We start from the raw sequence: 44,240 nt of genomic DNA on the forward strand, positions 1-44,240 counted from the left end.
TCCTACATTAAAGATGAAGGTACTACTTTAGTGGCGTTGAAGCGTGATGTTTACTCTATCGGAGCAACGGTACCAGTTGGTGCCGCCGGTAACTTCTTGGTTAACTACATTACTACCAAGAACAAAAACCACGAAATCGCAGATGCTGATGCTAGTCAAGCGGCTATCGGTTACACGCACTCATTGTCTAAGCGTACGAATATCTACACTTCTTATTCCTATGACCGTAATGGTATGGGTGCAAATTTTGGTAGCGCAGATTCCACTCCTACTTTCCATCCAGTAGCTGGTGGCGCAACTATCAAAATGTTCAACGTTGGTATCCGTCACATGTTCTAATTCTGGGCGGGCTTAGGCCTGCTTAGTATTGAAATAAAAAAAGCACCCGTAGGGTGCTTTTTTTATTGGTCGGCGCTGTTTCAGATTGCCGTTCGGTTTATCTGAGAATCTGACTAATCCAGTTGGTTTTTCAGAAGAAGGAAACTGATATGCCGGCGAGGTCGATGCCGGAAAACGCGCTGGACCAGGTTTGTCCGGCTTGTACAGTCATGGGGGAGGTCCAACTGCCAGTGCTGATGATTTCACCTGCTTGCAATGGAGGAAATTGCGTTTGTAGTTTGAGTTGTTGATGGAGATATCTAAGGGCATGCGCAGGGCTGTCGAGCACCTTGCTGCCATATCCTGCTGCGATTAGGCTGCCGTCGCAAGAGAGTGAGACGCTGGCGTTTGCCAGTACTTGCCCCAACTGCGCGCGTGCGGCCTGGCTGAATGGCAGGGTTTGCCCAATTAATAGGGTGCCGTGAAGGCCTAGCGCGGCAATTGCATCAGCATCAGAAAAAGCCCCGTCCGGGTAAGGCGTGACTAGGATTTCTATCCCATGTGCCAGCCATTCTATGCTGTCGACGAGTTGCTCCAGACTGGCCTCTGGGTCTGGTGTGTTCGCTAGTTTAAATATCACCACAGCACTGATCTTGGGACGCATAGCGCCGTTCAGGCTTTGCAGGCAGAAATTCGAGGGGAGGTAGCGCACTGTGGCATCAAACAGTGTATTCCAGTGCGGCGATGTTTGTGCGTCACAATCATGCAGGGCACGCCAGCTCAGGCCGATACGACGTCCAATAGCGTGTTCCCCTAACTCCTTACGGATTTCGTCTATGTTTTTGGCAATCTCATAGGCCTGTTCTATATTGAGTTCCGTACGGCTGGAAATAGCAGACAAGCTTCGCCCAGAGGCGCGTGCCTGAAGAATTTCAAGAGCGTAATCACGAGCGTTCATGGGCTTGTGCAAATTTCAGCACCGTTGAGTGAGTAGACTAATTTTGATTCAGTCTAGCTAAATCTGCAAGTAAAGCTTCAGAATAGCCGGGCTAAGTGGAGCGCGTTTACACTAGCTGCCGCCATGTTTCGCCAAAAACCGATCAAGCTGATTGGCGAAGGCTTGCCTATCCGTGTTGGAGAATGCCGCTGGTCCGCCGGTCTCGACGCCGCCGCTACGCAATTCTTCCATGAACTGACGCATGCTCAGATATTCGCGGATATTCTCGGCGGTATAAAAAGAGCCGCGCGGATTGAGTGCATAACCGCCCTTAGTTAAAACATCGGAGGCTAGCGGAATATCACCGGTAATAACCAGGTCACCGGCCTGCATCAGTCTGACGATTTCATTGTCGGCGACATCAAAACCAGCAGGCACTTGCAGCGCTTTAATCACGCGTGATGGTGGCGTAGTCAGAAATTGATTGGCGACTAAGGTGGTGCTAATTTGCAGGCGCTCGGCAGCCTGAAACAAAATTTGTTTGATGACATTGGGGCAGGCATCGGCATCGACCCAGATTTGCATAATAGGCTTTCTGATCGTGATTGAGGAATACTCCCCTAAAAATATAAATAAACTGTCGCCTTGCGCATATACATAGAGCGATCTTAAAATATACTCGGGTGGAGTATGCTTTAGGGGCGTTTAATGATTAATCCAGCGTATTCCACAATTCACCATTCGGCCCGGTTCTTGGTGCCGTAATGCCGAAGTGGGCGTAGGCGCTAGGGGTTGCGATGCGGCCGCGTGGTGTGCGTTGCAAATAGCCTTGTTGTATCAGATACGGTTCGAGCACATCTTCTATGGTGTCGCGTTCTTCGCCGATGGCAGCGGCGACATTGTCTAAACCGACTGGGCCACCGCCAAATTTAAACAAGATCGCTTCCAGCAGTTTTCTATCCATCAGATCAAAACCTACCGCATCGACGTCCAGCATGATCAGCGCGGCATCGGCGGCATCTTTGCTGATTTCGCCATTGCCCTTAACCTCGGCATAATCACGCACCCGGCGCAACAGGCGATTCGCGATACGCGGCGTGCCGCGCGCGCGTTTGGCGATCTCACATGCACCGTCTGGCTGTATCGGCACGCCAAGCAAGGCGGCCGAGCGTGTGACGATCTTGGTTAGCTCGTCGGCCGTATAAAACTCTAGCCTGGCCACGATGCCGAAACGGTCGCGCAAAGGATTGGTCAACATACCGGCGCGGGTGGTGGCACCCACCAGTGTGAAGGGTTGCAGATCGAGTTTGACCGAGCGCGCTGCTGGACCTTCACCTATCATGATGTCGATCTGATAGTCTTCCAGTGCAGGATATAAAATCTCTTCGACTACCGGCGAGAGCCTATGAATCTCATCGATGAATAAGACGTCATTCGCCTCCAGATTGGTCAGTAGTGCCGCCAGATCGCCGGCGCGCTCTAGTACCGGGCCCGAGGTTTGGCGCAAATTAACACCCATTTCACGCGCGATGATGTGCGCCAGCGTAGTTTTACCCAAGCCCGGCGGGCCGAATAGCAAGGTGTGATCGAGTGCTTCGCTACGCTTCTTGGCAGCACTGATAAAGATCTCTAGCTGGCCTCGAATTTTTTCCTGGCCTACGTATTCATCGAGCTGCTTGGGGCGCAAGGCGCGTTCTATTGCTTCTTCTTGCGGCGAAGAAGGCGTGGCCGAGATAATGCGGGTTTCGCTGACTGCGGAAGAAAAATTATCGGTCTGTATGCTCATGGCTTTGTTTTATGCTTTAGACAGCGATTTAAGTGCCAGCTTGATGCCATCCGAGACGCCAGAACCTGCCGGCACTGACTTCATCGCCAGCAAGGCTTCTTTGTCGGAATAACCGAGTGCCAGCAAGGCATTGAGGATATCTGAACTGTGGTCACCTGCGGCAATCGCTGCGCTAGTGGCACCCAGGTCTGCACCCAATTTACCTTTTAACTCCAGTAGCAAGCGCTCGGCAGTTTTTTTACCTATGCCCGGCACTCGGGTCAGGCGGCCGGCTTCCTGCAGGGTAATCGCTTGCGCCAGATCGGCCACCGACATGCCGGATAAAATTGCCAGCGCGGTACGCGAACCGACTCCGCTAATTTTGATTAACTGGCGAAAGGTGGCGCGCTCTTCTGAGCTGCCGAAGCCAAACAAGACATGCGCATCTTCGCGTATCGCCAGATGGGTGAGCAGTATGACTTTCTCACCTAATGCTGGAAGATTGTAAAACGTACTCATGGGGACATCGATTTCATAACCCACACCCTGACAATCGACTAATAATTGCGGGGGATTTTTTTCAATGAGGATGCCTGCGATGCGACCTATCATGAGTCTGCTCTCATACTGTATGAATAAGCAGTGATAGTAACCGATTCTGACGGTATTGACGAGTGCCGCGCACTGGTGATACACGCGTTTCTTGGGGATTATCAGTTATGAGAACAGCCCAGCAGCCTAACTTAGTGAAATCCCTGACTCGCATGCGATAATGCGCGCTGACAACCTCTCTTTGCTTACAATTACTTGCATGCGTTTTTCTACAGGATCAACCTCGGCTGTCACTAAGGATATTGCGAATAAACGCCTGATCATAGGCGTGGTGCTGTCGCTACTTTGTCATGCGCTGGTCTTGTCTTTGCAGTTTGGCATTCCAGGCTTAGGCTTACCAGGACTGGCAACTCCCTGGAGCAAGCGCCGTTTAGACTTGCCGCCGCCAGATCTACAAATACAGCTGGCTTTGCCATCACCTCAGCCTGAGGAGGCGGTTGCTACGGCGTCCCCCACATTGGCAGCGACTAAATCTGCGCAAATTTCTGGATTGCAGTTGATGGCATTGGCGGTTCCTGTTGCGCCTGTTCCATCGGCGAGCAAGGCTGTGCAAAAACCAAAAAAGCTGAAAAAAAATAAGCCGGTAGAGCAGATTAGTGCGCTTGCTTTGCCTGTTCTGCCCGCACCATTGGCGGCGCGTGAATCTGTCGAAACACCTGTACGTGTCATCGCTCAAGATCAAAAAACTGAGGATAGTTTTGTTGTGCCTGCGGCTAGCCCAGAAGAGCCTGAACATAAAGCAAGTGACAGTAAAATCGCCAAACAAAAAGAAGAGGCGATATTGGCACTGGTAGAAGAAAAAAATTCCGCATTAGAGGCGCAAGCAGCCCAGGCGAAACTGGCCGAAATAGCGCTCAATAGAGAAAAAGAAGCAAGCCTAAAACAAGCCTTGATCGATGCAGAAGCGCAAGCTATGCGTGATGCGCAGGCTCAGCAGTTGGCGCTGAAGAGCGCGCAATTGCTACAGCAGAAGGCGGAGCAAAAAGGCGAAGCATTAAGGCAGCAGCAAGAGGCAGTAGCCGCGGAGCAGTCTTTGCAAAAGAAAAAAATAGCGAAAAAGCAGGAAGAAGATGCGCGCCAATTGGCACAGGAAAACGCCGAAAAAGTCGCCCAGAAAGCCGCTGCGCTCGCAGCTCAGCAACAGGAGCAACAGGAACAATTAATGCAGCGCAAACACCTGGAGGCGCAGGCAAAAGAGCATCAATTGACGCTAGCTCTAGATGCTAAAAAAGCGTTGGACGAGCAATTAAAGCAGCAACAAAAACAGCAAGCGCAATTACGTCAGCAGCAAGATCAGTTGCTCGCCAAACAAAAAGAAGAGTTCATCGCACGACAGAAACTCGAAGATCTGAATGTTCAAAAACAAGCGGAGCAAAAGCAAGCTGAACAAAAGCGCGTGGAGTTAAAACAGGCAGAGCAAAAGTTGGTTGAGCAAAAGCTAGCAGAACAAAAGCTAGCGGAACAAAAGCTAGCGGAACAAAAGCTAGCGGAACAAAAGCTAGCAGAACAAAAGCTAGCAGAACAAAAGCTAGCAGAACAAAAGCTAGCAGAACAAAAAGTCTCTGAGCAAAGGGAGCGTGAGCGCGCACTAAATGATGCTGCAAAGGCCGCAGCCAGCAAGGCAGCAAGTCAAGGCAAGACCAACGATGATGTGTTCGGTGGGTCAGGAAAGTCTGATGGTGTCGCACGCGCTAAGGATATCTTTAGTAATGATCTGGCCAGTCGCGCCAGGGAGCAACTGCGCGGTATGGATGTATTGCGTGGTGCTCCACCTGTGCCGCGCAATCAACAGGATGATCGCCGACGCAGTATTTTTGGAAGTATAGAAAGAGAAATACCCTTGCGTATGTATGTCGATGGATGGCGTCAAAAAGTTGAGCGCAATGGCAATTTAAACTACTCCCAGACAGCCAAAGATAAAGCCCGTGGCGACCCTGTGGTGGTGGTGGCGTTACGTAGTGATGGCAGTGTCGAAGACGTCACGATTATCCGCTCTAGCGGGCGTGCGGATTTGGATGAGGCGGTCAAACGTATCGTGCGGGTGAATGCTCCGTACGCCGCTTTCCCGCCGAATATCGCGGCAAAATACGACGTGATAGAAATCCGGCGAGTCTGGAATTTTGACGAAACCTTAAAAATTCTGGAAGAATTGCGCTAAGAAGATGAGCTTGACTTCGCATCTATCAATGAGTCGCAGAGCGATTTGCACGCGCTGCTTGCGTCCTGCGAGTGCCTGCATATGTCAATGGATTGTGGCGATCCGCCCAGAGGTCGAGCTGATCATCTTGCAGCATCCGCTGGAGCAGCACCATGCCAAAGGCAGTGCGCGCTTACTGCACCTCAGCCTGGCTGACAGTCAAATGCATATTGCTGAAAAATTTGAAATTGAGTGTTTGCGGAGTATCTTATTTGCGACTGAGAAGACGACACTGTTACTCTATCCCGAGCGCTCTGAAGGTCAGAATGGTGTGGCCGAGTCGCCACCCTTTGATGCGCGATGTTTGGCGTCGCCCGATCAATTGCGTTTGATTGTATTGGACGGAACCTGGCGTAAAAGCCGCAAGATGCTCTATCAAAATCCGCTTTTGCAAAGCCTTCCTAGGTTGGCTCTGAACGATATGCCGAGCTCACAATATCGCATTCGAAAAGCGCATAGGCCTGACCAACTTTCTACGCTGGAGGCATCTTGCCAAGCGTTGATGCTGCTGGAAAATAACACGGAAAAATACCAGCCGCTACTAGCAGCATTTGATGGCTTTATCAGGCAGCAGCAGAGTCTGTATGAGATTCCAGGCTAGGGTTTTTGAAAAGCAAGCCTTGATTTTCTGAGATTTCACCGCGTCGTGCACAATGCTTTCCATCTTGTTTGCCACAATACATGGCGGCATCGGCACGCTTGAGTAGTTCAGATGTCAGTTGACCATCAAAAGGCGCAAGCGCGTAGCCAATAGTGAGACCGACCCTACAGGTTTGATTGGACAAAATAAAGGCATAGTTAAACGCACTAAGCAGTTTTTCGGCAAGATCTTGCGCTTCTTGCGGACTACTTAATTCCTTCGCCATGACCACGAATTCATCACCGCCCAGGCGCGCAACGATATCGTTAGGCCTTAAGTTTGCCTGCAGCCGTCTGGCGACCGAGATCAGTAATTCATCTCCGACGTCGTGCCCGTATTGATCATTGACCAGTTTGAAGCCATCGAGATCGAGCATGTAGACGGCAACGATTTTTTCTGGCGTACTTAGCGCTAAGGCGTTGGCAATTGCAGTATGAATTTCGCGTCGGTTTGGTAGACCAGTCAGAGGATCGCTATGCGCCAATGAATGCAATTTATCTCGCTCGCCAGCAGTGTGTAGCATTTCTGTATGCATCGCTTTGGTACGTAAGCCTAGTACTTTCATAAATATCAGCATATCAAAAGTGGCACCAAACTGAAACGAGTGCATGGTCCAGAAGTTCGCGGGCAAACGTCCTTTGATCAGCTCTATCATGATTGCTGTAGCGATGAAATACGCGGTCCAGGCAATTAAAAAGTAAATTCCGACCGGATCTCCACGACGGGCTCGGACAAACGCGCCGGGCGATCCCAGTACGGTCGGTAGTAGGCCAACCGTGCTTACTACCAAAGTGACCGTATGTATGTCTATCCAGTCAAAACTAAAACTAACAGCAACCAGAGTGCAGAATCCAGCGCCTATCTGCATCAGGCGCCCTAACCATTTGTTAAGATCTGGCCCGGCCAATACCTGTTCTATGAATAAAAAGGTGCCGATGATCGCAATCAGTGCAGAAATGCCGCCAAGATGAGTCTCAATCCAGATATTGTCTGCCCATAAATACTGTGCGCCTATGCCAAACTGCAGTAAAGAAAATAAGATGCTACCGGAGATTAAGATGGCATATTTGACGAACAAATGTTCGCCCAGACTCACCCATTGTGCCAGGCTATACACCAGAAGGCAGAGCGCTAAACCGGTAAGTAAACCTTGCAACATATGTTCATTAAGTGAGCGGATGTGAAACATAGACGGTTTGTTTAAGCTAATTGGCAAGATCATTGCGCCTATGTTTTCGACTCGCAAATACAGATCATAATTACTGCCCGGCTTTAGTCTTAAACCGAAAGCATGGGCCCGACCATCGATAGCTCTTTCGGCACGTGGTTGCAGATTGCCTAAAGTCGTTTGCTGTATTAACTGCTGCTCGCTGGTGATATACAGGTCGATGCGATTAATGACCGGGTAATCAATATCAAGCACCCACACTCCGTTACTGGCCGCAGTGACTGTCACCGGGATATGGAGCCACACTGCATCCTTACGCATGCCTAAAGTCGCAAAGGCTTTTTGCGGAGGCTTGAAGTTATTTTTTGCTTGCATGACTTCAGCAATACTGAATTTTTTTTCAGGATCGGACAACTCACTGATGCTTGACCATACCTGGATAAACGTTTGCGTGTCTCGTAATTCTATTGTCGATAACGCGGCCAAGGCGGGTATTGGAACGAGTGCGGACATGGCTAGACCGCAGATCATGGTCAGAAGCGCCAAGATCCGTAGTCGTAGGTGTGAACCGGGTAGCTTGAGAAAATAGAACAGTGTCATTTTGTTTGATGTGGCTAAATTTAGCCTAATAGCCAGCATTTTTTTGCTGCAAGCAACAGTATCGTGGGCATTAAGATTTTCTGTCAAGGCAGTTTTTTGTATATCGAAAATGCCCGCAAAATGATGTGAAAATGAAATTTCTTTTTACTATTTTTCAAGGGTTTATCATGAAAAAATCTATTCAAGTTGATTCCAATTCCCTGACTTCGTCATTTTTGTTTCCAAGGTATTCATCCAGCGCGGTGTTTTAGGATCCGTACTCCAAGTGCCTATGGTGAGTTGGACTTGATTGAGTAATTGTTCGGGCAGTTTCAATGGCCGCGTTTGATCGAGTAAGATTTTGCTCATGAAATGGTAGCCAAGTACGCGTGTGACGAAGCGAGAAATTGAAAATCCAGGCGAGAAGTATCTGACGGCAGTATCTACGCTACGTACTAGCAACATAAATAGTATAAACAGGCTATGTGACAGCCATGAGACACGTTGATTCACGCCTATTTTTTGAGCATTATTTTTTCCGCATAGATAGCGTGTCATCAGCACTGGAAAGGCCTTAAATATTGCGAAAGGGATGACTTGTTCCATGCTCAGTATTAAGGATTGCCCGAGTCGTGGTCGGGGATCTGGACTAATGTGTTCGCTGCTGGGGAGTGCCTGCATTTGCCGAAACAAAACTTCCGCTTGCTGCATATTGTCTGCCATCAGTTCGCGTTGGATTCCCAATATGTGACCGACTACGTTCCATAAATGTAGAAACGCAACTTCGTCTTCACTTGCTAATGCCAGACCGAGTTTGCGCATGCTGCGCAAAAATACGTAGCCGAAGGTCAGCAAGGTATACGCCAGTTCGGTTTGGTTGCATGGTAAGCCGGCGCGCTCAAGATTCCAGCCGTGCGTAAACAAGGTGTGAAACAAATTTCCAGTATCGTTTAGTTGTAAAGTCCGAATCTGTTGACTGAAGTGCGCCATTGCGCGCTCCGGACTGCCTCGTAAAATCAGGTTGCGTATGCTTGCATGTATCAATCTTACTTTAAGAATTTGAGCGACTCCACTGCCATCTGGCTGACATAAGCCACCCTTCATCATCACAGGGAAAATCATTGCTGCAGTAGCGCGTATTCGGTGGTCTGTATGCCGTTCCAATTGTCCGGCCGCATGTAGCACAGCTGATAGATCTGGCAGCACATAACACTCAGGCAGACTGGAGCAAAACAAGAGCGAGCATGAGAGCGCACCATATTCCATAAATAGGGTTTCGGCTCTTTCTATTTTTGCCGGCTCCGCCCAATCCGGCAGGGCTAGTGAGGCTTGAAGGTAAGCTTGCAATGGAGCAGCGATTGCAGGATCCAGAGTATTTTTTTCTGGCGGCCAGTTGGCGATATCGGCATTGCTTGCCCATTGCTCAAACTGACGATTGACGCAGGCGATGGCATGCCATTGCGTGCCGTGCATGGCAGCGTTATACGGCTGGTCTACCATCGGCTGCAGCCAGTCACCTAAGATGTTTTGCATGGTGTTGTCAGCCAATGGATCGGCAACCATGCGTGCATGCTTAAGCTGTTGCTCCGATAGCAGGTATTTATTCGCTGCGTTTTTCCGGTTTCCTTTAACCTGCTTCGCCACGGAGCTGAGCTTGTAGAGAGGAATACTTAGCAGCAAAACTGAGGCGAGTAGCATCGGCATCAAATCCTGGCTGCGCCAGAAAATCACCAGAAGCGTGATTGAACATGCTAGCAGGCTAAATTTTGAAGCCGCATTTAACAGAGATTTCATGTAATACCTGTTGGAAAAAGAAAAAAATACGGAGAAATAAATAAGCTGCACATCTTATTTCATCCCCAAGTAAATGGGAAAGAAAAAAGGCCGTGCAATTTTCACTGCATGGCCTTGTTTAGGGAGGGCTTAAGTTACATCAGTACATTAATAATCGCGTTACCAATGCCAACCAAGGCTGCGCCAGAGACTAGTCCTGCACAAATAGGCTCGCATCCTTCTACCCAGAAGTCATGGCCAGCGCTACCTATTTCGGTATTCTTGCGGCCCATCCACCAAAATACCATCGCTCCCAGCCACATCGCCAGGCATGCCTCTGGGGGTAATACGACGCCCAAGCCTATCGATACGGCAGACAAAGGAAAGCGACCCTTGGTGATGATGCGTGTTACTTCGATAGCGGCCGCACATACCGCTGCGACGATCATGGCGATCACGGCTGAGGTATGTAGACTGCTGACACCTTTTGCGATCAATTCGGCCACGCCTTTCCATTGCACGGCGGCGGGGAAGGCGAATTGTTCAGTGAGGATGGTGGCGGTCGAGCGCAGACCGTTGGCGTCGGCCGGCAAGAATAATAAGTAGTACAGCGGGATACACGCCAGCGATCCTGAAATGATTCCTATCACGTGGCCTATTGCTTGCTGACGCGGTTTTGCTCCCAACATATAGCCGGGTTTGATATCGGATAGCAGGCTCGATGCATTCATTGCGATTTCCGCCGTCATACCGGCAGGAATAATATTGCTCGCTGGATTGGTATGGTCAACCGCGCCGACCGAGAATTGGGTGATTTTCGCCAGCGCGCCTTGTGGCACCCAAGAGGTCAGTGCCATCGCATTCACGGCGATCACTGTTAGTACAAAAATTAATGGTAGTGAGATGAAAGACAGTAGCCAGGGGACACCAAAGAACTCATGGGTGACGGTGGCACCGAGCACGCTAAAAATAGGGACGCCTACATAAGATATCCATAATGGCACTTCTATGTCGCGCAAGACGTCGGTCCCTGGATCTGTTTTCACTTGCTTCTTGGTGAACGATTTGAAGGCCGTTGTGAAAATTTCTGGCTTCGCCATTAATCCTACTAGTGCACCGACCACCATCATGGAGACACCCCACCATAGCGACCACTGATTGACGATCTCTGAGCGCGACAAGGCTACCAGCGTGCCGGCGGCGTTCACGCGTGGCGCGATCTCGCCTTGGCCTATCATAATAGGTGCCAAAATGACGAAATTGATGAAGGCGCCTAGCAGCACGCTGGAGGCGACGCGTATGCCCATCAGGCCCCCGACACCTAACATCGCGGCATCCAGTGTGAAACGCAGGCCCAAGGTACGGAAATCGACGCCGAGTATTTTCGGTATCCATAAGTCGTATTTCACCGCTGCCATGTAGTAATAGGTATCAAGACGTTCGTGTAAGTTCCAGGCTTCAGTCATGCCTGCCCATTTGTCCATACGAAGAATTTTCATCTGTATTAACTTCATCCAGCCATCGCTGACTATCATTTGATACAGACCGGTGAAAATCGCCGTCATCGCTAGCAAGCGCGCTTTGTACATGCCGCTGGCAGCATTTCCGGTATACAAAGCATCGAGCACCACGCCCGCGGCGCGGCCTTCGGGGAAGGGTAGTTGGTCTTCATTGATGAAGCGGCGCTTCATGGGGAAGGCGATTAGGACGCCGAGGGTCGCTACTACCATCATCCAGATCAGCATCTGCCACCAGGGAATAATGCTGCCCGTGACTATCATGTAGGCGGTCAGGCTGGAAATCATTGGGGAAACCATATAGCCGGCTGCAGTGGCTATCGATTGCGAACAATTATTTTCTAAAATCGTGAAATCCGAAGCGATGCCAGCGCTATGCATTATCTTAAACAATGCAAACGCCAGTATCACCGAAGTCAGGTTAACACCTATGCCTATGCCGGTTTTAGCACCGACATATAACGCTGTGGCTGCTAATATGCCGCCCAGTAAAAACCCTGTCAGTGCCGAGCGCAGCGTTAACTGTGCCATGCTGCCGCGATAAATATTGTTTAACCACCACTCGTCCTTCTGGGCGCGAGTCCATTGACTAATTTGTTCGTCGCTTAGTTGTTGCAGCGCCATATTGTCCCCAGTATGTGTTGTCGGAATAAATCTAATATGTACGAAGGATCGCTTCGGTGCGGCAGTATCCGAGGCATGGATGTTGCTGTCAAGATGCCAGAAGAAAATCCGGATTTTTCTTCTTTTTTCTGGAGCTTTGACTGATTTTTAGTGGTAATTTTGAGAAATAGCTCGTAAGTCACAAAATCTTAGGCAAATAAAAAGCCCTGCAAATAAATTGCAGGGCTTTTTTTACAGCGTTACCGCGGGGGTATTTTTGCCAGAGGCACTACATCATGCCGCCCATACCACCCATGCCGCCCATACCACCCATGTCGCCACCGCCCATACCACCGGCAGCTTTGTCATCTGGCAATTCAGCAACCATTGCATCGGTAGTCAAGATCAGGCCAGCAACAGACGCGGCATTTTGCAATGCTGAACGTGTTACTTTCGCTGGATCCAAAATACCCATTTCTATCATGTCACCGTAAGTGTCATTGGCTGCATTGAAACCATAGTTGCCAGTGCCATTGATGATGGCATTAACGACGATACTTGGCTCGCCACCGGCGTTTGCAACAATTTCACGCAATGGTGCTTCGATTGCTTTTAATACCAGTTTGATACCTGCATCTTGATCAGCGTTGTCGCCTTTGATAGAACCAGCAGCTTGACGAGCGCGCAACAGGGCAACACCACCGCCAGGTACTACGCCTTCTTCAACTGCTGCACGTGTTGCATGCAGAGCATCTTCAACGCGGGCTTTTTTCTCTTTCATTTCAACTTCAGTCGCCGCACCTACCTTGATCACTGCAACACCGCCGGCCAACTTAGCTACGCGTTCTTGCAATTTTTCACGGTCGTAGTCAGAGCTTGCCTCTTCGATCTGAGCGCGGATTTGTTTAACGCGTGCTTCGATACCGATTGCTTGACCAGCGCCATCGATGATGATGGTGTTTTCTTTACCGATTTCGATACGTTTAGCTTGACCCAGATCAGCTAAAGTCACTTTTTCCAGTGACAGACCAACTTCTTCAGCGATCACTTGGCCGCCAGTCAGGATAGCGATATCTTCCAACATCGCTTTACGACGATCGCCAAAACCTGGTGCTTTAACCGCAGCAGTTTTTAAGATGCCGCGGATGTTGTTGACCACCAGAGTTGCCAAGGCTTCGCCATCGACGTCTTCAGCGATGATCAGCAAAGGACGGCCAGCTTTTGCGACTTGTTCCAATACCGGGAGCAAGTCACGGATGTTGGAAACTTTTTTGTCGTACAGCAAAACAAATGGGTTATCCAGGATAACGGCTTGTTTTTCTGGATTGTTGATGAAGTATGGTGACAAATAGCCACGGTCAAACTGCATACCTTCAACTATGTCGAGTTCATTGTCTAAAGACTTACCGTCTTCAACAGTGATCACGCCTTCTTTGCCGACTTTGTCCATCGCTCTGGCGATGATGTCACCGATGTTTGCATCGGAGTTAGCAGAGATAGAACCAACTTGAGCGATCTCTTTGTTGGTTGTAGTCGGCTTAGCCAAAACTTTGATCTCAGCAACGATAGCGATAACCGCTTTGTCGATACCGCGCTTCAGGTCAGTTGGGTTAAAACCAGCTGCTACCAATTTGAAGCCTTCGCGAACGATAGCTTGTGCCAATACTGTAGCGGTAGTCGTACCGTCACCAGCATTGTCAGAAGTACGGGAAGCAACTTCTTTCACGAGCTGCGCGCCCATGTTTTCGAGGCGATCTTTGAGTTCGATTTCTTTAGCGACTGAAACACCATCTTTAGTCACGGTAGGGGCGCCATATGAACGCTCCAGAACCACATTACGGCCTTTAGGGCCCAGTGTTACTTTAACTGCGTTAGCCAGAATGTTAACGCCGTTTACGATCTTAGCGCGTGCATCATCACCGAAAATTACTTGCTTAGCTGCCATGTTGTTTCTCCGAATTCTTTAGATTGTGATCAATTACTTCTGAACGATAGCGAAAACATCTTCTTCGCGCATGACCAGAACTTCGTTGCCGTCAACTTTGACAGCTTGACCAGAATATTTACCGAACAAGACGCGGTCACCGACTTTAACTTCTAATGGACGCACTTTACCGTCTTCTAACATTTTGCCTTGACCAACTGCCAAAACTTCACCTTGATCTGGCTTTTCTGCTGCAGCGTCAGGTAATACGATACCGGATGCTGTTTTTGTTTCTTGATCCAGACGTTTAACGATGATGCGATCATACAGGGGACGAAGATTCATATTGACTCCTAATAAATTACGATAAGTAAAGATGGTGGTACAAATTAAATGTGTCTTACCAAAACAAAGTATTGCAGTAATGATAGCGTCACACCGAAAATCTGTTGCTACAGAGGGTTTTAGCACTCTCTGCGCTTGAGTGCTAATTATATGGGCGTGTCTCTATTTTTTCAAGAACGACTTATGTAAAAACATATTTTTCTTTTAAAAATCAAGTTCTTAGCCCTTTGTCTTACATCTTGTTACCCTTTGGCCCGAGGCCTTTTACCTGAGTATCCAGTAGACTGGATATGCTACTGATTCTTCATATGCGGCAGTGTTTATAAAAAATCAAGCACTATTTTTTCATTCTTGTCATCGAAAAACGTGCTTGAGCCGTTAGGTGTTCAGTGTCAGTCATTCTCAATGTGAAAGCGTCTCGTGGATAAGTTCTTTATTAAAGTAGGTTTGGTTATCGCTGTGCTGTTTTCTGCCAGCGCTCAGGCATCCGATGTCGGTGTTTCTGTACAATTTGGTCAGCCAGGTTTTTACGGTCACCTCGATTTGGGAGGTTTCCAGCAAGCCCCTCAGGTCATTTATCGCGAACCACGCATCATAGAACGCGTCACAGTGCAAAGGCCTCCCTTGTATTTAATGGTGCCGGAGGGGCATTCCAGACATTGGGAAAAGCACTGCTATCGCTATGATGCCTGTGGTCGTCAGGTGTATTTTGTGCGCGAGCGCTGGTATAACGAGGTTGTTGTGCCGCGTTACCGCGAAGTGCGCTATCGCGATGATGGCTACCGGAATGAATACCGGAATGATTCTCGGCGTTACGATGATCGCGATGATGACAGGGGGCATGGTCGTGAACATGGACACGGTCATGGACATGATAGAGGGCACCGGGACGATTAATCAGGTTTTGGATTGCTCTTCGCCAGAACGTAAAAAGGGCAGATGCTTCAAATCATCTGCCCTTTTTACGTTCTGGCGAGGGTCCTTAATCAATATTAAACTCAGGGTGTATGCTGGATATTCGTTAAATTTTTTTTATCAATCAGTCTGAAAAATTTCTTCTATAGATTGTTGAAATAACTTCGCAATCGCAAATGCTAATGGCAAACTCGGATCATAGCGCCCCGTCTCTATCGCATTGATGGTTTGCCGCGAGACTTCCAGTTGATCGGCCAATTGGGCTTGACTCCACTCTCGTGCGCCACGCAATTCTCTGACATGGTTTTTCATTTCATTTTTCCATCGATTTGCGCACACAGGCAATGATGCCCCAGCCGCCCATAAAGACGCCCCAGATGACGAACATACTCAAACGGGGAAAGCCTACACCTTCCAAAAAACCATAGGTGAGACTGAAAATGGCGGTCAAGGCACCTGCCAATGCGATGCATTCCAAGTTCCAGATTCTCAGATATTCATCCATGCGCTTGAAGTGACGCAGGATCGCCCATAACATTCCTAGTGCTGGCAGCATGGGCGTGAGCGCAAGTATGGTGCGGGTCATGCTATCTGGCATGTCTTTGGCAATCCAGGTGATGGGGAAGAGAACAATCAGGTAAAGCAAGATAGATCCAAAAAACTCACGTAGATAAAGTTGATTTATTTGTTTCTCACGCATGCTAATGCTCCATTTTGTAAAGTTTGTTTGACATCTGGGGGCGAAAAAGCACATAAAGATTCTTTATATGCCTGTTGATGAAACCTGCACTTACCCGGATTCCAGCAAAACTAACATATTCCATGTAAAGCAGTCTTTACATATTAAACGTAAAATTGGCAATGTCAAGCAAGCTTTACATCAGCATTGAAAAATAATGGCGCTCGATTGCAAACGTCAAAAAAAAAAGCCGCTCGGTACGCCGAGTGGCTTTCTAGAACTAACAGTGCCTAGTGCAATTACAGCAAAGTAACTTTAACATCGATATTGCCGCGGGTAGCGTTTGAGTAAGGGCAAACTTCATGCGCCTTATGCACTAGCGCTTCTGCAGTGGCGCGTTCCATACCAGGGATGCTCACGTTGAGCGCCACTTCCAAGCCAAAACCACCCTTGCCGTTGGGGCCTATGCCAACCAGACCGTTGACGGTGGTGTCGGCTGGCAAGCTAATCTTCATGGCGGCGGAGACAAATTTCATAGCGCCGATGAAGCAGGCGGAATAACCGGCGGCGAACATTTGTTCCGGATTAGTACCATCACCACCGGCGCCACCGAGTTCTTTTGGTGTCGTCAACTTAACGTCCAGATGTTGGTCGCTAGATGTGGCGCGGCCATCACGACCGCCTGTTGCTGTTGCGTTTGCTGTGTAAAGTACTTGCATGATATTTCCTTGATAAAAGTGTGAGTTAGCTAGCTGTGAACGCGCATCAAATCGGGCGTCTTATTACGGCGGAGAGCAGGGCCGACAGAAGGATAATAGCGCACAATTTAATTGTGTGCAATTTAATTTGAAATGTTTTCGCGTGGATAGAAATAGGTTATTTCTTCCTTCGTCTGCTGAGTTTGTTGGCTGCGCGCAGTGTCAGTTCTACTTTGGCTTAATTATTTTTGCTTAAGTCATCGCGAATCTGCGTTAACTGGCCGCGCAGTTGCATTAACACCTCGGCGCTCTGACCGCTGGCGCACATCACTGAGATCGGTATTGTTTTTGCGGCTTGCTTGAGTTCTCTGCCTTCAGGCGTGAGAGTAATGCGCACCTGGCGTTCATCCAGTGCATCGCGCGTGCGCTGCACTAATCGCGCAGCTTCCATCCGTTTGAGTAAGGGCGTGAGCGTGCCGGAATCGAGAAATAATAATTCGCCTATGTCTTTGACTAAAATACCGTCTTGCTGCCACAACACCAGCATCACCAAATACTGCGGATAGGTCAGCCCAATTTTTTCCAGCAAAGGCTTATAGGTCTTGGTCATCGCCAGTGAGGCTGAATACAGGGAGAAACAAAACTGCTTATCGAGTGTCAGTAAGTCGAGCTCAGGGCTGGGTGTTTTTTTCATGAGGGCAGCTGTTTATCTTGGTATATGAGGCGGATTATCAGGCCTGTTGGCCAGTTAATCAAATCTTCTTTTAGCTGCCTAGCCCAACGCGCATATCCCATGCGGGCTGCAGGCCATGCAGGCTGGAGACCCGCATGGGATATGCGCGCTGGGCTTGCTCGATTTTAGATTGCTGCAAGAGATATAGTTAATCGCCTACTGCCACCCGCATGGTGACAAATTCTTCAGCGGCGGTGGGGTGTATGCCTATGGTGCTGTCGAACAGCGCCTTGGTGGCGCCGGCCTTCATGGCCACCGCAAAGCCCTGTACTATTTCACCGGCGTCGGCCCCCACCATGTGCAGACCTATCACTTTGTCGCTGGCATCGTCCACGACCAGCTTCATCAGCGTGCGTTCGGTGTTGCCGCTTAAGGTATGTTTGAGCGCTTTGAACTCACTGCGATAGACGCGGATCTTACTAAATTGGGCACGCGCATCGGCCTCGCTATACCCTACCGTGGCGATATTCGGATGGGTAAACACGGCAGTGGGGATCAGTTCATAGTCCATTTTTTTGCTGTCATCACCAAACAGATGATCGACCAGTTGCATCGCTTCACCCAATGCGACCGGGGTTAGTTGTATGCGCGCCGTGACATCACCGAGTGCGTAAATTGAAGGCGCTGAACTTTGATAGTTTTGATCAACGATGATGGCACCGCTGGCACTTTGTTTGATGGCCGCATTTTCCAGCCCTAGATTGCTCACTTTGGGCACGCGTCCGGTGGCGTACAAGACTGCATCGACCGTCAAACTAGTGCCATCTTTGAGTGTAATCTGCAGACCATCTGGCTGGCGCTCGATGGTGGCGACATCGGCGTTCAAGCGCAGATCTACACCAGCCTTCCTCACTTCGGCAGCCAGAAAGTGACGTACATCTTCATCAAAGCCGCGCAATACCTGTTCGCCACGATATACCTGTGTAACCTGTGCCCCCAGTCCATTGAAAATCGAGGCGAATTCGCAGGCGATATAGCCGCCGCCGACCACCAACAGCCGCTGCGGGAAAGGGCTTATGTCGAAGATCTGATCTGAACTCAGTATGAATTCTTTGCCAGAAATTTCAGGTAGCATCGGTGTGCCGCCAGTGGCGATCAGGAGTTTATTGGCGCTGTAGCTTTGAGCATTGACCTGTACCGTATTGGCGTCAATCAATTGCGCCCAGCCTGCAATGATCGTCACCCCAGCATTGCTCAACAGGTTTTGATAAATGCCGTTTAGCCGGCTGATTTCTGTGGCGCGGTTGGCCTTCAATCGTTCCCAATCGAGGTGCGGTTTTTCTGGCATGCTCCAGCCATAACCATGCGCCTCTTCAAAGGCCTCCGCGTAATGGGCGGCATAGCTATAAAGTTTTTTCGGAATGCAGCCTACATTGACGCAGGTGCCACCTAGTGCGGCGCTCTCGACCAAGGCCACGCGGGCACCGCGCTGGGCTGCCATGCGTGCTGCGCGTACACCGCCACTGCCACCACCAACGACCAAGAGATCATACTCAAAATCGTGCTGTATTTTTTGCATAAAGTTACCTAAGAAATATGTTTACGGTGCGTAGATAAGTCGGCACATCACAAGGCGAATATTTGGAGTATAGCGCGCCGCGGTTTTTGACGTGCATAGAGCGCTTAACAAGAGATGGATAGTTCGCCGTAGCAGAGATGCTAATCGCTACCACGGCATTGCCTAAAGCAGGCGGAGGGGGCGCCGAGGGGCGATCTTAATACGATTTGTAAGGCAAAAATTTTCCGCTTAAAACGACCTTGACCCTATCACCTTTCGGATCGGGTTCACGCGTGATATCCATAGAGAAATCGATCGCGCTCATGATGCCATCACCGAATTCTTCATGGATCAGTTCTTTGATGGTTGTGCCATAGACATTGACGATTTCGTACCAGCGGTAAATCAAAGGGTCGGTCGGAACCGCGGTGGGCAGTGAGCCTTTGTAGGGCACTATTTGTAACCAGGCGGTTTCTTCGGCGGTCAACGAGAACAAGTTTTGCGCGATCTCGGCTTGATGCTCATCCAGACTCATTTGACCCAGGAGCGCGGCGGTAGTCCATTCCTTGCTCTTACCCATTTTTGCAGCAATGTCGCTCCAGCGCATTTTTCTTGCAACCTTGGCAGAGAGTATTTTTACGCTGACTTGATTTCTATCCATGAGTGTTTCTCCTTTAGTGATGGGGGTAGACAAATACTGAAAGATTGAAGACGTGCCAAACTGTTAAAGATGCGGCGCATTGCGCCAGTTTTGATTGCGTTGTTCAAGGCTAGTTGCCGTGTTCGATTCCTCGGAGCTTGCGTCTATATCCAGACCAGGGCGTACTACCCGTGTCACTTCGTCACTGGCTGTATGGCGCGCGCTGACGCTTTGCTCTTGTATCAGGCGTGAACGGTTAACCAGAAAATCAACCATGTGATTGCGTATTTTATAGAACTGGGGATCGTGATGCATGGTGGCGCGAGTACGATTCTTGGGCATGGTATTGACGACGATCTCCGCAATGCGCGCATGCGGGCCATTTGACATCAGCATGATGCGATCGGCGAGTAAAATCGCCTCATCAACATCATGGGTAACCATGAACACTGTTTGATGCGTCGCTGCACAAATTTTCAGCAATTCATCCTGGATCACGCCGCGCGTCAACGCGTCGAGTGCGCCAAAGGGTTCATCCAGCAAAAGCATTTTTGGCTCTATAGAAAAAGCACGTGCTATGCCTACGCGCTGTTTCATGCCGCCGGATAATTCTGAAGGTTTTTTGTGCTCTGCGCCCACCAGGCCGACCATCTTCAGATAGTGCATCGCCTGAGCGGTGACCTCGGTTTTGTGAAAGTCCGGCCAGCGCGATTTGACTGCGAACTCAACATTTTGCAAGACGCTCAGCCAGGGCATCAGCGCATGCCCTTGAAATACCACACCTCTATCCAGACTAGGCCCAGAAATTTCTTTACCATCCATTTTGATGCTGCCGGCGGTCGCGCTATCTAAACCGGCTAGCAGATTGAGTATGGTGGTTTTTCCGCAGCCGGAGTGGCCGATGATGCAAATGAATTCGCCTTTTTCTATGCCGAAACTGACATCGTAAAATACCGATGACTCCTCGGTCTCAAAGCGCTTCGCCAAAGATTTTACATTTAAAAAAGCGGTTTCCATGATCCCAGGTTCAGTCAACATAGCTGACAAACTGTTGCAGACGCGCGAAGATCAGATCGAGCAACATCCCTACCACGCCTATCAATAGGATCGCGAACATCACGCTGGTCAGCGACAGGTTGTTCCATTCGTTCCAGACGAAATAACCAATCCCGGTGCCACCCACCAACATCTCGGCGGCGACGATGACTAACCAGGCGATTCCCATAGAGATGCGCATGCCGGTCAAAATAGTCGGTGCGGCGGCGGGCAGTATTACTAGCAGGGCTTTGCGTAGTGGTGACACTTCCAGGGTTCTGGCAACATTAATCCATTCTTTCCTTACCGCCGCCACACCAAATGAGGTATTGAGTAGCATAGGCCAGATCGAACAGATGAAAATCACAAACACGCCGGAGATAGAAGAGTCCTTGATCGTGTACAGAGCCAAAGGCATCCATGCCAGAGGTGAGATAGGCTTAAGAATTTGTATAAACGGATTGAGTGCGCGCTGCATCAGCGGCGACATGCCAAGCACAAAGCCAAGTGGTATTGCAACCAAAGCCGCAATCAAAAATCCCAGCCCAACCCGCGCCAGGGAATAGCCTAGTTGTATGCCTATGCCTTTGTCGTTGGGGCCATTATCGTAAAATGGATCAGACAAATGTTTGCGCATCGCCAGCCCCATTTGTGCCGGACTTGGAAACCCTGTTACTTTGCTTTCGCTCTCCTTACTTTTTCCCATTAGTTTGGCGTAGTCGTCGTCTTGCTGGGTCTGTGGCGCAAGCACTGATGCCGACGTAGTAGCAGGTGGTAAGGTAGCGAAATGCCATCCTGCCAGAAACAGCAAGAAAATCAGCAGCGAGATCAGGGCGGCACGCAGGCCCAAATGAGTAGCCATCGACTACCTTATCTTTTGATCGTAAAACTATTGATATAGGTATCGGCGCTGTTTGCATCGAATTCCTTGCCCATAATCTTCAATTTTTTGTAGCCTGAATCCGGGCTAGTTTGCCCTAATTCCTTCATGTATTTCTTCGCATCAGTGAGTAGAAAAATTCTTTCAGTGATCGCCTTGTAATCGACCTCGCCTTTGATATATCCCCAGCGCTTCATCTGGCTCAGTATCCATACGCCCATTGAGTACCAGGGCACAGGATCGAAATCTGCGCGGTTCGGCACATTTTTGATATTGCCCAAACCATCGGCATAACGCCCCGTCAGCACTTGCTCGACCACGGTTTCAGGTTGATTTAAATAGGCTACCGGAGAAATAACTTTGGCTACCAGCGAGCGATGTGCAGAGTCATGCGCCATAGCGGCAGCGTTTAAGACGGCACGGTAGAGTGCCGCAAAGGTATTTGGATTTTGTTTGACGAACTCATCGGACATACCAAATGCGCAGCAAGGATGACCATCCCAGATCTCTTTCGATAAGATGTGGATAAAACCCACTTCATCATATACCGCACGTTGGTTAAACGGATCTGGGCCGAGGAAACCATCGATATTCCCTGCGCGCAGATTTGCCACCATCTCTGGTGGCGGCGTGACGCGTAATTGCACATCTTTATCAGGGTCGAGTCCGTGCTCTGCCAGGTAATAACGCAGCAGAAAATTGTGCATGGAATATTCAAACGGTATCGCTAGCTTGAAACCCTTCCAAAGGCGCGGATCGCGTTTGTCCTTGTGTTTGACATGCAGGGTAATCGCCTGACCATTGATGTTTTGTATGGTGGCGACCCGCATTTGTGTGGGATTGGAGCCTAAACCCATAGACATCGCCAGCGGCATCGGTGACAAAAAATGCGAGGCATCAAACTCCTTGTTGACCATCTTGTCGCGTATCAAGGCCCAGCCTGCGGTCTTGTGCAGAGAGACATTGAGTCCCTGTTTTTTATAGAAGCCCAGCGGATCGGCCATGATCAGGGGCGCAGCGCAAGTGATCGCGATAAAGCCAATTTTTAAATCTTTCTTTTCTATACTGCCTTTTTTTTCTTGTGCCATCGCCTGCAATGACGCCATAGGCAAGACGCTGGCGATGGCGGCACGCGCGGTGTTGATGCCGACAGCGCGTAAGAAATTACGACGCAGCTGATCATCGGGAAATAGTGCGCGCATTAGCGCTTCTTCGATGACATCTTGGTTCAGGGTTTCGGGGTCGCGTACCCGCGCCAGACTGGCTAACTCTTGCTGATGTAATTCTGCGGCGAGATGCTGTTCGGAATTTTGGTGCTGTCCGCAGGAGCAAGATGTGCTGTTGTTGTGCTCAGGATCGTAAGGTTTGAAAATGGATAGCGACATCGAAAAGCCTCCCTTAGTGAGTTGCAGATAATGTAACAACCAAGAGGCAATTGCGCAACGCCAATATGCTGTCTCCTTGTTTGTTTAAAACAACGTACGACTTGGGCAAACAGCGCGGCTAGGTTCTTACACGCGTTTAGCCTTGATTATTTTGCTTAAACCCTCAATTCAAAAATACCAGTACTTCAGGCCTGATGCGAGATCGCGAAGCTATTCACATACTCCTGCGGTTTTTGCGCGTCAAAGCTTTTTCCCATGATGATGTGCTTGCGGTAGTTGCCCTTGGGCGGATTCCAGCCGGCATGCGCCATATGCTGTTTTGCATCGGTCAACATGAATACCTTTTCGGCGATTTGCGCATAGTTGACGTCGCCTTTGATATAGCCCCAGCGTTTCATCTGGGTCAGCATCCAGACCGCCATACTTTGCCAGGGCACGGGGTTGAAGATGGCGCGATCCGGCACCGAACGGGTATTGCCCAGACCATCGGGGTATTTGCCACTCAAGATCTGCGAGATCACTTCCAGCGGCTGATTCAGATAGGCTTGCGGTGCGATGGTTTTAGCGATTTCATAGCGGTCGGTAGACAGGCTGGCGATCAGTGAGGCGCTGATGATCGCGCGGAACAAGGCCGCAAAGGTATTTGGATTCTGTTTGATAAATTCATCGCTGGCACCAAAGGCGCAGCAAGGGTGCCCGTCCCAGATATCTTTCGACAGGATATGGATAAAGCCGACACCGTCAAACACCGCACGCTGGTTAAACGGATCTGGCCCGAGAAAACCATCTATGCTGCCATCGCTTAATTTTGCCACCATTTCTGGCGGCGGCACCGCGACGATTTTGACGTCTGCATCCGGATCGATACCGAATTCAGCCAGATAATATCGCAGTAAAAAATTATGCATGCTATACACAAACGGCACTGCCAGTGTGAAACCCTTCCATTGCTTAGGATCACGCTTGTCTTTATGTTTTAAGTGCAGAGTAATGGCCTGACCATTATTGTTCTGTATGGTGGCAACGGACGTGGGGAAGGGCTCATTGCCCAGGCCTAAGCTCATTGCTAGCGGCATAGGCGAGAGAAAGTGCGAGGCATCATGTTCTTTCTTGATGACTTTCTCACGTATCATGCCCCAGCCGGCGGTTTTGACCAGGTGCACGTTAAGACCCTGCTCTCGATAAAATCCCAGTGGCTCGGCCATGATCAAGGGGGCCGCGCAGGTAATCGCGATAAAACCGACCTTCAATTCTTTGCGCTCTAAATTGCCGCTAGATTCTTGTGCCATGGCCTGCATACTTGCCAGTGGCACTAGGCTGGCGATGGCCGCCATCGCTGTGCTGCGACCCACCGCACTTAAGAACGCTCTGCGCGTTGGCTCGTGCGGAAACAGTGCCTTGACTAAGGCGGCTTCCAGGAAATTACGACTGATTTCATCGGTGCTGACGATCTGTTTGCTCTGCTGCTCTGCGTGTTGATGTGGGGCATGATTGCCACCACAGCCGCAGGCGATTAAGAGGGGGCGCTCGGCGTTGTAGGCGTCGTGTGCATCGTAGGCAATGGGACCTTGATCAGACATGGAGAAGACTCCTTGTGTATGAAAACCGGAACAATTAAACAACGAGATCCACGGCTGGCATTGATCACAAATTCTGCGGAAACCAAATTTGTATCAGAGTAAAATTTTAGGCTTGCGTGGAGGATAAAAAAAGATTTCAGGCGAAAAAATAATCAAGAAAATTGCGTGCTGAACTCAAGACTAGGACATTTGTGGCGAGCTGTCCATAGTAATTTGATTTCCGCATGGAAATATTTTTTTTGTTTTCTTAATAATGCCTACAGAAAAAATCGCTTATCTGGATGCTAGCCACATACCCCATGCTAAGTCTTTCGCTATTTCTCGTCGGGCCAGGCTGATGGCCTCAGCTAGTTGCCGATAATGGGAGTCAATAGATCACGTTTTGGCAACCAATCCTGTACCGTCTAGTATTCTGTTACGAAGCTGATCGCTCACTATTTCCCTAAAAATCAAATGCTTGGTAGAATTAAAATAATTAATTATTTGTCTATGACATCAGTCTTGCCAAAATTTCCTACCAATTTGAGAAAATCTATGATTACCTGTTACCTGCGCTATGTGATTGATCCGTACAAGCTCATGGAATTTGAGACTTACGGAAAGATGTGGATACCGCTGGTGGCGAAGTTTGGTGGAGATCATCACGGCTATTTTCTGCCATCGGAAGGCGCTAGCAATATTGCACTGGCGATGTTCAGTTTCCCATCGATGGCGCTGTATGAAGAGTATCGCGAAAAATCTTTTCTGGACCCAGAGTGCATAGACGCTTTTAAATATGCCGAAAAAACGCGTTGCATCGTCAGCTATGAACGCTCATTCTTTCGACCTCTGTTTGAATAAACCCCGGCTTTGCCTCCCGTTCAAACTTCCCAAGACGCCAGGCCCAAGGCGCATAGCCGGTGCGGCTTGCAGGCCCTATGCTCTGCGAAGGCGCATGGAATATGCGCGCTGGGCTTGCCCGGTGTTGAGTTTTTAGCGACTTCCTACAATATTTCTAGATCGCCAATATGACAGCTTCAAGTTCGGTTTTGGTTCGACCCTCAGACGTAAACGCTGCATCCCCTTTGACATTGGGAGCTGCACCGTCCAGTGTTCTTGCTACTAATGGAAGTGTCAATTTTGGTAAATATGTCGGCAAGCTGGGGCAGATAGACTGGCGGGGGCTGGCGGCGCCGCATAAACGGAGTTGGCTATGGCAGCACTTTCACCATAAGCAATGGCAATATGTGGCGCTGGCGACCGCCGATATTTTTTGCGGTATCGCGATTGTCGATGTGGGCTGGACCAATACTGCCTTTGCCTATGTCTTTGATAGGCGCGAGCGGCGCATCCTTGCTAGCTTCTCTCAGGACGGCCTGCCCGGTCTGAGTGCCAGCTTGAATACGCATCCTGCCGATGGTGCCTCCAGTAGTTTTCGTTTTCTGAAAAATCATATTGATTACCGTCACCTGGCCGCCAGCCAGAGTTATCAACTGGCGCTGGAATGCGGTGATTTTGCGATTGATGCCAGTTTTGATGCGCAAGCAGCAGCGCCATTTTTGAGTGCGATCGGCCAGGTGGCTGGCGGCAGCGTGCATGCCACGCTGAAATCTTCAGGCCTGCCTTTGCGTGGCAGCGTCCACATCAAGGGGCGCGAGTTTGACTTGTCCGGTGGCATCGCCAGCTTCGATCATAGCAACGGCTTTCTGGCACGCGAGACCGAATGGCGCTGGGCTTCAGCACATAATCTAGAGCTGGGTTTTAATCTGCAGGCGGGCTATTTCGGTAACAATGAAAACGCCTTATGGCTAGATGGACAGCTCATTTCTCTGGGAGCTGCACAGTTTGAGTTCGATCCCGCGCAACCCCTGTTGCCCTGGCATATTTATACCGAGGATGGTTTGCTCGATCTAGAATTTCAGCCGGAAGGCTGCCGCAGCGAAAATAAAAATCTGCTGATTGCTGCCAGCCGCTACGTACAACCGATAGGCACATTTAGCGGCTGGGTAAAGGCCAGCAAGGATGCGCCCGTGCGCAAGATAGCCAATTTGGTGGGGGTTACCGAAGACCATTTTTCGCGTTGGTGATGTCAGTTGAGCACTCTGGAGTTTTGTTTTTGAGTTTCAATGCGTGAGCTGTAATGTCTGCACATCAATGACCCATTTCCCTGTCGATGACTGGCTACTTTTGAATTTGTATCTATGAATCATTCCACGCTGATCACCTCAAACCCAGCCCTCATCATCATCGATATGCAACAAGGCATGACTGAGTCTCGCTTAGGAGCTAGAAACATGCCTGAGGCCGAGGATCATATCGCGCAATTGTTGGCGACCTGGCGTAGCTTGGACTTGCCTATCGTCCACGTGCGACATATGTCGCGCTCGCCCGACTCGGTGTTTTGGCCGGGGCAAGCTGGCGCTCAGATACAGTCGCGATTTACACCATTGGTCAACGAGTATGTGATGGAAAAAAACGTCACCGATGCGTTTTGCAATTCTGGCCTGGAGCGCTGGCTACATGGGCGCGGGATCAGTTCGCTAGTGATGGTCGGAGTTGCTACCAATTATTCGGTAGAGGCGAGCGCCCGCAGCGCCGCCTGTCTGGGTTTTAAGCTTGTGGTGGTGAGCGATGCCTGTTTTACTTTTGATAGAGTCGATTGTAATGGGGGGCTGCAAAGCGCCGAGCAAATTCACCAGATGTCGCTGAGTAACCTGCAAGGTGAATATGCGGAGTTAATGCTTACCGCCGATCTACTTTTACAGTGCCAACGGGACTAAGTGTCAATTCTGGCCTAAGTTTATTTTCGTGTAAAAAAGTGTAATATTTTGCGAAATTTCGCATTGACAAAAATTTCAAGATATACTCCCGAACTTATTAATAAATTAGCATTTTCGGAGAGAATATGAAGCAGCCACTACCCTTAGTCCCGTCTGGCAAATTGGCGCTGTTGTCAGCGGCCTTGCTGCTTTGTAGCGCACCGGTGGTTGCCAACGCTGCCGAAATGGGCACAATCGAAAAATGTAATCGCAATTTTGGCACTTTGGCGATTGCCGAGCCACAAAGCGAGATACTTACTTATCTGGGGCGTTACAAGTTGGGTTCGCCATCGACCATGTTGCGCATGATCGCGCAAGAGTCGGGCTGCTTCACTATCGTTGAACGCGGTGTCGCGATGCAAAACTTACAGCAAGAGCGCGCGCTGGCGGCAGCGGGGCAGATGCAAGACGGCTCGAATGTCGGTGGCGGCCAATTGCAGGCGGCCGATTTTGTGATGACACCGGCGATCCAATTCTCCGAAGATACCGGAGGTTTGAATGGCGCTATCGGTGGTTTGTTCGGCCACTTGCCGGGGGCCTTAGGTGCTTTAGGCGGCTTGGCTGGAGGGCTTAAATTTAAAGAAGCAGAAACCACTTTGCTGTTGGCCGATGTACGCTCGGGGATACAGGTAGCAAGTGCCGAAGGTCAGGCTAGTAAAATGAATTTTAGCCTTGATGGCTGGGGCTGGGGCGGCATGGGCTGGGCCAGCGCCGGCGGTTATAGTAAGACGCCGGAAGGGAAATTGATCGCGGCTAGTTTGCTCGATAACTTCAATAAAATTGCTCTCGCGATTCGCGATAAACCGCAACTCATACAAGCCACCTCAGCATCCTCAAAACGCAATGCGGCAGGCTCTATCCGTGCTAGCAATCCGCGTGAAGCGACTGCGGCAAGCAGTAATTACTCAGCTCCGCCAAGTTCAAATAATGCGGGCGCAGCGTCAGGCTTGGGTGGTATGTACGCGGTAAAATTTACCGGTGACGATAATGGTACGGTCAATGTCATGGTCAATAACAGCGGTGCCATGACCGGCATGGGCGTGTCGAGTAAGTACAAAACCAATTTTACCGTCTCTGGGACGATTAGCCAGATCGGTGAATTTATCCTGACCGGCGCTGGCAAAGCCGGTGCAGCCCAGTTCATGGGGAGTATCGATGCACAAAGCGGTGCCGTTATGGGAATGTGGCAATGGGGCGGCAATTCGCCGGCACAGGGAACCTTTAGCGGTCAAAAACAGTAAATTTGAAATAACGATCTTGCGGAACTGCTGCGCTTACACAGAGCTATCTCATGCCTGTTGCAGCAGTTACACCGCAGTGTTCGATGTAGGCCTGTAAAAATCTTTCTAGTGGCAAGCCCAGAGCGCATATTCCGTGCGCCTTTGCGGCCTGCCTGGCCTGTAGGGCGCATGGAATATGCGCCCTGGGCGAGTGCCCGTTAATATTTTCTGAGTATGATTTTATCTGGTGCTGCGCCTTGTGCATCACTAGCGCCCAGACTGGCTGATTTCTCGCAACTAAAGTGTGTCGATTTTGTATGGCATGCTGATGGACGGTAGATGGCGGATTGGGTGCGTTTGATCAAACCCTAAATTAACCTAACATCCATTTTATTCGAGCCATTGCACCTAGGTGCAGATTTCATTGTCAAATCGAGATGGATTATCTGACGCAAAAACAAGTCCAAATTTTATCAAAATGAGGCGCTTGCCTGGAGTTCATTACGAATGGTGGAGAATGAAAAACTTCAGCTTATCTATATTTACGTGATGCCATGCGTAACTGGCGCGCACTTCAGGTGGTCTGGGGCGATAATTATGTTAATAACCGCGATCAAGAGCTGTCGCGATTATTAACATATAGCAGGTATTTTTGATATTTAGCTCTGGTCATAGCGAGCAAAAAACTTATTTTGCCCAAGTCCCAGTCCTGGCACCAGAACTCGACAGACTCTGAGCACCATCGGCTGCCTGCATAGAACCTACCACAGGGGTAGACGTAATGCTAAATGTATTGGCTGCGCAGGTAACTGAAAACGTATAGTTAGACGTGTCAGAAGGAGCCGTAGCACCGCAGGTCGTTCCAGTTGCCGTAGTCACATACCTTCCATTCGTCGAGTAATACCGCTCCAGCGCTTGGGCGTGCGCTTCGATTATCTGCTGGACGTCAGTTCGGCGCGTTTTGACAACGTTTTGTCGGTATGCCGGCAGAGCGATGGATAATAGTATTCCCAAGATCGCTACTACTATCATTAATTCAATTAAGGTAAACCCTGTTTCTTTCGAACGCGGGGATAGGCGGAGAGTTTTTATACGTGATTTCATTTTATTAGTCAGCTGGGCAAATATAGGCAATGGTTTGCAGGACGACCACAGACGCGGAGTTCAAACCAACACCTCGTCCCATAATACTGTAGGCTTTACAAGAATTTTTTGTTGGTGATGGGGTGAAGGAGGCGTCGCTTAGCCAGTTAATTAAAAATTTCGCTGAACTTAATTGTCCAGAGGCAATTGTTGCAGCGGATGCATTTGTATCGCTCCAACTAGCGGGCAAACTGTTACCAGTATGTTCAGCGGCAGCTCCTGGTAGGTTGGCGTAGGTACAACCACCGTCAAGACAAGCCGTTCCAGCGGTTTGAAGCAAGGCAAGGCCTTGTGTCAAGGCTTGTTCTGCCGCCATTTTTGCGCGCCCCCGATCCATGCTGCTACCACTCATGCGTTCGCCAACATTGGCCAAGCGCATCCCGTTCAGGACCAATAAAGTCACCGACACCAATAAGATTAGCGCGACGATCAAAATAAAGCCGTTTTGTTTTTTTTGCTTTTTATGCATGAAAATTCCTAGCGGTTCTTAAGCAAGATGGTAGTTCGAAACACACGATAGAGCTTATGATCGCTTTGTGTATTTGCCACGTCGACGCCTGAGCAATTTTTTACCGCTGCGGCTTTTACTAAAGAGCTATCAGATGCCTCTGAACGTAATAGCAAGCAGAGCTTGACTGCCATGATCTGATCTGCAGTCACGCCAGTTGGTAAGGCCGTGACATAACTATCAGCGATACAGTCACGCGGCTTGGTGCCATCGCCCAATGTTACCCCGCAACCAAAATTGGCGATGGTGCCGGTCGGGCCGGTATCGATACCAAATTTCACTTGAAAATCGACGACTTCGCTACTGTTTCCAGTACCAGATACTGCCGGTGCAATCCAGTCTATCGCTCCACATTGCAATTTTCCATCACTCGTCTTCTTTATGACCAGTGTCTGTGCCGCCGCCGCCGCCGGCACCGCACCATTGCATCCAATTAAATTTGTACCGTCGGCTTCGAACTTGAGTGTTAGCCCGTTTGCTGAGATCGCGATATGATCGGCGGCAATTTCCTGGGCTGGTGACTGTCGAAAACCTGCCTGAGAAATGACGCGTTGCATCATGGAAAGTGCATATAGTCCTTCTTCGGTCAGCGCTGATTGCATGCTCTGCAATTTGTAAGTGTGTCGAGACGAAGTGTAGTTATTGCCAACCGCAATCAGACCGACCATAGATATGGTAATCGCTATCATTAACTCTATGAGCGAAAAGCCGTTTTTACGCATACTCATTATTCGATCACCACGCTGTAACTAGTATTAGAGGCCTCTTTGCGATTATCTAGCCACGTAATCGTCAGAACATAGCGAAAATAATCTGTCGAAGAACTGGCCGTCGAAGCTAAGGTGAAACTTGCGCCTGGCAATTGCGAGGTCAAGATGCCATTCCATTCAATCATTTCGCTATTCACCAAAGCTTGATAACTTGCTCTATCACCGTCTTGGTTAGCGCAACTAGCTGGTGTCGGGCTGCACTTAGAAAAATCGGGTGGCTTTGCTGGTGCCGGATTGGCGCCAGTACTTACCATGTAAGGTGTACGGATCGCACGTATGCGATCCCCCAGGTCATTGCCGAGATCTACCGCAATGCTGCGATAAAAAACGCTCTGATTCATGGTAATGTTTTTAGACTGGGTAGCGCTCAGTCCTAATAAGCCAAAGCCCAATATGAACATCGCCACCATAACCTCCAGCAGACTGACACCGCTCTGACGTTTCATCTTCATAGTTTTCAGCTTAAATTTGGATATCCTCATGAGCACACCGTCGCATCAATTCGCTTATCGACACGCCCAGAGGCGGCAATATTGACTGTCATTTGCTTACGAGTTGGGGCGCAAATGGTAAAGCTGCTAGCGGCGGTCGGCGTGCCTAGGGTTCCGACAAACTCCACAGCAAGCGCCGCGCTGCTAACCGTAACACCAGATTTGCTCGAGATACGTTGGCTGATGGTAGTACCTTCAATTACTAGCCAACCCTTGATCCAATCGTTGGCGTCGGTCGAGCATACTGTCGCCGTATCTGGTGTTGCAGCCGGACATACCTTGAAATTTTTGCGCTGTTTGATTGCCTCCATGCGCGTGCCATTGATGGTGCGAACCAATAAATCGGTCTGAGCAGACAAGCGGGCATCGCGTACTAAACCGCTCATATTAGGTATGGCGACCGCTAAAAGAATGGCGGAAATACTGAGAGCTACCATTAGTTCGATTAAGCTAAATCCTGTTATGTTGCGATTTAGCCAAAGCACTCTGTTATTCGTTCTCATTATTTAATCTCGCGCCAGAGAGTGGTTTCAATCTTCACCGCGCCTGAAGGAGGCTCTGGCATGCAATCTTTGTCCAGGTCCGACTTGCCCAGCACGCCGCCATACACGCAGCCCTTGTTCGATGCCTGGCGCGCTATCGCGATACCTCTGGTGGTGGTACTCGTGCCATGTCCTGTATACACACCCATGGAGTTTGCCTCGCGCAAGGCAATCACATTACCTATATTCCCCAGACCGCCATCGCTACCGCTAGGTGAGCTTAATACAGCAGCAGACGAAACATAACTAAGTTCGGTCGGAATCCCGTCTTTTTTGTACCCGCTCATATAGGAGATAGTAGGGCCAGTGCCGATTTTATCTGCGGCAGTCGATTTGCCATCGCCGGTAACGTCGATAAAGCTAAAATCAGCCCCGGTGGATTTATTGTTTTTACGCACGACTGAGCCGGTTAGAGGATTGACACCGACGATCCAGCCACTACCACCAGGTAGGCATTGTTCTGTACTGATCGGTACACCGGTGCCAAATAACACGCGGTCTTCAAACACCATAGGCGAAGTGACTAGGCGTTCGCTGGAGTCTGGTAAATTGATATACCAGCCCATCTTAGGTGCAGACAAGGCTAAATTGGCAGCCGAGGCAATATCAAGTTTATTCGCAGCATCGTCACTAGCACTGATCTTGCGGTAGGTGCCGATCCGAGTCGTGTTCTTGCTATAAGTGCTGGTTTCAAACTGTTGCTGTTGCAAACTACTGATTGAGACGGTACTAGGGTTGGACTCCATCTTGTCAAGCACCCCATACAGAGTTTGGGTCGTGGTGTCCTTACGGTCGATATTGGTGAGCAATTGACCGGTACCAAATAAAATAACATTTCCGAGCGGGGTGCCATCGGCCGCTTTATTTACCGGGATTAAACCGGGGCGCATGATGATGGGATGGCCGGCACCTGCATCAAACAGCGGATTGCTCGCCACTTTAAAATTATTAGGGTCGGTCAAATCAAAGCGCCATAATTTACCATTCACATCACCGGCATAGACAAAATCAAGTACTCCATCTTGTCCATAATCTAAGCCCGCAGGCGAGGATAGACCAGAGCTGCCCGTTACTGGGATTCTTGCGATGATTGCCCCAGTCTCAGCATTTAGGATAGTCAAGACGGATTCTTTATTCGTAGTTTTTTGTCCACCACTAGCGGTGTCGTCCCAATTGCTCTCATAGCCATTGGCGAATATTGCCGCTGGTACTACCGTATTTGTACCTGTCCTGACGTTATAAATCAGTGGAGTGCCTAGCGTATACCCCATACTCTTATCGTTGATATCATTATATTCCCACTTAATGGCGGAAGTTGCGGCACTTAGTTGCGCATTGTTAGTTGCATCGAGTGCGTAATAGCCCTGCCCCCCTTGGCCTAAACCTCCCACCACGACGGTCTTCCAGCTAGTGCCAGTTTTGATATCTTGTTGGCGCATGCTGCCATTCACATGGTAAGTATGCGGTGTGCCTGCGCTTTGTCCATAATCGCTGGCCGTCAGTGCCTTCAAGCGGGGGTAAACTGCCTGCGGGATATAACCCATCAGTTCGCCCATGGTCGCGATATCAAAAGCATGTGCCATCCCATCGTTGGCACCGATCAAGACAATATTACGCGCCGCATTGCTGCTAATATAACTGGCGTAATCCGCTTCCGGAGTCGAGCCACTAGGCTTGGTGACCACCACGGGTTGACCATCAACGATGTCGCCCAGCAAGATTGTTTTACCCAAAGTCGCGTTATAGCGGGAGCGAAAGCCTGCAATCAACTCTTCGCCACGCAGGAATCGCATCACTTTTGTTTGTTCTGTGGCATCTGCACCCAGTGATAATTTCTGTGCGGGCGATAAGCTAGTGAGGTTACTGGTGGCGAAAGAGTAACGCTCAGTCTGAAACAAATTATTTACCTTAGACGTATGTATCTTGCGAGCGGACTCGGCAGGTATCACCGCTTCAGGGCTAGGCGTACAAGCGGCACCCACGGTACCGTCGGCGTTCAGTGAATAACATAAGAGTTGGCCATACCAACCAGCAGGATTAAATACCGGTTGAAACACCTTGTTGCCAGCGGTGGTAATTTCGCTTTGGGTGGCGACACCACCCGCGTTTGAGGTTGATGCCACGATACTATCAACTGCTGATTTCAACGCAGCAGCCAGTTGTTTTTCGTCAGTGGTTGTTTTATATTTGCCGCCGCCTACTTTGGCGGCCGCTGGTAAAACGTCATTGTCAGTGCCAAATCCAACTGTATAGGTGATTAAATTTTGCTTGGCAAATTTCACATCATCAAAGGACTTACCATCCGCATCATTGCCGCCTATCCGTAAATCAGCGACGCGTGCATATTTGGCTACGTCGCGTATCGCCCGAAAGCGATTGTTCGGGTTGCCGCTTCCAAAGCCGGGATTGGTATTGGTGAAGCTACCATCGTCTTTTTCCAGCTCGGACGGACAGTTGACCGACAAGTCATCAGCAGCATTCGTGTCGGCCTTTGTACATACGGAGAAATTTTTTGGCACCGAAGCGCCATTTTGATCGCGAGCGACATAGGCAAGAGCCGGCATGCTAGAGCCGGGCAAGTTGTCGTCCCCGGTAGCATCACCGTCGGTAACGACAATGACAAAATTTTTCTGGCAGCGATACTGTATCGGGCTCGTGTAGTTACCCGTAATTTTATTGTAAAGAGAGGATTTTCCTTCGAAATAACGTGTAACTTCCAACAAACCTTCGCCTAAAGGCGTCCCTGTTCTGCCATTAAGGGCGGAAATCGCTGCATTTAAATTATTATAATTAGTATCATTATTCGGCTCATCAATATCTTTGATTCCAGCGCGCAGTACGCCAGCCTCGGAGCGCTCAGCCCCCCCAATGCTGCCGGGTTTATCTTCAAAAGAGAATAGTCCGAAACGCAAATTGCGGTTATTTTTAATTAACTCCTTAGCCACGCCCTTGGCTTTATTCATCTTGGTATTTGGGTTGATATCAATTTTGGCGCGATAGTTTGCATCGTTATTAACGCATCCGCTCCAGTTGGCGTTCGAATCACAAATATTAGTTAACATCCATGCATTATTGGTATCTTGCAACATACTGCCTGAAGTATCGATATACAACATGATATTCGGGGTCACTGAAGAAGACAACGTAGGCGGCAGCGCGGGATAAGGCTCGGCAGCAAAGCTAGGAATGGCCAAAACCGGGAATGCAAGGAAAATTGCCAGACAAAGTGGCTTAGGGTTGTAACTTTGTCGGCGCATTTTTTGCATCCTTAGTATGAGATTTTGAGAAAAGTTCACATACTATCAGGAAATATTCAGCAGGCCTTGCACAAAAACAAGAAAATTGTAACAAGGTGTGAGTAAGTCAACAAAAATAATATGGCAAGTGTGTCATCTTTTTAAGATGTTAAAATAACCATAATACTTGGACGATTGCTGGTGTTTACTATTAACAGCGAGCAAGCATAGCATCAACGATTTTGCCTATTACCTAAAAAATAGGAGTCAGGCTGATACCAGCAATATTTGCGCGATGAGAAGAAGATGTCTCATTTCAGTACTATTTTTTTGTTAGTTTTTTCGGACAAGCTTGGTCCTCATTCTGTTTTAGCATAGTTGAAAATTTCAAGTGGCCCCGCCAGCGCGCATATTCTATGCGCTTCTCCAGCCTGCCTAGCCTGTAAGCCGCATGGGATATGCGCGCTGGGCTCATGCCTTTTTTTAAATTTCTAAGTGTCGAATTCGCAGGCGCGGCGCTGCGAACGTAGCGACGTATCTGACTATCTATATCCGCATCGCCCATACAGACTGAAAATCCGTACAATGCGCTGTTTGGCAGTGCCGCTTGCACCGCCTCTTTCTTAGCGCATTTTTATGTCACTTATCAATATTTTCAGCTCTTTCAAGAATAGATTTTCTTCAACGGCCAAGTTGCCTGCGCTTGCCCATCCTGAGGTCGCAAGTGTCGCAACGCAGCGGCAAGCTGATCCCACTCTGATGCAGGCGCTGGCTGATCTCTTACTGATAGAAGGGATAGAGTTCGCATGGAGCGACGCCGGGCTGCGTCTGGCCAGTGGTTTGCTGTTGCAAGTGGAGCCTATAGAATCCATTACTTTGGCCGATGGTCGGGTGCGCACTTGCACGAAAATGCATGTCGCGCATCCCGAATATTTTCCGGATGGGATTTATGAGTATCAGCATGCGATAGGGGCTAGCGAAGCGTTGGCGGTCGCCGAGGGTTTTCGCGCCTGGACGCAAATGGATCTGGTCGTTTTGACTGACGCGACGCGTGAGACTCCCTTAGACTGCACCGTGATAGAGATGAGTGTGGCGCCGGGGGCGCAGCCGGACGGTATGCAGTATTACCGACAGGTGCTACTCGGCCCGGTGGCGCATCTAGCTACGCTGCCTGCACCCGAACCCAAAGAGGCACATCCGTTTTGTCCTTGCTGCCTGTTTACCGAAAGCACAGCGGCCTTGCATGATTTGCTGCAAAGCCAGAAGTTTTTGGGGCTGCGTATGTTTGTCTCGCGCGATAGTCAGGGCAGATTGGCGGTGGATTGCCGCGTGAATGGCGAGGATTTTGACGGGGTGCAAGATAGCTTGACCGCCTATGCACGTAATTGGCCAGAACGCGGTTTGGAATTCCGAAAACAATATGTGCTTATGCGCAGTCGGAGTCGCAGCGCGGGCAAGGATGATCAGCGCCCAGACAGCAATTGAATAAGCTCAAACGCGTTGCAAAAATTTGGTCTATGATGTTGTAAATAGAAGTTTTTTTGTCAATAAAAACATCTAAGAACTTCGGTAAAATTTCTCCGGATTGGTGGATACAAAGACGCTGGGAGCGGTTTTGCGTAAGTCCTAATGTGGGAGATTCAGAAGCCCATCCTCTGGAGAATATAGATATGAGTGCAGCAAAACGCAATAAAGTGTTGGCTGTTACCTCAGCTCTGACCTTGATATTCGTTTTGCTGTGTGGGTATTTTTGGCAGCCGTTAATGGCGCGCATACTGCCACCGTTGTCGGGACGGCATAAACTCACTATCGCAGTGACCACCTATCCTGGCTCCGGCCTGCCTTACCTGGCCCTGGCCAAAGGTTATTTTGGCGAAGAGGGACTCGATGTCACTCTGCAGCCGCATACCAGTGGCCGTGATGCGCTTAACGCGGCACTGAAAAATCACGCCGATCTGGCGACGGTTGCCGATATCCCTGTCATGTATGCGACCATGAACGGCGAGCGTGTCAGTATTGTGGCAACCATTTTTACAGCAAGTAGGGCGTACGGTGTGGTGGCGCGGCGTGATCGTGCAATTCGCACACTGACTGATTTGAAAGATAAGCCGGTCGGCGTGACCTTTCGCACGGATGGCCATTTTGTACTCAGCACTATGCTGGCCCGGCATCGTTTAGGATTAAATCAGTTAGATTTGACCAGTCTCGCGCCGGAGAAAATGTTAGCTGCTCTACAGAGCGGAGAAGTCGATGCGATCGCCACCTGGGAGCCCTGGTTAAGTGCTGCTAAACAGACGCTCGGTGCCAATGGCGTAGAGTTTCGCAGCGATGGCGGCTTCGTGCTTGACTATAATTTGGCGGCCCGCAGCAATTGGGTGGTGACCAATCAGGATCAGACTCAGCGCGTGTTAAGAGCCTTGCTTAAGGCTAAGCGCTATGCTGATGACATGCCAAAAGAGGCATATGCGATGATCGTAGCGCTGATGGGTATTGATCCGGCTACCTTCGACGTGGTTGGACCGAATTACCGCTTCGTGGTGCAACTAGACCAGAACCTTTTGATTATGTTGGAAGATCAGGCGCGTTGGGCAATGCAGAATAAATTTAGCGAACAGCGCGTCATGCCGAATTTTTTAAACGCGATTAACATGGATGCACTGACGGCAGTCCAGCCCGATGCGGTCAAGATAGTGCGCTAGCCCAGCTATGCAAATCAAAACCCAGCAAACTTTTGGTACCCTCCTGGCGCTGCTGGCGATCAGTATCATTGCAGCGATCTTGTTTAACTCCATACGACAAACGCACCAGGCTAAGGCACGCAGTGATTTTGCTACCGATACCGTGGCGAAAGGTATCAGTGGCTTGGGCCTGGTTGCTTTCGAATATATCATTGCGCGGCCTGAACGTGCCAAGCTGCAATGGCAGCAAAGCTATGGCTCGCTAACCCGAAGTCTGGCGCAAGACATGTTTGAAGAGACGGAGGAACTTGCCATCATGCGTGAGCTGCGACTGCAGCTACAATATTTGCAAGAAACTTTTTCGCAATTGGTCGTATTAGACAGCCATCGCAGCGGCAACCAACAAGAGATGGAGCTGGCGCAGGAAGTGGAAAAACGCCTGATCACTCAGATTATGGTAATGACACAGAATTCCAGCGCGGATGCAAGCCGCCTGGCACGCCTGAGCGAGCAGAGAATTATTGATGCGCAGTGGCGCACCAGCTGGCTAGTGGCACTGCTGGTTTTGTTGATAGGGGCGATTATTTTGCTCAATTATGTGACGTCGTTGACGCAGATATTGGGGCCGATTCGTCAGCTTAAACAAGGCACCGATGCCTTCAGTAAGGGCGACTTCAGCGTGCGCACGGCCGTCAATGTTAAGAATGAACTGGGCGATTTATCACAGGCATTTGACCAGATGGCGGCACGTCTGACACAGTCTATGGTGGCGTTGGAACATAAGTCGGCACTGTTACTGGAAACCAATCATGAACTGGAAAGTTTCAGTTATTCGGTGTCGCATGATCTACGCTCCCCTTTGCGTGGCATAGACGGCTGGGGTCTGGCATTACTGGAAGATTATGGTGAGCAGCTCGATACGACGGCGCATGAGTATGTGGCGCGTATTCGCGCCGAGACGCAACGCATGGGGCAACTGATTGATGATTTGCTGCAACTGGCACGCGTCACTCGTGGCGAGATTAAACACGAGTCTGTTGATTTCAGTCAGCTAGCTTTGTCCGTTGCCGAACAACTCAAACAGTCGTATGGCCAGCGCCAGATTGAGTTCGTGATACAGCCGTGTTTGCGGGTCGTGGGGGATCCCCGTTTACTTGAAATTGTGTTGCTGAACCTGTTTGAGAACGCCTGGAAATTTACCGCTCCGCGCACTCTGGCCCGCATAGAATTTGGCGCGTGTCGCGAAGTGGAGCCGGCTAGCAAACAACTGATAGATGCCTATTTCGTACGCGATAATGGGGTTGGATTCGACATGGCACATGCACAAAGACTATTCGGCGCTTTCCAGCGCATGCATCGAGTCAGTGAATTCCCCGGCACCGGTATTGGTCTGGCGACGGTGCAACGTATCGTCCATAGACATGGTGGCAAAATCTGGGCCGTAGCTCGTCTTGATGCCGGAGCCTGTTTCTTTTTTACTCTACCGAACAAATCAGCAATTGAGTCTGTGCAATTGAGCCTGTGAAGCAAAATCTGTGAAGCAGAACCTAGTGAGCTCTAAAGACACTAACAAGGATACATGATGAGAGAAAAAGTAATATTGCTGGTGGAAGATAATCCTAGCGACATAGGCTTAACGCAACGCGCTTTTTTGAAAGCCGGTATCCGCAATAAGCTGGTCGTGGCCGAGGATGGGCAAGAGGCGCTCGATTATTTATTTCTGACTGGTGCCTCGCATCAGCGCGACGCCAACGACAGCGATAACCCGATTTTGATCTTGCTAGACCTGAAACTGCCGCGCGTCGATGGCTTGGAAGTATTGCGCTTGATACGCGCCGACAGTCGCACGCGTCGCATACCAGTGGTGATACTCACGTCCTCCAACGAAGAACAGGATCTGGCCTCCAGTTATGATCTAGGAACCAATAGTTATATACGCAAGCCGGTCGATTTTCATCAATTTGCCGAGGTGATAAAACAGCTGGGCATGTATTGGTTAGTCATCAACGAAGCGCCACCTCGGCCCTGAGTACAACATGGATACCCTACTTAGCGTATTAATCGTCGAGGATTCTGCCAGCGATGCTGCCCTGATGCTACGGCATCTACGCAAAGCTGGTTTTGAAGTGAGCTATACCAGGGTAGAGACGGGCGAGCAAATGCAGCAGGCACTGCGGGCCCAGAGTTGGGATGTCGTATTGTGTGATTTTTCCTTGCCCGGTTTTGACGCGAAACAGGCACTCAAGACCTTGCAGGCCACTGCTCTGGATATTCCGTTTATCGTGGTTTCCGGCTCTATCGGCGACGAGACCGCAATCGAATTGATGCGTACCGGCGCCCAGGACTATTTAATGAAGAGCAATATGGCGCGACTGGCGCCTGCGGTTGAGCGCGAATTACGCGAGGCCGCGCAGCGTCGCGTTCATCGTCAGGCAGAGCAACGTCTGCGCCTATCTGCCTGTGTCTTTGAGAATGCCGATGAGAGCATCATGCTGACCGATGCCGAATGTCTGATTGTGGCGGCAAACCCGAATTTTCAAAAAATTACTGGTTATAGCGAAGCCGAAGTGTTGGGAAAAAAACCGTCTATCCTCAGGTCAGATAAGCAGGATGCGCTGTTTTATCAGCAGTTGTGGAATTGTATGCATACGGGGGGACATTGGTCGGGGGAAATCTGGGACAGGCGCAAGAGCGGTGAAGCTTACCCGGCCTGGCTCACTTTTAGCGCAGTCAAAGACGGGAGCGGCATCGTTACCCATTATGTCGGTATTTTCAGCGACCGCAGCGCAATTGTTGAAGCGCAGGAGCGCGTCGATTTTCTGTGGCAGCACGATGCCCTGACCGGATTACCGAACCGGGTATTGTTACGCGATCGTCTGCAGCAAGCCATAGACAGTGCTCAATCGGAGAGCCGTCAGGTGGCGCTGCTATTGCTCAATATCGACCGTTTGCAACATGTGAATGACCTCCTTGGTCACGATGCCGGCGATGCTTTTTTGAAAGAACTGGCGCGCCGCTTACTAGCCTTGCTGGCACCGGGTGACACCCTGGCACATTTGGGCAGCGATGAGTTTGCCATGGTCGTGAGCTATTTTGGCGACGTCAATGAGATCACCCTGATCGCACAAAAACTCATGACGGCGATCGCCCTACCGCTGCAGATACAGGACGAGGAAGTGTCGGTCACGGCCAGTATGGGTATCAGTCTGTATCCGGCAGATGGCAGCTCGCCTGCCGAGTTGCTCAAGGGGGCTGATATGGCGCTGTCGCTGGTTAAGAGCGAGGGGCGCAATAGCATACGTTTCCTGACCGCCGAAATGAATGCGCGGGCGCTACGTCAGATCGTGTTGGAAAGCCATCTGCGACATGCCCAGGAAAGAGGGGAATTATTGTTGCACTATCAGCCGCAGGTGTCGCTTGGCGACGGCCTCATTTGCGGGGTAGAGGCATTGCTGCGTTGGCGCAGCCCGGAGTTAGGCATGATTTCCCCCTCTATCTTTATTCCCCTGGCCGAAGAAGCCGGGTTCATCCTCTCTATTGGTGCCTGGGTAATGCGTACCGCCTGCGCTCAGAATAAGGCGTGGCAGGATGCCGGACTGCCACCGGTACGGGTCGCTGTCAACGTGTCTGCTTACCAGTTTGCCACCGGCACGCTGGTGGCGATGGTGAGGGAGGCGCTAAATGATACCTGGCTGGAGCCGCGCTATCTGGAAGTGGAGTTGACCGAGAGCGCGATGATACGTGATATGGATTCCTCGCTGCTCCAAATCGCGCAGCTGCGCAAGATGGGGGTATCGGTCTCACTCGATGATTTTGGCACCGGTTATTCTTCGCTCGGTTACCTGAGCCGTTTTACCCTAGATAAATTAAAAATTGATCAGGGCTTCGTGCGCAATATTACGACCGATCCTAGAAGCGCGGCGATCGTTAATGCCTCGATCGCGCTGGCGCAACGGCTGGGTATCACGGTGATCGTTGAAGGCGTCGAGACTGAAGGACAGCTTGGTTATTTGCGCAAGGCTGGCTGCGATGAGATTCAGGGTTATCTGTTCAGTCGTCCGGTGGCGCCGGATGAAATGGCGAAGTTATTACTTAGCAATGATGCGCGGCTAGTCGACGCGAGCGAGAACGGCGCGATTCAGACCTTATTGCTGATCGATAAAGAAAATAATATCCTCAATGTCTTGGTGCGCTTACTGCGTCAGGACGGCTATAAAATTCTGTTGGCGCATACGACCGCTGAGGCCCTGCTGATGCTGGAAAATAATCTGGTACAGGTGGTCATTTGCGACCAGCGTGTCTCAGAAATGAATGGCTCTGAGTTTCTGGCGCGCGTGAGCGAGCTTTGTCCGGATACCATACGCATGGTACTGTCTGGTAACGACGATCTGAAAACGGTGGCCGATACGGTGAACCGTATTTCTACGTTTAAATTTCTCAGCAAGCCCTGGTCCGATGAAGTTTAGGTGCTAGCTGCCGGTGGTAGCGAGGATGCTGCTCAGCGATTTACCGCTGACTAATGACTCAGGAATAGACGATTTTCCCATGCATCCGTTTGGCTTTGGGAGCGATTTTGTATCCTTGCTTGATAATTTAATCTTTACCAGGGAAGTGTTAGCAACTCCAGCAACTCCAGCAACTCCAGTAACACTCATTTGCGGAACCGAGGACAGCGAGTGCTAGCAAAGTTTTTCTGCGAATTTTGCGCCGAGAAATTTTTTGAATCTTAAAAAAACCAATTTAATCGATATGAGATGGGCGCACTGCGCACAGTCATATCGATGAATTTACTTGGCGACGCTTAACGAACATCGCTTAATTTAGCTAGTTTAAACAGATAGCCGACCTATGATTTACTCGAAATGAATAATAATAAACATCTATCCGCAGCGCATCACCGACGTCTACGTAAGGGCGCACCAGCGCATGCCGTGGCGCATCATAAACGTGGTATTGCCTTGCAGTTTGCACGTTTTCGGGCTGCCGGTATCGGCGCTTTTTCTGCTTTTTTGGCAGTGCTGGGACCAGGCCTATTGGCCGGCTTGTCGGACGATGATCCGGCTGGTATCACCACCTATTCGGTGCTGGGGGCCGATCATGGCTACCGCTTGTTATGGATCATTCCGGCCTCGACCATTTTGCTGGTGCAGTTTCATATGATGGCGGTGCGCCTAGGCGCAGCTAGCGGTAAGGGTTTTGTCGGTGTGATACGCGAGCGTTGGGGACGCGGCTGGGGTTATATCGCCGTGCTTGGTCTGCTGTTTGCCAACTTCGGCACTATCTGCGCAGAGTATGCGGGTATCGCGGCAGCAGGCTCACTGATCGGCATCCCTTCATGGATCAGTGCACCGCTGGCGGCGGTGTTGATTTCCTTGATGGTGGTGCTCGGGTCCTTTCACCGCATAGAGCGGGTTTTGCTGGTGATATCTTCCACGCTGGCTTTGTACATCATCGATGGCATTCTGGCGGCACCGGATTGGTCAGCGGTCTGGCATAACTCGGTGGTACCGCATATGCCAGTTGATAATCTGGGCTGGATCGCGATTGCTGCTACGTTGGGTACCACCCTGGCACCCTGGGGACTGGCTTTTATACAATCGTATGCGGTCGATAAGAAAATTACGGTAGCCAATTTGCAATGGGAAAGAGTCGATGTCGTCATCGGCTCGCTACTGACCGGCGTGATCGGACTGGCGATCGCGGTGGCCTGCGCCGCCACCTTGAACCGTGCTGGCATACACATCAACGATGCCAGCGACGCGGCGCTGGCGCTGCGCCCTTTGGCGGGTTCGTTTGCCACTGTCTTGTTTGGGGTTGGGTTGTTAGGCGCATCCTTACTGGCCGCCGCCATCGTGCCAATAGCGACTGCTTACTCGATCGCCGAGGGGATAGGCGAACCGGCTTCGCTTGATCTCGATTCGCGTCATTTTCAGTATTTTTATGCCGCCTTTGTCGGTCTTACGGTGGCCGCTGCCAGCGTGGTGTCGCTACCTGGTTTACCTTTGATCCCTTTGATTTACACCAGTCAGGTCGTCAATGCGGTGCTGTTACCTTTGCATGTGATAGCGCTGCAATTGCTGGCGCGCGATGTCAGGATTATGGGGGAGGCACGTACCGGTATGCCCTCCTTGGTTGCAGGCTGGATTAGCATTGCGCTCATCGTCGCCTGCATTGCCGCATTGATCGCCAGTTGGATAATGACTTAATGCGCAATCAATAAGACAATCGATGGGACAATCGATAGGATATTAAAATTTAAGATCGACCCTGCCAGCGCGCATATTCCATGCGCTTCTCCGGCATGCCTTGCGATGTCAAGTTCGAATTGCGACAGGAGTAGGCATGAGATTAAATAGTACTTCATGCGGAGTTCGGTAGCCTAAGGTTTTTCTAGGGCGATGATTCAGGCGATCTTCAATCTGTTGAATTTGCG

The 44,240-nt window shown here is 50.0% G+C and carries 39 protein-coding genes and 1 pseudogene (1 of these 40 cut by a window edge); 14 read left to right on the plus strand and 26 right to left on the minus strand.

Going from position 1 to position 44,240, the window contains the following annotated elements:
• A protein-coding gene (locus ACO0K8_RS16375) for a porin (RefSeq protein ID WP_422947726.1) crosses the window boundary here: on the plus strand, nucleotides 1-339 show its final stretch. Its footprint begins 762 nt before the window's first position; the window shows 339 of its 1,101 coding nt (coding positions 763-1,101); the start codon falls outside the window, past its left edge; it ends in the stop codon at nucleotides 337-339.
• Between the two features lie 130 nt (nucleotides 340-469).
• On the opposite strand, the gene ACO0K8_RS16380 is transcribed toward ACO0K8_RS16375, so the two are convergent.
• From ACO0K8_RS16380 to ruvA, 4 genes are all read right to left on the minus strand, one after another.
• The gene (locus ACO0K8_RS16380) at nucleotides 470-1,276 is read right to left on the minus strand and encodes a 2-keto-4-pentenoate hydratase (protein WP_422947727.1); all 807 of its coding nucleotides are present in this window, start codon (nucleotides 1,274-1,276) and stop codon (nucleotides 470-472) included.
• Between the two features lie 111 nt (nucleotides 1,277-1,387).
• Nucleotides 1,388-1,840, minus strand: coding sequence for a YaiI/YqxD family protein (locus tag ACO0K8_RS16385; RefSeq protein ID WP_422947728.1), 453 nt, complete (start codon nucleotides 1,838-1,840; stop codon nucleotides 1,388-1,390).
• A gap of 127 nt (nucleotides 1,841-1,967) precedes the next feature.
• Nucleotides 1,968-3,041 (minus strand): Holliday junction branch migration DNA helicase RuvB, encoded by a 1,074-nt coding sequence (gene ruvB / locus ACO0K8_RS16390; RefSeq protein ID WP_422947729.1) that lies wholly within the window; start codon nucleotides 3,039-3,041, stop codon nucleotides 1,968-1,970.
• A 9-nt stretch (nucleotides 3,042-3,050) separates the two neighbouring features.
• Complete coding sequence (gene ruvA, locus ACO0K8_RS16395; protein ID WP_422947730.1) at nucleotides 3,051-3,632, minus strand: Holliday junction branch migration protein RuvA; 582 nt, start codon at nucleotides 3,630-3,632, stop codon at nucleotides 3,051-3,053.
• Nucleotides 3,633-3,831: 199 nt separating this feature from the next.
• On the opposite strand from ruvA, the gene ACO0K8_RS16400 reads away from it, so the two are divergent.
• The gene (locus ACO0K8_RS16400; protein WP_422947731.1) at nucleotides 3,832-5,790 is read left to right on the plus strand and encodes a TonB family protein; all 1,959 of its coding nucleotides are present in this window, start codon (nucleotides 3,832-3,834) and stop codon (nucleotides 5,788-5,790) included.
• Between the two features lie 28 nt (nucleotides 5,791-5,818).
• Complete coding sequence (locus tag ACO0K8_RS16405) at nucleotides 5,819-6,430, plus strand: tRNA-uridine aminocarboxypropyltransferase (protein ID WP_422947766.1); 612 nt, start codon at nucleotides 5,819-5,821, stop codon at nucleotides 6,428-6,430.
• Here the strand turns inward: ACO0K8_RS16405 and ACO0K8_RS16410 are convergent.
• The 5 genes from ACO0K8_RS16410 to groES form a co-directional block, all read right to left on the minus strand.
• Nucleotides 6,393-8,150: a diguanylate cyclase domain-containing protein gene (locus ACO0K8_RS16410; RefSeq protein ID WP_422947732.1), complete on the minus strand. Its 1,758-nt coding sequence runs from the start codon at nucleotides 8,148-8,150 to the stop codon at nucleotides 6,393-6,395. The genes ACO0K8_RS16405 and ACO0K8_RS16410 overlap by 38 nt on opposite strands.
• Nucleotides 8,151-8,414: 264 nt before the next feature.
• Complete coding sequence (locus tag ACO0K8_RS16415) at nucleotides 8,415-10,010, minus strand: oxygenase MpaB family protein (RefSeq protein ID WP_422947733.1); 1,596 nt, start codon at nucleotides 10,008-10,010, stop codon at nucleotides 8,415-8,417.
• Nucleotides 10,011-10,144: 134 nt separating this feature from the next.
• On the minus strand, nucleotides 10,145-12,130 hold the full coding sequence (locus ACO0K8_RS16420) for an OPT family oligopeptide transporter (protein ID WP_422947734.1): 1,986 nt from the start codon (nucleotides 12,128-12,130) through the stop codon (nucleotides 10,145-10,147).
• A gap of 268 nt (nucleotides 12,131-12,398) precedes the next feature.
• Nucleotides 12,399-14,054, minus strand: a complete 1,656-nt coding sequence (groL, locus tag ACO0K8_RS16425; protein ID WP_422947735.1) for a chaperonin GroEL — start codon at nucleotides 14,052-14,054, stop codon at nucleotides 12,399-12,401.
• Nucleotides 14,055-14,087: 33 nt separating this feature from the next.
• Nucleotides 14,088-14,378, minus strand: coding sequence for a co-chaperone GroES (gene groES, locus ACO0K8_RS16430; RefSeq protein ID WP_126126742.1), 291 nt, complete (start codon nucleotides 14,376-14,378; stop codon nucleotides 14,088-14,090).
• 420 nt (nucleotides 14,379-14,798) lie between these two features.
• Between groES and ACO0K8_RS16435 the strand changes: the two genes are divergently transcribed.
• Entirely contained in the window at nucleotides 14,799-15,275 is a 477-nt protein-coding gene (locus ACO0K8_RS16435; protein ID WP_422947736.1) for a hypothetical protein, read from the plus strand.
• 138 nt (nucleotides 15,276-15,413) lie between these two features.
• Here the strand turns inward: ACO0K8_RS16435 and ACO0K8_RS16440 are convergent, their stop codons facing one another.
• The 10 genes from ACO0K8_RS16440 to ACO0K8_RS16485 all read right to left on the minus strand — a co-directional run bounded on the left by ACO0K8_RS16440 (nucleotide 15,414) and on the right by ACO0K8_RS16485 (nucleotide 24,421).
• Nucleotides 15,414-15,605 carry a helix-turn-helix transcriptional regulator gene (locus tag ACO0K8_RS16440; protein WP_126126741.1) on the minus strand — a complete coding sequence of 64 codons (192 nt, stop codon included), beginning with the start codon at nucleotides 15,603-15,605 and terminating at the stop codon, nucleotides 15,414-15,416.
• Nucleotide 15,606: 1 nt separating this feature from the next.
• On the minus strand, nucleotides 15,607-15,993 hold the full coding sequence (locus ACO0K8_RS16445) for a hypothetical protein (protein ID WP_422947737.1): 387 nt from the start codon (nucleotides 15,991-15,993) through the stop codon (nucleotides 15,607-15,609).
• Nucleotides 15,994-16,271: 278 nt separating this feature from the next.
• Nucleotides 16,272-16,691: an organic hydroperoxide resistance protein gene (locus ACO0K8_RS16450; protein WP_126126739.1), complete on the minus strand. Its 420-nt coding sequence runs from the start codon at nucleotides 16,689-16,691 to the stop codon at nucleotides 16,272-16,274.
• 217 nt (nucleotides 16,692-16,908) lie between these two features.
• Entirely contained in the window at nucleotides 16,909-17,364 is a 456-nt protein-coding gene (locus tag ACO0K8_RS16455; RefSeq protein WP_422947738.1) for a MarR family winged helix-turn-helix transcriptional regulator, read from the minus strand.
• Nucleotides 17,365-17,551: 187 nt separating this feature from the next.
• Nucleotides 17,552-18,922, minus strand: coding sequence for a glutathione-disulfide reductase (gene gorA, locus ACO0K8_RS16460; RefSeq protein ID WP_422947739.1), 1,371 nt, complete (start codon nucleotides 18,920-18,922; stop codon nucleotides 17,552-17,554).
• A gap of 196 nt (nucleotides 18,923-19,118) precedes the next feature.
• Nucleotides 19,119-19,562 (minus strand): cyanase, encoded by a 444-nt coding sequence (cynS, locus tag ACO0K8_RS16465; protein WP_422947740.1) that lies wholly within the window; start codon nucleotides 19,560-19,562, stop codon nucleotides 19,119-19,121.
• A 63-nt stretch (nucleotides 19,563-19,625) separates the two neighbouring features.
• Nucleotides 19,626-20,558, minus strand: coding sequence for an ABC transporter ATP-binding protein (locus tag ACO0K8_RS16470; protein ID WP_422947767.1), 933 nt, complete (start codon nucleotides 20,556-20,558; stop codon nucleotides 19,626-19,628).
• A gap of 10 nt (nucleotides 20,559-20,568) precedes the next feature.
• Nucleotides 20,569-21,438: a nitrate ABC transporter permease gene (ntrB, locus tag ACO0K8_RS16475; protein WP_422947741.1), complete on the minus strand. Its 870-nt coding sequence runs from the start codon at nucleotides 21,436-21,438 to the stop codon at nucleotides 20,569-20,571.
• Between the two features lie 8 nt (nucleotides 21,439-21,446).
• Nucleotides 21,447-22,841 (minus strand): CmpA/NrtA family ABC transporter substrate-binding protein, encoded by a 1,395-nt coding sequence (locus tag ACO0K8_RS16480; RefSeq protein ID WP_422947742.1) that lies wholly within the window; start codon nucleotides 22,839-22,841, stop codon nucleotides 21,447-21,449.
• Nucleotides 22,842-23,026: 185 nt separating this feature from the next.
• Complete coding sequence (locus ACO0K8_RS16485) at nucleotides 23,027-24,421, minus strand: CmpA/NrtA family ABC transporter substrate-binding protein (protein WP_422947743.1); 1,395 nt, start codon at nucleotides 24,419-24,421, stop codon at nucleotides 23,027-23,029.
• Between the two features lie 534 nt (nucleotides 24,422-24,955).
• Here ACO0K8_RS16485 and ACO0K8_RS16490 point away from each other — a divergent pair.
• The 4 genes from ACO0K8_RS16490 (at nucleotide 24,956) to ACO0K8_RS16505 (ending at nucleotide 28,460) form a co-directional block, all read left to right on the plus strand.
• Nucleotides 24,956-25,261 (plus strand): NIPSNAP family protein, encoded by a 306-nt coding sequence (locus tag ACO0K8_RS16490; protein ID WP_422947744.1) that lies wholly within the window; start codon nucleotides 24,956-24,958, stop codon nucleotides 25,259-25,261.
• A gap of 167 nt (nucleotides 25,262-25,428) precedes the next feature.
• Nucleotides 25,429-26,487 carry a DUF2804 domain-containing protein gene (locus tag ACO0K8_RS16495; protein ID WP_422947745.1) on the plus strand — a complete coding sequence of 353 codons (1,059 nt, stop codon included), beginning with the start codon at nucleotides 25,429-25,431 and terminating at the stop codon, nucleotides 26,485-26,487.
• Nucleotides 26,488-26,601: 114 nt separating this feature from the next.
• The gene (locus ACO0K8_RS16500) at nucleotides 26,602-27,180 is read left to right on the plus strand and encodes a cysteine hydrolase family protein (RefSeq protein ID WP_422947746.1); all 579 of its coding nucleotides are present in this window, start codon (nucleotides 26,602-26,604) and stop codon (nucleotides 27,178-27,180) included.
• Nucleotides 27,181-27,305: 125 nt separating this feature from the next.
• Entirely contained in the window at nucleotides 27,306-28,460 is a 1,155-nt protein-coding gene (locus tag ACO0K8_RS16505) for a CsgG/HfaB family protein (RefSeq protein WP_422947747.1), read from the plus strand.
• Between the two features lie 666 nt (nucleotides 28,461-29,126).
• On the opposite strand, the gene ACO0K8_RS16510 is transcribed toward ACO0K8_RS16505, so the two are convergent.
• The 7 genes and pseudogenes from ACO0K8_RS16510 to ACO0K8_RS16540 all read right to left on the minus strand — a co-directional run bounded on the left by ACO0K8_RS16510 (nucleotide 29,127) and on the right by ACO0K8_RS16540 (nucleotide 35,150).
• Nucleotides 29,127-29,543 carry a type IV pilin protein gene (locus tag ACO0K8_RS16510; protein ID WP_422947748.1) on the minus strand — a complete coding sequence of 139 codons (417 nt, stop codon included), beginning with the start codon at nucleotides 29,541-29,543 and terminating at the stop codon, nucleotides 29,127-29,129.
• Between the two features lie 4 nt (nucleotides 29,544-29,547).
• Nucleotides 29,548-30,051 (minus strand): pilus assembly PilX family protein, encoded by a 504-nt coding sequence (locus ACO0K8_RS16515; protein WP_422947749.1) that lies wholly within the window; start codon nucleotides 30,049-30,051, stop codon nucleotides 29,548-29,550.
• Between the two features lie 8 nt (nucleotides 30,052-30,059).
• Complete coding sequence (locus tag ACO0K8_RS16520) at nucleotides 30,060-30,818, minus strand: PilW family protein (RefSeq protein WP_422947750.1); 759 nt, start codon at nucleotides 30,816-30,818, stop codon at nucleotides 30,060-30,062.
• Nucleotides 30,818-31,312 (minus strand): type IV pilus modification protein PilV, encoded by a 495-nt coding sequence (pilV, locus tag ACO0K8_RS16525; protein WP_422947751.1) that lies wholly within the window; start codon nucleotides 31,310-31,312, stop codon nucleotides 30,818-30,820. Before pilV ends, ACO0K8_RS16520 begins: the two co-directional genes overlap by 1 nt.
• 26 nt (nucleotides 31,313-31,338) lie before the next feature.
• Nucleotides 31,339-31,737: a GspH/FimT family pseudopilin gene (locus ACO0K8_RS16530; RefSeq protein WP_422947768.1), complete on the minus strand. Its 399-nt coding sequence runs from the start codon at nucleotides 31,735-31,737 to the stop codon at nucleotides 31,339-31,341.
• A gap of 12 nt (nucleotides 31,738-31,749) precedes the next feature.
• Nucleotides 31,750-31,854 (minus strand): annotated as a pseudogene (locus tag ACO0K8_RS16535) (prepilin-type N-terminal cleavage/methylation domain-containing protein); the annotation flags it as partial.
• Complete coding sequence (locus ACO0K8_RS16540; RefSeq protein WP_422947752.1) at nucleotides 31,854-35,150, minus strand: pilus assembly protein; 3,297 nt, start codon at nucleotides 35,148-35,150, stop codon at nucleotides 31,854-31,856. The gene ACO0K8_RS16540 and the pseudogene ACO0K8_RS16535, both read right to left, overlap by 1 nt.
• A gap of 615 nt (nucleotides 35,151-35,765) precedes the next feature.
• Here ACO0K8_RS16540 and ACO0K8_RS16545 point away from each other — a divergent pair.
• The 6 genes from ACO0K8_RS16545 to ACO0K8_RS16570 all read left to right on the plus strand — a co-directional run bounded on the left by ACO0K8_RS16545 (nucleotide 35,766) and on the right by ACO0K8_RS16570 (nucleotide 44,013).
• On the plus strand, nucleotides 35,766-36,614 hold the full coding sequence (locus tag ACO0K8_RS16545; protein ID WP_422947753.1) for a DUF6348 family protein: 849 nt from the start codon (nucleotides 35,766-35,768) through the stop codon (nucleotides 36,612-36,614).
• A 185-nt stretch (nucleotides 36,615-36,799) separates the two neighbouring features.
• On the plus strand, nucleotides 36,800-37,828 hold the full coding sequence (locus ACO0K8_RS16550; protein ID WP_422947754.1) for an ABC transporter substrate-binding protein: 1,029 nt from the start codon (nucleotides 36,800-36,802) through the stop codon (nucleotides 37,826-37,828).
• Between the two features lie 7 nt (nucleotides 37,829-37,835).
• Nucleotides 37,836-39,332, plus strand: a complete 1,497-nt coding sequence (locus ACO0K8_RS16555; protein WP_422947755.1) for a sensor histidine kinase — start codon at nucleotides 37,836-37,838, stop codon at nucleotides 39,330-39,332.
• A gap of 57 nt (nucleotides 39,333-39,389) precedes the next feature.
• Nucleotides 39,390-39,836 (plus strand): response regulator, encoded by a 447-nt coding sequence (locus ACO0K8_RS16560; protein WP_422947756.1) that lies wholly within the window; start codon nucleotides 39,390-39,392, stop codon nucleotides 39,834-39,836.
• Nucleotides 39,837-39,843: 7 nt separating this feature from the next.
• Nucleotides 39,844-42,273 (plus strand): EAL domain-containing protein, encoded by a 2,430-nt coding sequence (locus ACO0K8_RS16565; protein ID WP_422947757.1) that lies wholly within the window; start codon nucleotides 39,844-39,846, stop codon nucleotides 42,271-42,273.
• 396 nt (nucleotides 42,274-42,669) lie between these two features.
• Nucleotides 42,670-44,013: an NRAMP family divalent metal transporter gene (locus tag ACO0K8_RS16570; protein ID WP_422947758.1), complete on the plus strand. Its 1,344-nt coding sequence runs from the start codon at nucleotides 42,670-42,672 to the stop codon at nucleotides 44,011-44,013.
• Nucleotides 44,014-44,240: the final 227 nt, after the last annotated feature.

The organism is Undibacterium sp. Ren11W, from assembly GCF_049340485.1.
In the GTDB taxonomy this organism is placed as follows: Bacteria; Pseudomonadota; Gammaproteobacteria; order Burkholderiales; family Burkholderiaceae_D; genus Undibacterium.

Excerpts from the sequence above, each read along its gene's own strand:
- ruvA (WP_422947730.1), bottom strand. The coding sequence starts at position 3,632 with ATGATAGGTCGCATCGCAGGCATCCTCATTGAAAAAAATCCCCCGCAA.
- ACO0K8_RS16415 (WP_422947733.1), bottom strand. The coding sequence starts at position 10,010 with ATGAAATCTCTGTTAAATGCGGCTTCAAAATTTAGCCTGCTAGCATGT.
- ACO0K8_RS16530 (WP_422947768.1), bottom strand. The coding sequence starts at position 31,737 with ATGAGCGGTTTAGTACGCGATGCCCGCTTGTCTGCTCAGACCGATTTA.
- cynS (WP_422947740.1), bottom strand. The coding sequence starts at position 19,562 with ATGGATAGAAATCAAGTCAGCGTAAAAATACTCTCTGCCAAGGTTGCA.
- ACO0K8_RS16420 (WP_422947734.1), bottom strand. The coding sequence starts at position 12,130 with ATGGCGCTGCAACAACTAAGCGACGAACAAATTAGTCAATGGACTCGC.
- ACO0K8_RS16450 (WP_126126739.1), bottom strand. The coding sequence starts at position 16,691 with ATGCAAGTACTTTACACAGCAAACGCAACAGCAACAGGCGGTCGTGAT.
- ruvB (WP_422947729.1), bottom strand. The coding sequence starts at position 3,041 with ATGAGCATACAGACCGATAATTTTTCTTCCGCAGTCAGCGAAACCCGC.
- ACO0K8_RS16555 (WP_422947755.1), top strand. The coding sequence starts at position 37,836 with ATGCAAATCAAAACCCAGCAAACTTTTGGTACCCTCCTGGCGCTGCTG.
- ntrB (WP_422947741.1), bottom strand. The coding sequence starts at position 21,438 with ATGGCTACTCATTTGGGCCTGCGTGCCGCCCTGATCTCGCTGCTGATT.
- ACO0K8_RS16440 (WP_126126741.1), bottom strand. The coding sequence starts at position 15,605 with ATGAAAAACCATGTCAGAGAATTGCGTGGCGCACGAGAGTGGAGTCAA.
- ACO0K8_RS16470 (WP_422947767.1), bottom strand. The coding sequence starts at position 20,558 with ATGGAAACCGCTTTTTTAAATGTAAAATCTTTGGCGAAGCGCTTTGAG.
- ACO0K8_RS16380 (WP_422947727.1), bottom strand. The coding sequence starts at position 1,276 with ATGAACGCTCGTGATTACGCTCTTGAAATTCTTCAGGCACGCGCCTCT.
- ACO0K8_RS16495 (WP_422947745.1), top strand. The coding sequence starts at position 25,429 with ATGACAGCTTCAAGTTCGGTTTTGGTTCGACCCTCAGACGTAAACGCT.
- groL (WP_422947735.1), bottom strand. The coding sequence starts at position 14,054 with ATGGCAGCTAAGCAAGTAATTTTCGGTGATGATGCACGCGCTAAGATC.
- ACO0K8_RS16445 (WP_422947737.1), bottom strand. The coding sequence starts at position 15,993 with ATGCGTGAGAAACAAATAAATCAACTTTATCTACGTGAGTTTTTTGGA.
- ACO0K8_RS16565 (WP_422947757.1), top strand. The coding sequence starts at position 39,844 with ATGGATACCCTACTTAGCGTATTAATCGTCGAGGATTCTGCCAGCGAT.
- gorA (WP_422947739.1), bottom strand. The coding sequence starts at position 18,922 with ATGCAAAAAATACAGCACGATTTTGAGTATGATCTCTTGGTCGTTGGT.
- ACO0K8_RS16560 (WP_422947756.1), top strand. The coding sequence starts at position 39,390 with ATGAGAGAAAAAGTAATATTGCTGGTGGAAGATAATCCTAGCGACATA.
- ACO0K8_RS16385 (WP_422947728.1), bottom strand. The coding sequence starts at position 1,840 with ATGCAAATCTGGGTCGATGCCGATGCCTGCCCCAATGTCATCAAACAA.
- ACO0K8_RS16410 (WP_422947732.1), bottom strand. The coding sequence starts at position 8,150 with ATGTCCGCACTCGTTCCAATACCCGCCTTGGCCGCGTTATCGACAATA.
- ACO0K8_RS16500 (WP_422947746.1), top strand. The coding sequence starts at position 26,602 with ATGAATCATTCCACGCTGATCACCTCAAACCCAGCCCTCATCATCATC.
- ACO0K8_RS16485 (WP_422947743.1), bottom strand. The coding sequence starts at position 24,421 with ATGTCTGATCAAGGTCCCATTGCCTACGATGCACACGACGCCTACAAC.
- ACO0K8_RS16405 (WP_422947766.1), top strand. The coding sequence starts at position 5,819 with ATGAGTCGCAGAGCGATTTGCACGCGCTGCTTGCGTCCTGCGAGTGCC.
- ACO0K8_RS16520 (WP_422947750.1), bottom strand. The coding sequence starts at position 30,818 with ATGAGTATGCGTAAAAACGGCTTTTCGCTCATAGAGTTAATGATAGCG.
- ACO0K8_RS16400 (WP_422947731.1), top strand. The coding sequence starts at position 3,832 with ATGCGTTTTTCTACAGGATCAACCTCGGCTGTCACTAAGGATATTGCG.
- ACO0K8_RS16545 (WP_422947753.1), top strand. The coding sequence starts at position 35,766 with ATGTCACTTATCAATATTTTCAGCTCTTTCAAGAATAGATTTTCTTCA.
- ACO0K8_RS16570 (WP_422947758.1), top strand. The coding sequence starts at position 42,670 with ATGAATAATAATAAACATCTATCCGCAGCGCATCACCGACGTCTACGT.
- ACO0K8_RS16510 (WP_422947748.1), bottom strand. The coding sequence starts at position 29,543 with ATGAAATCACGTATAAAAACTCTCCGCCTATCCCCGCGTTCGAAAGAA.
- ACO0K8_RS16480 (WP_422947742.1), bottom strand. The coding sequence starts at position 22,841 with ATGTCGCTATCCATTTTCAAACCTTACGATCCTGAGCACAACAACAGC.
- ACO0K8_RS16540 (WP_422947752.1), bottom strand. The coding sequence starts at position 35,150 with ATGCGCCGACAAAGTTACAACCCTAAGCCACTTTGTCTGGCAATTTTC.
- ACO0K8_RS16490 (WP_422947744.1), top strand. The coding sequence starts at position 24,956 with ATGATTACCTGTTACCTGCGCTATGTGATTGATCCGTACAAGCTCATG.
- ACO0K8_RS16455 (WP_422947738.1), bottom strand. The coding sequence starts at position 17,364 with ATGAAAAAAACACCCAGCCCTGAGCTCGACTTACTGACACTCGATAAG.
- groES (WP_126126742.1), bottom strand. The coding sequence starts at position 14,378 with ATGAATCTTCGTCCCCTGTATGATCGCATCATCGTTAAACGTCTGGAT.
- ACO0K8_RS16505 (WP_422947747.1), top strand. The coding sequence starts at position 27,306 with ATGAAGCAGCCACTACCCTTAGTCCCGTCTGGCAAATTGGCGCTGTTG.
- pilV (WP_422947751.1), bottom strand. The coding sequence starts at position 31,312 with ATGAAGATGAAACGTCAGAGCGGTGTCAGTCTGCTGGAGGTTATGGTG.
- ACO0K8_RS16515 (WP_422947749.1), bottom strand. The coding sequence starts at position 30,051 with ATGCATAAAAAGCAAAAAAAACAAAACGGCTTTATTTTGATCGTCGCG.
- ACO0K8_RS16550 (WP_422947754.1), top strand. The coding sequence starts at position 36,800 with ATGAGTGCAGCAAAACGCAATAAAGTGTTGGCTGTTACCTCAGCTCTG.